Below are 57,671 nucleotides of genomic sequence, written 5' to 3'. Positions count from 1 at the left end.
ACCAAGATCGGCGCGCTGGGCGCGCGCCCCTTCGGCATCCCATCCAGTGCCGGCAATGCCCCCATGGATGCCTTGCGCGACATCATCCGCGACGCCCAGGGCACCAGCGCCTTGCACATCGAGCGAGACCACTCGGATGTCGTGAAGCGCTCCATCGACGCCGCCGACACGGTGACCACCGCGCTCGGCTCGGTGCCCACCACCGCCAACGGCATTGCCCTGCCGGCCAATCTGAGCAACAACCGCCTGGCCCAGCAACTGCAGGTGGTGGCGCGCCTGATCGCTGCGCGCGGCACCACCGGCGCCCGACGCCAGGTGTTCTTCGTCAGCATCGGCGGCTTCGACACCCACGACAACGAGATCACCGCGCTGCAGAACAACGCCAACGGTGGCTTGGGCCTGCACGGCCAGGTGGGCGAGTCGATCAATTACTTCTACAACGCCACCGCGGCGCTGGGCGTGGCCAACGAGGTGACCCTGTTCACCGCCTCCGACTTCGGCCGCACCCTGACCTCCAACGGCGATGGCTCGGACCACGGCTGGGGCGCCCACCACTTCGTGGTCGGCGGTGCGGTCAAAGGTGGCGATATCTACGGCAGCATGCCGCTGACCCGGTTGCACACGACGGCCACGCCCAATCCGCAGGACTCCGGCTCCGGCCGCCTGATCCCGACCACCTCGGTGGACCAGCTCGCTGCCACGCTGGGCACCTGGTTCGGCGTGTCCAGCTCCGATCTCAGCACGATCGCGCCGCGCATCGGCAACTTCTCGCCCAGCCTGGGTTTCATGAGCTGACGCGGGGTCAACGAGAAGGGCCGCCCGCGGGCGGCCCTTCTCATTGCCGGAAGGCGACGCTCAGGGCTGCTTGCGAGGGGCCAGTTCGGCCGCCAGGTCGTCCCACCAGAACTTCTCGTTCTTCGGCGCGAGGTCCGACAGTTGCGAGTTGGGCAGGCGGAACACGCGGCGCCCGGCGAGATTCACATCGGCCAGCACCGCCTTCTTGTAAGCCTGGTAGCGACGCTCGAACTCGCCGCTCTTGGCCAGCCGGCGCAGGCCATCCTCGACGCGCTCGGCGATCCGCGCGCCGGCCTCGGTCTTGGGCACGAAGAAGTAGCGTGGCATCGGGTAGGCCAGGATCAGGTTCTTCTCGATCGTGAGGTTCGGCAGCTTGTCGCGGTGCGCCTCCCACTCCGAGTAGATCTCGTTGACGCCGCGCGAGAACAGGTCGAAGCGGCGGATGCCCAGCATCTGGAACAGGCCTTCGTAGTTGTCGGCGATCACCAGCTTCATGTTGGCCGACTGCAGGATCTTCACGTCGGTCCAGGGCGAGGCCTGGCCGATGCTGAACTGGCGCAGGTCGTCCAGGGTCTGCACCTTGTCCAGGCGGGCCTGTGTCTCCGGCATGATCAGGAACAGGCGGTAGCCCAGCAGGCCCTTGTCGAGCGGGATCGGGATCGGCCGCAGGCGCGCCTCCAGGTCCAGGTTGGTGGCGCGCGCCACGATGTTCACCCGGCCCGCGTCGCCGGCCTCCAGCTCCGACACCGCGCGCTGGAAGTTCATCGGCGTGCCGTAAGAGGTCAGCTTGTAGTCGCCGTACTTGTCCTTGTTGGCCTGTAGCGCGGCCTCCAGCAACTCCCAGTAATAGGTATGGCGCTGGTCGTTGGCGTTCTCCGGCGGGGGGTGGATCAGGTGCAGCGGCTCCGCCGCCAGCGGGCTACCGGTGAAGCCCGCGCACAGGCAGGCCAGGATCAGGGCTCTGCGCAGGGTCCGGATTATGGTTGTCATGCAGACGCTCCGTTGCGTAATGGTTCAGCACTACTACTTTCGCACTATAGAACAAAGCGCCATGGCGACTCGATGAGGGTCTGCCCGCAGCCGCCGTGAGCCGCACCCGTCAGGGCTGCCCACTTCCCTGTAAAATCACGCACTTTCGTCTTTCACCCGGCTCGCGGCGATCGCCGCGGCGACACCATGAACTCGACACCTTCTTTCCAGGACGTGATCCTGCGCCTGCAAAGCTACTGGGGCAGCCGTGGCTGCGCCCTGCTGCAACCCTATGACATGGAGGTCGGCGCCGGCACCAGCCACACCGCCACCTTCCTGCGCGCGATCGGCCCCGAGCCCTGGCGCGCCGCCTACGTGCAGCCTTCGCGCCGCCCCAAGGACGGCCGCTACGGCGAGAACCCCAACCGCATGCAGCACTACTACCAGTACCAGGTGGTGCTCAAGCCGGCGCCCGAGAACATCCTCGAGCTGTACCTCGGCTCGCTCGAAGCGCTGGGCTTCGACCTCAAGAAGAACGATGTGCGCTTCGTCGAGGACGACTGGGAGAACCCCACGCTGGGTGCCTGGGGCCTGGGCTGGGAGGTGTGGATGAACGGCATGGAGGTGACCCAGTTCACCTACTTCCAGCAGGTTGGCGGCATCGACTGCAAGCCGATCACGGGTGAGATCACCTACGGCCTGGAGCGCCTGGCGATGTATCTGCAGGGCGTGGAGAACGTGTTCGACCTGGTGTGGACCACCTGGGAAGAAAATGGCCAGACCCGCGTGCTGAAGTACGGCGACGTGTTCCACCAGAACGAGGTGGAACAGTCGACCTACAACTTCGAACATTCGGATGCGGAATTCCTGTTTGTTGCCTTTGGCGCACATGAGAAGCAGGCCAAGCACCTGATGGAACAGAAGCTGGCCCTGCCGGCCTACGAGCAAGTGCTCAAGGCCGCCCACACCTTCAACCTGCTGGATGCGCGTGGCGCCATCTCGGTCACCGAGCGTGCTGCCTACATTGGCCGCATCCGTAATCTCGCGCGCAGCGTCGCGCAGAGCTACCTCGAATCGCGTGAACGCCTGGGCTTCCCGATGGCCCCGCGCGAATGGGTGGCCGACCTCCCCAAGAAGGAGGCGGAGTGAACATGAACAAGAATCTGCTCGTAGAACTCTTCGTCGAAGAGCTGCCGCCCAAGGCCCTCAAGCGCCTGGGCGAATCCTTCGCCAGCGTGCTGGCCGACAGCCTCAAGGCCCAGGGCCTGGCAGCGGCCGATGCGCTGGTGTCGTCCTTCGCCTCGCCGCGCCGTCTGGCCGTACTGGTCAAGAACGTGGCCGCCAAGGCTGCCGACAAGCCGGTGTCGCAGAAGCTGATGCCGGTTGCCGTGGGGCTGGACGCCAGCGGCAATGCCACGCCGGCCCTGCTCAAGAAGCTCGCCGCCCTGGGGGCCGACGCCAGTGTCGTGCCCAGCCTCAAGCGCGTGCCGGACGGCAAGGCCGAGGCGCTGTTCCTCGATAGCGTGCAGCCCGGCGTCGAGCTGGCTGCCGGCCTGCAGAAGGCGCTGGAGGATGCGCTCGCCAAGCTGCCCATCCCCAAGGTCATGGGCTACCAGTTGCGCGATGGCTGGACCACCGTGAACTTCGTGCGCCCGGCGCACAAGCTGGTCGCGCTGCATGGCGCCGAGGTGGTGCCCATCTCGGTGCTGGGCCTGCAGTCCGATCGCGAGACCCTGGGCCATCGCTTCGAGGCGGCGGTGACGCCGGTCGTGCTGCGCGATGCCGACAGTTATGCCGAACAGATGGAGCGCGAGGGCGCGGTGATCGCCTCCTTCGCCGACCGTCGTGCCGAGATCGCGCTGCAGCTCAAGGCTGCCGCCGAAAAGCTCGGTGGTGGGGTACAGCCGATCCACGACGACGCCCTGCTGGATGAAGTGACCGCCCTGGTCGAGCGCCCCAACGTGCTGGTCGGCCAGTTCGAGGAAGCCTTCCTGGCGGTGCCGCAGGAGTGCCTGATCCTCACGATGAAGGCGAACCAGAAATACTTCCCCTTGCTGGATACCACCGGCAAGCTGACCAACCAGTTCCTGATCGTGTCCAACATCCGCCCGGCCGACGCCAGCGCGGTGATCGGCGGCAATGAGCGGGTGGTGCGCCCGCGCCTGGCCGACGCCAAGTTCTTCTTCGACCAGGACCGCAAGAAGTCGCTGTCCGATCGCGTGGCCGGCCTGGCCAAGGTCGTGTACCACAATAAGCTGGGCACCCAGGGCGAGCGCATCGAGCGCGTGCGCGCGATCGCCGCCGCCATCGCGGCGCGCCTGGGCGTCGATGCGGCTGCGGTGGATACCGCCGCCAAGCTCGCCAAGGCCGACCTGCTGACCGACATGGTCGGCGAGTTCCCCGAGCTGCAGGGCATCATGGGCGGCTACTACGCCAAGCACGACGGCCTCGGCGACAGCGTGGCCGATGCCATCGAAGACCACTACAAGCCGCGCTTCGCCGGCGACGAGCTGCCGCGCAATGCCGTCGGCATCGTGGTGGCGTTGGCCGACAAACTTGAGACGCTCGTGGGCTTGTTCGGCATCGGCCAACTGCCCACCGGCGACAAGGACCCCTTCGCGCTGCGCCGCCATGCGCTGGGCGTGATCCGCATGCTGATCGAGCGCGACCTGGCATTGCCACTGGGTGAGTTGCTGACCGACGCGGCCAAGCCCTTCGGTGCGCTGATCACCGATGCGTCTGCCGCGCTGGCCGACTTCATCTACGATCGCCTCGCCGGCAGCCTGCGCGAGCAGGGCTACTCGGCGCAGGAGGTCGATGCCGTCGTGTCGCAGCGGCCGCAACGCCTGACCGACATCGCCAAGCGCCTGGCCGCCGTGCGTGCCTTCGCCGCGCTGCCGGAGTCGGCCGCGCTGGCCGCTGCCAACAAGCGCGTCGGCAACATCCTGAAGAAGGTCGAGGGCGAGGTGCCGCAGGCAATCACGCCGGCCTTGTTCAAGGAAGCCGCCGAGCAGGCGCTGGCCGAGGCGCTGGAAGCCGTGGTGCCCAAGGCGGATGCGGCCTTCGCGGCCGGCGACTACACCGCCTCGCTGCAGGCCCTGGCGGCCTTGCGTGGTCCGGTGGATGCCTTCTTCGACGGGGTGATGGTGAATGCCGAGGATGTGGCGCTGCGCAACAACCGCCTCGCCCTGCTCGCCCGCCTCTACAATGCGATGAATCGCGTGGCCGACCTGGCCAAGCTCTCCGCCTGACGGAACCGCATGAAGCTGATCATTCTCGACCGCGATGGGGTCATCAACTACGACTCGGCACAGTTCATCAAGTCGCCGGACGAGTGGAAGCCCATTCCCGGCAGCCTGGAAGCCATCGCCAAGCTGGAGGAGGCGGGTTACCGCGTGGTGATCGCCACCAACCAGAGTGGCGTCGGCCGCGGGCTGTTCGACATGGACACGCTCAATGCGATCAACGACAAGATGATCCGCATGGTCGGGCAGGCGGGGGGGCGCATCGACGCCATCTTCTTCTGCCCGCACCCGGCCGATTCGCCTTGCGAGTGCCGCAAGCCCCGGCCGGGCATGTTCCTGCAGATCGCCGAACGCTTCAACGTCGACCTCAAGGGGGTGCCGACCGTGGGCGACAGCCTGCGCGACCTGCATGCCGGCATCGCGGTGGGCTGCACGCCCTACCTCGTGCTGACCGGCAAGGGCACCAAGACCGCGCTCGATCCCCAGCTTCCGATCGGCACCAAGATTTTTCCCGACCTGGCGGCCGTCACGGCCTTCCTGCTGGGCAACAAGGCCTGAAGATGATTTTCCTGCGTTCCACGTTCTACATGCTGGTGATGACGGTGGTGACCACCGCCTATGCCACGCTGATGGTGCTGACCTTCCCGTTCAAGATTCACACGCGCTACCGCATCATCTCGCGCTGGGCGTGCTGGATCGCCATGCCGATGACGCGCCTGCTGCTGGGCATCGACCACAAGGTGATCGGGCGGGAGAACCTGCCGGCCGGCCCGGCGGTGATCCTGTCCAAGCACCAGTCGGCCTGGGAGACCATTTCCTTTCAGGAAATCTTCCCCCCGGTGGCCTATGTGCTGAAGAAGGAATTGCTGCGCATTCCCGGTTTCGGCTGGGGCCTGGCGCAGATGCCGATCATTTCGATCGATCGCTCGGCCGGCAAGGATGCCCTGAAGCAGGTGCTCGATCAGGGCAAGCAGCGCCTGGCCGAAGGCTTCTGGGTGGTGGTCTATCCCGAAGGCACGCGCGCCGCGATCGGCACCGCCAAGCGCTACAAGGTCGGCGGTGCGGCATTGGCCGTCGAGGCGGGCGCGCCAGTGGTGCCGGTGGCCCACAACGCGGGCGAGTTCTGGCGCCGCAATGCTTGGCTCAAGTGGCCCGGCGTCATCACGGTCAGCATCGGGCCGGTCATCCACACGCAAGGGCGCGCGGCAGAAGAAGTCAATGCCGAGGTCGAAGCCTGGATCGAGGGCGAGATGCGCCGTCTGTTCCCCCATCACTACCGCGGCGAGGCCGCGGCGGCGGCGCAGCCCGCCGGAGCCGCCGCACGTTGACGGGCATGCGTAGCCTGCTGCGCCCGCCCTCCGACAAATCGGTCAGCGAGACGCGCAGCATCGAACTGGAAGGGCGGGAGGTCAGTTACACCCTGCGCCGCAGCCGGCGCCGCACCCTGGGCCTCACCATTGACCGGCGCGGTCTGACCGTGGCGATCCCGTTGCGGGTGACGATGCGCGAGACCGAGGGCTTCCTGCGCGAGCGCGGCGAGTGGATCATCGAGAAGCTCGACGAATGGGCGCAGCGCCCGGTGCCACCGACTCTGGTGGTCGTCGATGGCATGCAGATCTCGGTGCTGGGCCGGCCCTGCACGGTGCGCCTGCTGGCCGGTGCCAATCGCGCGCAGTGGATCGAGGGCCTCGATTCGCGCGAGCTGCGCCTGCAACTGCGCGGCGGCGCGGATGCCAAGACGCAGTTGCTGCGCGCGCTACACCAGTACGCACTGAATTACTTCCGCGGCCGCGCCGAGGAATACATCTGGCTGCTGCAGCAATTCGCGCCGGGCACTGAGCTGCCACCGGTGCGCCTGACCAATGCGCGCACCCGCTGGGGGAGTTGCAGCCGCATCGGTGGCATCCGCCTCAACTGGCGCCTGATCCATCTGCCTTCGGCGCAGATCGACTACGTGGTTGCGCACGAGATGGCGCACCTTCTGGAAATGAACCATTCCGACCGTTTCTGGGCGGTGGTCGAGCGCCTGTGCCCCGACTACGAGTCGGTGCGTCATGCGCTCAACCTGTCGAGCCGACACATCCCGGCCTGGTAAGCCCAGGCCCCATCTTCAAGGAGTACCCATGCGCATTCTGCATACCATGATCCGGGTCGGCGACCTGGACCGTTCCATCCAGTTCTACTGCGACGTGCTGGGCATGCACGTGATCCGCAAGTCCGACTATCCCGAGGGTAAGTTCACCAACGTGTTCGTCGGCTACGGCAGCGAGGAGGAAGGCGCCGTCATCGAGCTGACCTACAACTACGGCGTCGACAAGTACGAGATCGGCACCGGCTTCGGCCACATCGCCCTGGCGGTGCCGGACGCCTATCAGGCCTGCGCCGACATCAAGGCGCGCGGCGGCGTGGTGACGCGCGAAGCCGGCCCGATGAAGCACGGCACGACGGTGATTGCCTTCGTGCAGGATCCGGATGGCTACAAGGTGGAGCTGATCCAGCGCGGGACCTTGTAACGTCCGTCTGCGCGGAGCCTTCCCCTCTCCCGGGATCGGGAGAGGGTGGCGCGTCAGCGCCGGGAGAGGGTGAAAAAAGGCCGGGATGTCCCGGCCTTTTCATGGGGTGTGTGCGGTGTTCAGGGGCGTAGGGCGGAACGCCGCAGGCGGTTCCGCCAGCCGTCCGTAGGACGGCCAGCTCTTACCGCTGCACCCATCGCATGCATGCCGCCTGGCGGCGGCTGGCGGAACGCCCTTCGGGCTTCCGCCCTACGGCAGGCGCGATTCGCTGGCGAACAGTTCCTCGACCGTCTCGCGGCGGCGTGCCACGAAGACCTCGCTGCCATCCACCAACACCTCGGCCGCGCGCGGCCGTGTGTTGTAGTTGGAGCTCATGGCCATGCCGTAGGCACCCGCCGAGAGAATCGCAATCAGGCTGCCCTCGGCCAGCGCGAGCGGTCGGTCGTGGCCCAGGAAGTCGCCGCTCTCGCAGATCGGGCCCACGATTTCGTAAGCTTGCGCGGGCGTGGCGGCCGGCTGCACCGCCACCATCTCGTGGTAGGCGTCGTACAGCGCGGGACGGGCGAGGTCGTTCATGGCCGCGTCGACGATGGCGAAGTTCTTCGTCTCGCCGTGCTTGAGGTATTCCACTTTGGTCAGCAGCAGGCCGGCATTGCCGACCAGCGAGCGGCCCGGCTCGAAGCTCAGTTGCTCACGACGATGCGCGAAGATCTTCAGCAGCGGGCCCAGGTAGTCGTTCGGGGTGGGCGGTGCTTCGTCGCTATAGCGGATACCCAGGCCGCCGCCGAGGTCGATGTGTTCGAGCGCGATGCCTTCGTGTTCGAGTTGCTCCACCAGGCCCAGGATCTTGCCGGCGGCTTCCTGGATCGGCGCCGGGTCGAGCAGTTGCGAGCCGATGTGGCAGGCGATGCCGCTGATGTGGATGTGCGGCAGCGCGGCGGCCTTGCGGTACAGCGCCAGCGCTTCGTCGAAGGCGACGCCGAACTTGTTCTCGCGCAGGCCGGTCGAGATATAGGGATGGGTCTTCGGGTCTACGTCCGGATTGACGCGGAAGGCGATCGGCGCACGCTTGCCCAGCTCACCCGCCACCGCGTTCAGTCGGTCCAGCTCGCTGGCCGACTCGATGTTGAAGCAGCGGATGTCGGCCGCCAGCGCCTGGCGCATCTCGGCTGCGCTCTTGCCCACGCCAGAGAACACCACCTTGTCGGCGGTTCCGCCTGCCGCCAGCACGCGGGCCAGCTCACCTCCGGAGACGATGTCGAAGCCGGCGCCGAGGCGCGCGAACAGACTCAGGATGGCGAGGTTGCTGTTGGCCTTCACCGCATAGCAGACCAGGGTATCGCGGCTGGCCACGGCGGCTTCCCAGGCGCGGTAGTTGGCTTCCAGCGCGGCGCGGGAATAGACGTAGGTCGGCGTGCCGAAGCGCGCGGCGATATCGGCCAGCGGAACGGCTTCGAGTTGCAGGCCTTGCTGGCCGTTGCTGAGGGTGGTGATGGGGTAGGTGGTACGGCTCATGGTGTGGGAGTGCTGGCGGCGGGGGCCGAGGCATCGGGTTTGGCGGCTGCGGGGGCTTTGCTACTATCAGGCGCTGAGGCGGCTGGCAACGGCGTCGTCGGTGCAGGCCGGGGCGTGGGCAGGTACAGCGGACCCTTGATGCCGCAGGCAGAGAGGACGAGCAGGCACAGGCAGGCCGGCAGAATGAAGCGCATGGCGCGGGTCATGTGCGGAAAAACGAGCATGGTAGCAAAGGAGTTCCCCCTTCATGGACGAGAAAGCGTTTCTTGATCTGGCCGACGCCGAGATGGTGCGTCTGGAGCGTGTGCTGGAGTCCGCCTTCGCGGCGGCCGGCGTGGATGCCGACCTGGAGCCCAAGCCGGGCGGTATTCTCGAGATCGAGTTCGACAACGGCAGCAAGATCATCATCAACCGCCACCAGGCCGCACGCGAGATCTGGGTGGCGGCGCGCGCCGGCGGTTTCCACTTCAAACCGCAGGATGGCGCCTGGCTCAACACGCGCGACGGCGAGGCGCTGAGCGTCCTGTTGTCGCGCGTGGTGTCGGAGCAGGCGGGCGTGCCGGTCCGCCTAGTCTGAGTCGTTGCCGGGCAGGGCCTCCGGCGCGGACTGCTCGGCCGGCAGATGTTCCTGGTACATGAAGTCGGGCTCGCCGCCATCGCGTTGCACGGTCAGCAGACCCTCAGGCATGGGGCTGGGGGATTCGGGCACGCCCTTGAGCGCGCGCTCCATGTAACCGATCCACACCGGTAGTGCCAGCGCGCCGCCGGTCTCGTTGGACCCCAGCTTGCGCGGCTGGTCGAAGCCTACCCAGGCCACGCCCACCAGGCCCGGTTTGTAGCCGCAGAACCAGGCGTCCAGGTATTCGTTGGTCGTCCCGGTCTTGCCCGCCAGGTCGCCACGCCCCAGCGATAGCGCCTTGGCGCCGGTACCCCGGCGCACCACGTCGCGCATCATGATGTCCATCAGATAGGCATTGCGCGGGTCCAGTACGCGCTCGGCCTGTTGGCCGGCCACCACCGGCTCGACGCGCGCCACAACCTGCCCGCGTTCGTCGCGCATCTCCTTCACCAGGAAGGGCTGGATACGATAGCCCCCGTTGGCGAACACCGCGTAGGCCGAAGCCATCTGCCAGGGCGTCACGGCACCGGCGCCAAGCGCCATCGTCAGGTAGGGCGGGTGCTTGTCGGCATCGAAACCGAAGCGGGTAGACACATAGTCCTGCGCGTACTTGGGGCCGATCGCGGCGAGCAGACGAACGGCAACCAGGTTCTTGGATTTCGCCAGCGCGGTGCGCAGGCTCATCGGTCCATCGTACTTGCCGTCGTAGTTTTGCGGCGACCATTCCTGGCTGCCGGTCTCGCCGGCAGAGAAGGTGATCGGCGCATCATCCATGATGCTGCCCGGCGTATAACCTTTCTCCACCGCCGCCGAGAAGATGAAGGGCTTGAAACTGGAGCCGGGCTGGCGCCAGGCCTGGGTGACATGGTTGAACTTGTTGCGGTTGAAATCGAAACCGCCCACCAGGGCGCGCACCCCGCCATTGTTGGCATCCAGCGCGATGAAGGCGCCTTCCACCTCCGGGGGTTGTGCCACCGCCCAGCCCTTCGCGTTCTTGATCAAGCGGATCACCGCGCCCGGCCGCACGCGTTTCTGTGCCGGTGCGTTCTCGGCAATCATCGGCAGCGCGAAGCGCAGCCCTTCGCCGCTCACCGTGACCGCCTCGCCCGAGCGCAGGTAGGCCCGGATTTCCTTGGTCGAGACACGCAGCGCAATGGCCGCGCGCAACTCGCCCTGGTCGAGATAGGGCTCGATCAGATCCTCCAGCGCGTCGTCCTGCTCGTCCTTGATCGCCTTCAGATCGACGTAGGCCTCCGCGCCGCGGTAACCGTGGCGTCGTTCATAGTCGATCAGGCCGCGCCGCAGCGATTCGTATGCCGCCTCCTGCTCTGCCGCGCGCAAGGTGGTGATGACGGTGATGCCACGCGTATAGGCCTCTTCCTTGAACTGCTCATATGCCATCTGGCGTGCCATCTCGGCTGCGAACTCGGCATGCACCGTGATTAGTGGCTGAGTGCCGGCCTGACCCTTGCCGATCGCCAGCTTGAGCGGCTCCTTCAATGCCTTCTGGGCCGCTTCGTCGGCCAGGAAACCCAGTTCCTGCATGCGCCGTAGCACATAGTGCTGACGTAGCTGCGCACGCTCCGGGTTGACCACCGGGTTGTAGGCCGAGGGTGCCTTGGGCAGGCCGGCCAGCATGGCGGTCTCGGCAACGGTCAAGTCCTTCAATTGCTTGCCGTAATAAATTTGGGCTGCCGCACCGAAACCATAGGCGCGCTGGCCGAGGTAAATCTGGTTGAGATAAAGCTCCAGGATCTGCGCTTTGCTCAAGCTCTTTTCAATCTTGATCGCCAGCAGGATTTCGTAGAGCTTGCGCGCGTAGGACTTTTCGCGCGTGAGGTAGAAATTGCGTGCGACCTGCATCGTGATCGTGCTGCCGCCCTGCCGACGACCGCCGCCCAGCACATTGAGCACCGTGGCCCGGGTGAGGCCGGCAAAATCGACCCCGCCATGCTCGAAGAAGCGGTCGTCTTCCGCGGCGAGCACGGCATGTTTGAGGGATTCCGGCACGTCCTTGAAGGCCACGAAACTGCGCCGCTCTTCGCCGTACTCGCCGATCAGCGCACCGTCCTCCGTATAGATGCGAAGTGGAATGCGGGGCTTGTACTCCGTCAGTGCGGCCAGGTCGGGCAACTGAGGCCAGGCGAAGGCGATCGCCACGGCGGCGATGGCGAGGCCCGCCAGGGCGAGGCCGAAAACGGAAGCAAGCAGGAGCAGGAAGAAACGTGAACGCATATTTGGCCTATCTAGTCTGCAGACGATTATATGTTGGGCCTCCGCTGAGTAGCCCCGCCTACCGCTCGGCGCCGATTTGCTTTACAGATTCTTCACCTTACTGCTAGGATTTAAAGTAATTTGTTGTTATTGCGCATAAGTCGCTGATTTAAAACAACTTTCAAAGGACGGCTACTCGTGATTGATTTCGCTGCCTTGTTCGGGGGAAAAGGCCGACCGTTGGTCGGTCTGGATATTTCCTCCTCGGCGGTCAAGATGGTCGAGCTTACCGAGGCCGGTTCCAACCAGTACCGGCTGGAGCGCTACGCGATCGAGCCGCTGCCCCGGGATGCCGTCACCGACGGCAATATCGCCAGTCTGGACGGCGTGGCGGACGCTATCCGCAAGGCCTGGAAGCGCCTTGGGACCAGTACGCGCAGTGTTGCGCTGGCTCTGCCGTCCTCCGCTGTCATTACCAAGAAGATCAACCTGCCGGCCGGCCTGCGTGAGCTGGACATGGAAGTGCAGGTCGAATCGGAAGCCAACCAGTACATTCCCTTCGCCATTGAAGAAGTGAACCTCGACTTCCAGGTGCTGGGCCCGGTTGGCAATGGGGCTGACGAAGTCGAAGTCATGATCGCCGCCTCACGCAAGGAGAAAGTTGAGGATCGCGTGGCCGCCGCCGAGTCCGCCGGACTCAAGGCCCTGGTAATGGACGTCGAGTCCTTCGCTGCGCAGTCGGCCTTCGGCTTGATCTGCAGCCGCCTGCCGGATGGAGGCAAGGGCAAGGTCGTGGCCCTGGTCGATGTCGGTGCCAATGCGATGAAGGTCACGATCTTCCGCGACGAAACGGTCCTCTATTCGCGCGAGCAGGCCTTTGGCGGCTACCAGCTGACGCAGGACATCATGCGCAACTACGGCATGAGTGCCGAAGAGGCCGAGGCAGCCAAGCGCGCCAACAGTCTGCCCGAGAACTATGAGCATGATCTCCTCAAGCCCTTCATGGACAGTCTCGGGCTGGAAGTGTCGCGTGCCCTGCAGTTTTTCTTCACTTCGACCCAGTTCAACCAGGTCGACATGATCGTGCTGGCCGGTGGGTGTGCCGTCGTGCCCGGGCTGGATCAAATCGTCGCCAGCCGGACTCAGGTCACCACCCAGGTCGCCAATCCGTTCCAAGGCATGGCCCTGTCGCAACGCGTGCGGCCGCGCAACCTGGCAACTGAAGCCCCGGCCCTGATGGTGGCGTGCGGGCTCGCCATGCGGAGGTTCGACGCATGATTCGCATCAACCTCCTCCCGCATCGCGAAGAAGCTCGCAAACTCAGGCGCCAGCAGTTCTATACCCTGGCTGGCCTGATGCTCCTGTCGGCCATCGTCATTGCCTTCGTCGGCTATACCCTGGTCCAACGCCAGATCGAGGCGCAGGACTCCAACAACGACTACATCAAGCGCGAGATCGCCAGTCTCGACAAAGAGATTGCCGAGATCAAGCGATTGCGGGAGCAGACCCAGGCGCTGCTGTCGCGTAAGCAGGTCATTGAGTCCTTGCAGGCAAACCGGGCCGAGACCGTGCGCGTGTTCAACGAGCTGGCGAAGCAGACGCCCGAGGGCGTCTACATCAAGACGATCAAACAGACCGGCTTGTCGCTTCAGCTCATCGGTTACGCCCAATCCAATGCGCGTGTGTCCCAGTACATGCGTAATCTCGATTCCTCTCCCGTGCTGGAGAAGCCCAATCTCATCGAAATCAAGGCGGCCGATGTAAATAAGCGCCGTGTGAGTGAGTTCAACCTCACGATCCAGATCGAGCGCGCGCCAGTCGAGACGACGGGTGACGGCAAGCCTGCGGAGAACAAGCCATCGTGAAAACGCCCAGCATCAATTTTAAGCGTGTCGCGGAAGACTTCCGTCAGCTTGATCCAAACGATCCTGGCCTGTGGCCCGTCGTGCCTCGCATCGTCGTGCTTGCCGCCATTCTCGTGGCGGGTTTGGCTGCGGCGTGGTGGTTTGTATGGAATGACCAGCTGACTGAACTCGAGCAGAAACAGCAGGAAGAGCAGCGTTTGAAGGATGATTGGCTCAACAAGAAGCGGCAGGCCGTCAATCTTGACGAGTACAAGAAGCAGTTGGCGGAGATCGACCGTCAGTTCGGCGCCTTGCTGAAGCAGCTTCCCAATCGTTCCGAGATGGAATCGCTGCTGATGGACGTGAACCAGGCGGGCCGGGGCAGGGGGCTGCAGTTCGAGCTATGGAAACCGGGCGCCGAGAACATCCGTGAATTCTATGCGGAGCTTCCCATCGCCTTGCGGGTGACGGGCAGCTATGCCGACTTGGGCACCTTTGCCAGCGATGTGGCCAAGCTGCCCCGGATTGTGACCTTGGGCAACATGAGCATCGCGCAGGAAAAGGATGGCTCACTGAAGATGGATGCCCAGGCCGTCACGTATCGCTACTTGGACGAGGAAGAAGTGGCCAAGCAGCGGCGTGAAAAAGCGGCCAAGGACGCCAAGAAATAGTTTGCGAGAGCGAGGAAGCCCGTGAAACAAAAGCTGTTCTTGATCCTGCTGACCTGTGCCGGTCTCGCTGCCTGCGGGACGGACGAGCACAAGGACATCAAGGAGTGGATGGACCAGCAAAGTGCAGGATTGCGTGGTCGCATCCCGGCACTCCCTGAAGTCAAGACCTTCCCTGTCATTGATTTCGACATGGAGGGCGTGTCCTTCGATCCTTTTCAGGCCATCAAGCTGGAGCCTGACAAGCGCGCAGGGCGGGGGGCCAACCGACCCGACACCAACCGTCGACGCGAGCCTCTCGAGGCCTACCCACTGGAGACACTCAAGATGGTCGGCATGATGTACATGAGTGGCAAGCCTGTTGGCTTGGTCTTGGCAGACAAGACCCTGCATCAAGTCAGGGTAGGCAACTACCTGGGCCAGAATTTCGGAGTAGTGACCAAGATTTCCGAGAGCGATATCTCCCTCAAGGAACTGATCGAAGACGCCAACGGGGACTGGAACGAGCGCGTCGGCACCATGCAGCTGCAAGAGCAGGAGGCAAAAAAGTGAATATTGGAACGCGTTTCTTCTCGCTGTTTGTAGCGCTGGGTTTTGGTTTGGCAGTCCCGTGGGTTGCCGCGCAGACCCCCACGCCTGCGGCGCCTGTTGCAGCCAAGAATGGCATTGAAGCGATTACCTCCTCTCAGCAGGGCGGTAGTGTGGTGGTCAAGGTCACTCTGTCCAAACCACTGGAGGGGCAGCTCGGGAGCTTTAGCGTATCCAATCCCGCACGCATTGCTATTGATTTTCCTGGCGTAGGCAACGCCACGGGCAAAACGGCGCAGAGCATCAACGAAGGCGATGTGCGTAGTGCCAACATCGTGCAGGTTGCTGACCGCACGCGCCTGGTGCTGAACCTCAATCGTCCTGTGACCTACGACACGAAGATCGACGGTCGCGAGGTCACGATCACTCTGGCTACCGCGCCGGCTAAGACGGCCGAAGCAACGACGACGGCCCGTTTCGCGGAACAGAAAGGTGGGCCGGACCAGCATTCGTTGCGCAACATCACCTTCCGCCGGGGGCGCGCGGGCGAAGGCCGCGTCGTGGTCGACCTGTCGGATGCCAATACTGGCATCGACATCCGCCAGCAGGGCTCGGACCTGATCGTGGACTTCCTCAAGACCACGGCGCCGGAAAATCTGCGCCAACGCCTTGATGTGGTGGACTTCGCCACGCCAGTGAACACTGTCACCACCACCCAGCAGGGCAACGTCGTACGCATGGTGATCTCGCCCAAGGGCCTGTGGGAACACAATGCCTACCAGAGCGACAGCCAGTTCGTGCTGGAGGTCAAGCCGGTCCAGGAAGACCCCCGCAAGCTGGTGCAAGGCGCGGGCGGCGCGCGTGTCGAGAAGTACGCGGGCGAAAAACTCTCGCTGAACTTCCAGAATATCGATGTGCGCTCGGTCCTGCAGGTCATTGCCGACTTCACCAACTTCAACATCATCACCAGCGATTCCGTGCAAGGTTCCCTGACCCTGCGTTTGAAGGACGTGCCGTGGGACCAGGCGCTGGAAATCATCCTGCAGGCGCGTGGGCTCGACCTGCGCAAGAACGGCAACGTCATCTGGATCGCGCCACGTGACGAGCTGGTCGCCCGCGAAAAGCTGGAACTGGAGTCCAAGACCCAGATCGCGGACCTTGAGCCCCTGCGCACTGAAAGCTTCCAGATCAACTACCACAAGGCCAAGTCGATCTCCGAGTTTCTCAAGAACAGGGACCAGACCGTGTTGTCCAAGCGTGGCACCGTCGTGATCGACGAACGCTCCAACAAGGTCTTTGTGACCGATGTGTCTGACCGCCTGGAAGCGCTGCGGAAGATGATTGCCGAAATCGACGTGCCGGCGCGCCAGGTGCTGATCGAGGCCCAGATCGTCGAAGCGGATGACTCTTTTGCGAAGAATCTGGGTATTCGCTGGGCGTTTGGCAGCGTGAGCGGAACGACCCAGGGTGTGGATGAAAATGGCCGCACCATTCCGCGCACCAGCTTTGGCGCGGGCCTGGGTTCTACGGGCTACTACGCGGGACAGATCGAAACCAAGCCGGACTTCTTCCGCGACGCGAGTCAGGTCAATCTGGCTGCCCCCTCTATCAACGGCAAGCAAGCGGGCGCTATCTCCTTTGCGTTGTGGAACAGCGCAGCGACACGATTCCTTGATCTCGAAGTCTCGGCGCTTGAGGCAGACGGCAAGGGCAAGATCGTGTCCCGTCCGCGAGTCATGACGGCCGACCAGATCGAAGCCGTGATCGAACAAGGCGTGGAAATCCCGTACCAGCAAGCGACGAGTTCTGGCGCAACCTCGGTAGCCTTCCGCAAGGCCAACCTGTCGCTTAAGGTCAAGCCGCAGATCACACCGGATGGCCGGGTATTCCTGACCCTGGATGTGAACAAGGATTCGCCCAACGTACAAATCTCGACTGGGTCTGGCATCGCGATTGACACAAAGCATGTGCAGACTGAAGTCCTGGTCGAGAATGGCGGCACCGTGGTGCTCGGCGGGATTTACCAGCAGGAAATCAGCAACAATGTGACTAAGATCCCGCTGCTGGGTGACATTCCCTATGTTGGGGCGCTGTTCCGCGAGACGGAACGTAAGGATGTCAAGAAAGAACTTCTTGTACTGATCACCCCGAAGATCGTGACGGATCAGTCACTGGCCCGATAACTGGAGTATTAAGATGGATGTCAGCAAGAGTTTAATTGGCTTGATTTTTATAGCTGCCCTCTCTGCGTGTGGGGGGGGGGGCGGTTCAAGTGGCTCTCCCTGTTTAGCTCCTGGTGGGTGTGGTGGCTCGTCGTCTTCAAGTAGTTCTGGCGGCGTGATTCAAAATTATTCTCTGGCATTGTCTGTTTCTGCACCAAGTCTTCAGACCGACGGTTCGTCCATCGTCAAGGTCCGCGCGACAGTAAAAGACGACAAAAATGGCGCTGTTGAGGGCCAGGTCGTTTCGCTTTCGGCCAGCTCTGGGACTCTATCTGCCAGTACGGGCACTACAGCTAAGACGGGCGTACTAGAGGTCGAGTTTGACTCAAACGACAATAAAGCAAATCGAACAGTGACGTTGACTGCTGCGCTGGGTGGCGGAGTTACGGCAACAAACACTATTGTCGTGCAGGGCACGTCCTTGGCTTTTGGTGGCGATACCGCTGGGGTGGTAAACAAGCCTGTCAGCATAACCGTGACATTGAAAGACGCTGCAAATAAGCCCGTGTCGGGAGTTGTTAGCTTGGCTTCTTCGTTGGGAAATGCGTTGCCGACTGTAACAACTGATGCAACCACAGGGTCCGCGTCTTTCACCTATACCCCTACGAATGCGGGGACTGATGTTTTGACAGCCAGTGCTATGGGAGCTACCAAACAGATATCTATTGGTATTAGTGCTGTCAATTTTGCATTCACAAGTCCCGCAGCGGGAACGCCGGTCGTTCTGGGCGTATGCCAGCCAGTAACTGTAAGCACGTCTGGGTTCGCGCCAACAAGTGTTACTTTTACGTCATCGCGTGGGACTGTGCACGCAACTAGCGCATGTGCAGGTTCCACAACCTCCGCGACGATAGCCTTGGCTGCTGGTTCAGCTACGGCCTATGTGAAGTCGATTAGTGCCGGAGCTGCAACGATTACTGCACAGGCATCAGGGGGAGGGGTTTCGGCGCAAACTAGCATGGCTTTGCAGTTTATTGCGACTGTTCCTGCGTCCATCTCTCTGCAGGGTTCCCCTTCCACTGTCTCCATCGGAGCAAATAGCGCGTTGACCGCGGTTGTGCGGGACGCAAATGGAAATCCTGTGTCGGGTCAGACAGTTTCCTTTGCAGTACCAAACACTGGCGGCCAAGTGAATCCGAGTTCAGCAACCACTGACGATAATGGTGTAGCAACTTCCGTCTTCATCGCTGACTCTAGCTTGAGTGGCAAGGATTCAGTTCAAGTTACGGCGACAGTTGCTGGTAGCATCACAAGTACCGCAGCCCTGACGGTCTCAGGTCTTGGCGTCAACATTGTTCTTGGGACGGACAACAAGGTGGTATTGGTAGAAGGCCCTCCACGCTATCGTAAGATTTATGGAGCATCTGTCACTGATAGCAACGGCAGTCCAATCAAGAACCAAGTTGTAACTATTTCGGTAGTCGGTACGAGATTTTACAAAGGCAGGTGGCTACTCACAGGGCTAACTGGTACTCCGTGGGGCAAGCTTGAGAATGCCAATTGTTTGGCTGAGGATGGCAATAACAATGGTGTTATTGACACAGGCGAAATCGGGGATCTGGATGGTGATGGGAAATATGAACCCAATGGTGCGGTAACGGTTCGTCCTCCTGACAATGCAACAAACGCGACGCAAGTGACGGTTACTACTAATGACGGCGGATTCGCTGAGTTTTGGGTTGATTACTTTAGAAACTATGCAACTTGGGTCAATGTGGAGCTCAAAGCAACAGCCAATGTCTATGGAAAAAATAGTGTGGGCTCTGCAGTTTTCCTTCTTCCGGGCAGTAGTGCTGAACTTCAGGATGCCGCAAGTTCTCCATCTTTCGAGCTGTCTCCCTTCGGAACGCAGGCTGGTTGCAACAACCCACTATAGTCGGTGCGAGCGGTAGGATGCTCGCTGTTAGAATTCTGAGGTGACTGACGCACCTCTCAACATCTACCTAGTCGGCCTCATGGGCTCGGGCAAGACGACCATCGGTCGGATGCTTGCCCGGCGCATGGGCCGACGTTTCGTTGACGCCGACCACGAGATCGAAGCGCGTACCGGCGTGCGCATTCCGGTGATCTTCGAGCTGGAGGGCGAGGCGGGTTTCCGGCGGCGCGAGGCGCAGGTGATTGCCGAGTTGTCTGCCGAGTCCGGCCTGGTTCTCGCAACGGGCGGGGGGGCGGTCCTCAACGAAGCGACCCGGGGCGTCCTTCGCCGGACAGGCTGGGTGGTCTATCTCGATGTGCCAGTCGCCTTGCTTCATGAACGCACACGGCATGACAGCAACCGTCCGCTGTTGCAGGTCGAGGACCCGGTGGCTCGTCTGACGGCACTGCGTGAACAGCGTGATCCCTTGTACCGTGAAGTGGCGCATTTCATCGTGGATGGCGCGCGCAGCAATTCGCAGGCGGCGGTGGTGCGCATCCTGCGCGAGTGGGAAAGAGTATGCGAACTGTCGACGTAAGCCTTGCCGAGCGCAGTTACCCCATCCATATCGGCGCTGGCCTGTTGGGCCGCGGTGAACTCTTCGCGCCGCATCTGAAGACCAAGCGGGTGGCCGTCGTCACCAATGAGGTGGTGGCGCCGCTGCATCTGCAGACCTTGCTGGGCGCGCTGGAGGCGCTGGGCGTCCAGGCCACGACGATCGTGTTGCCGGACGGTGAGGCCTTCAAGAGCTGGGAAACGCTCAATCAGATCTTCACTGAACTGCTCAGCGCACGCGCAGAGCGCTCCACCACCCTGATCGCACTAGGAGGGGGTGTGATCGGCGACATGACCGGCTTCGCGGCGGCCTGTTACCAGCGCGGTGTGCCCTTCATCCAGGTGCCGACCACGCTGCTGTCGCAGGTGGATTCCTCGGTCGGTGGCAAGACGGCGGTGAACCATCCGCTGGGCAAGAACATGATTGGCGCCTTCTACCAGCCGCGCCTGGTGATCGCAGATACCGACACGCTGAAGACCTTGCCGGCGCGCGAGTTGAAGGCGGGGCTGGCGGAGGTTATCAAGTATGGCTTCATCCGCGACCTCCCTTTCCTGGAGTGGATCGAGCAGCACCTGCCGGCCTTGCTGGCGGGTGACCCCGAGGCTTTGGCCTATGCGGTGGAGCGTAGCTGCATCAACAAGGCCGAAGTGGTGGCGGCGGATGAAACCGAACAGGGTGAACGTGCCACGCTGAACCTAGGCCACACCTTCGGCCATGCGATCGAAACGGGGTTGGGCTATGGCGAATGGCTGCATGGTGAGGCAGTGGCGGCGGGCACTGTGATGGCGGCCGATCTCTCCGCCCGCCTGGGGCTGATTAGCGACATCGAGGTCATGCGTGTGCGCTGCGTGTTGCAGGCGGCCGGTTTGCCGGTCACAGGGCCCAAGCTGGGTGCGGCGCGCTACGTTGAGCTGATGCGGCATGACAAGAAGGTACAGGCCGGCAAGTTGCGCCTGATCCTGTTGCAGCATATCGGTCACGCCATCATCCACGATGGCGCGAGCGAAGCCCAGATTGCGGCGAGTATTGAAGCCTGCTGCGCATAGGTGCCTGGAGGAAATAGTGCGGGTTCTGCTGCCGCGGTGTGTCATGTTCCTGGCCGGTCGTGCCCGAATGCTCCTGGCTCGCATCCCTTGGCCGGCAGGTTCGCTGCTCCGCCATTCTCTCTATGTGAGGGCTGCATGAGCGAGCAAACTCTGGCCGACTACGCTGTATCGTCCCGTAACAGCAGGGGACGCCAGTTTGCCGAGGCCTCGCCGGGCACGCGCAGCGAGTTTCAGCGCGATCGTGATCGGGTGATCCATTCCACGGCGTTCCGGCGGCTCGAATACAAGACGCAGGTCTTCGTGAATCATGAAGGCGACCTGTTCCGCACTCGTCTCACACACAGCATCGAGGTCGCCCAGATCGGCCGTTCGCTGGCGCGCGCACTGGGTCTCAACGAAGACCTCGTCGAGGCAATCTCGCTGTCGCACGACCTGGGACATACCCCATTTGGTCATGCCGGGCAGGACGCCCTGAACGAATGCATGAAGGAGCACGGGGGCTTTGAGCACAACCTGCAGTCACTGCGCATTGTCGATGTCCTGGAAGCCCGCTACGCGGAGTTTGATGGGCTCAACCTGAGCTATGAGACGCGAGAAGGCATCCTCAAGCATTGCTCGCGCAAGAATGCCGAAAAGCTGGGTGAGTTGGGGCGGCGCTTCCTTGAGAACAAGCAGCCGTCGCTGGAAGCGCAGTTGTGCAATCTCGCGGACGCCATCGCCTACAACAATCACGATGTGGACGACGGTTTGCGTGCGGGTCTGATCACACTTGGCCAGCTTCAGGAAGTCCCTGCCTTTGCGCGCCATGCGGACAGTGTGCGCGCGCGGTACCCGCAACTGGAGGACCGGCGTCTCGTGCACGAGACGGTGCGCCGCATGATCAACGAGTTTGCACTGGATCTGATTGAGCGGACCCGGGGCAATATTGCGGACGTGCGCGTGCAGACAATCGAGGATGTACGCAACGCGCCGCCCTTGGTGGCTTTCTCCGACTCGACGCAGAAGGAGTTGCAGCAGTTGCAGCGCTTCCTGCGAGAAAACCTCTATTGGCACTACAAGGTATTGAGAGAGATGAGCAAGGCGCGTCGCATCATCTGCGAACTCTTCCAGGCCTTCATGGATGATTTGCGTCTGTTGCCACCGCAATACCAGGCGATGGCGCGCGAAGACAAGCCGCGCGCCATCGCCGACTATGTCGCGGGCATGACGGATCGCTACGCGATGAAGGAGCACCGGCGCCTGTTCGCCATCGGCGAAGCCTGAGGCATGCCGTGAGCCGCTTGCCGCGTCTTTATCTGCCTGGCTTGCCGCAACTGGTCTTGCAGCGAGGCAACAACCGCATGCCCGTGTTCGCAGACGAGGCCGACTTCCAGCAATACCGTCAGCACCTGCGCGAAGCGGCGCGCGAAGCCGGCGTGGCCTTGCATGCCTATGTGCTGATGCCGGACCACGTTCACCTGCTGCTCACGCCAGGTGACGACAAGGGGGTGGGCAATCTCATGCAACGCCTGGGGCGTCGTTATGTGCGCTGGTTCAACGACCGCCACAAACGCACCGGGACGCTGTGGGAGGGGCGCTTCCGGTCGACGGTACTGGCCCCGGAGCACTTCCTGCTGGCCTGCTACGCTTATGCCGAGCTGAATCCGGTGCGCGCGGGTCTGGTGGCCGAGCCGTCCTTGTACCCGTGGTCGAGTTGCCGCCATCACCTGGGCTTGGAACGCGACCCGTTGGTAACCGACCACGCCTTGTTCTGGGCGCTGGGCAACACGCCCTTCGAGCGGCAGGCCGCCTACAAGGGTCTGCTCGAAACCGGCCCCGGGGCGGACCAGATTGCAGCCATCCGCTATGCGGGGCATCGGGGCTGGGGGCTGGGCGATCTGCCCGGGCAAGGAGAGGCGGCCCCTAATCGTCGAACCACGCCGCTGGCCAAAGGGCGACCGCGCCGCCTTGCAGGAGCGGCGTCCGGCGCGTGAGGCGGAACGAACGGGCGGGTCTGCGCTAGTCTGAAGTGGGCGCCCGGCTGTGCACGGGACGGCCCTGCTTCCACCCATATAACGAGGTCTGATATGCCGACTCCTTCCTTAAACGGCTTGCTGTTGTGCGTGCTGATCGGCCTGGGGGGCAGTGCCTGTGGCGGAGGCGGCGGTGCGGGAGGGGAGGGGGCTTCGGGAAACACCGGATCAGGCGGTTCCGGTTCGGGTGGCGGCGCCAGTTCGAGCAGCGGGGGCGCGGTGCCGGCCTGTGCGACACCGCCGGGGCGCGTACTGGAGGTTGGCCCTGGCAAGACCTACGCCCTGCCAAGCCAGGCGGCCGCCGTGGCGCAGCCGGGGGACACCATCCGCATCGCAGCAGGTGACTACAGTGGCGATGTCGCGACCTGGACGGCCGCCAATCTGACGATCTGTGGTGTCGGTGGCCGTGCCCGCCTGTTCGCGGCAGGCAAGAGTGCTGCAGGCAAGGGCATCTGGATCGCGGCGGGGGCGAACCTCGTAGTTGAGAGCGTCGCCTTCCATGACGCCAAGGTGCCGGACAAGAACGGTGCCGGCATCCGCGTCGAACCCGGCGTGAACCTCACGGTGCGCGACAGCGGCTTCTACGACAACGAGAATGGCATCCTCGCGGGCAACAGCGGTGGCGTCATCGTGATCGAGCGCTCGGAGTTCGCGCGCAACGGCTACGGCGATGGGTATTCACACAATCTGTACATCGGGCGCGTGGATTCGCTGACCGTGCGCGCCAGCTTCTTCCACGAGGCGAAGATCGGGCACAACCTGAAGAGCCGTGCCAGGGTGTCATTGATCGAAAACAGCTACTTCATGGACGGGCCCTCGGGCACGTCCAGCTACCTGAATGATTTTCCCAATGGCGGGGCGGTCGTCCTGCGCGGCAATCTGTTCCACAAAGGCCCCTTGGCCGACAATTCGAATGCCCTCGCCTATGGCGCTGAAGGCCTCGGCGTGTGGCCGACGAATACCCTCGACCTGATCCACAACACGGTCGTCAGCACGTATCCGGGTGGCGCCTTCATCAACGCCAACGCTGCGACGCAGGCGCTGCGTCTGACGGCCAACCTGTTCGCGGGCACCAATGCGCCGGCCTTGATCGCGGGTGGCCTCAACAGCGGCAGTGTGGTCGTGCAGCAGCACAGCAACTTCGTGACGGCTGCGGCTGGCGTACCCGGCGCGAGCAGCATCTCCAGCCCGTCGTTCTGGCCGCAAGCCGCGATCCTGGGCAGCCTGGCACTCGGCGGAGTGCCGGACGCCCAGTACCTGCACGACAGCCCGGCCCCCTACCAGCAACGGACCCTGGCCAGCAGCCTGCGCCTGATCGGCGCCTTGCAGAGCGCCCCCTGACTGCTCCCAGTCACGCGGACGGGCGGGGCGATTGCGGTGCAAGTGCCTGAGGCATGCTGCATTGCGATGCAGGCACCTGATTTTATGCACGATTTTAGTCTGTCCCCAATTTTAAATGCCCGGCTATGGTGCGCGCCTATAAATATACTCTGACCCCTTTTTATTGTGCTTGAAGCGCTTGCCTGGCGAGGCCTATAGTTCAAACCCTTACGGTCGCGCGGGTACTGTCTGCACCTGTCGTGCAGCGCAAAGCGCGAGCCCGGTTTCCGGAGTGTGACCATGCAAGAACGCCAGGGGCTGTACGACCCAGCCAACGAACATGACGCCTGTGGCGTGGGCTTCGTTGCCCACATCAAGGGCAAGAAGAGCCACGAGATCGTCCAGGGCGGCCTGAAGATCCTCGAGAACATCGACCACCGCGGCGCCGTGGGCGCCGATGCGCTGATGGGCGACGGGGCCGGCATCCTGATCCAGATTCCCGATGCCTTCTACCGTGAAGAGCTGGCCAAGCAGGGCGTGAAGCTGCCGCCCGCCGGCGAGTATGGCGTCGGCATGATCTTCCTGCCGAAGGAACACGCCTCGCGCCTGGCCTGTGAACAGGAGCTGGAGCGTGCGGTGCGCGCCGAAGGTCAGGTGGTGCTGGGCTGGCGCGACGTGCCGGTCGACTGCGACATGCCGATGTCGCCGCGTGTGCGCGCCAAGGAGCCGGTGATCCGTCAGATTTTCATCGGTCGCGGCGCAGACATCATGGTGACCGAGGCGCTGGAGCGCAAGCTGTATGTCATCCGCAAGATCGCCAGCCATGCCATCCAGCAACTGAAGCTGAAGCATGGCAAGGAATACTACGTGCCCTCGATGTCGGCCCGCACCGTCATCTACAAGGGTCTGCTGCTGGCCAACCAGGTCGGCGTCTATTACAAGGATCTGGCCGATCCGCGCTGCGTCTCGGCGCTTGCCCTGGTGCACCAGCGCTTCTCGACCAACACCTTCCCCGAGTGGCCGCTTGCCCACCCGTACCGCATGGTCGCCCACAACGGCGAAATCAACACGGTCAAGGGCAACTTCAACTGGCTGCGTGCGCGTGAAGGCGTGATGAAGTCGGCCGTCATTGCGGACGACCTCAAGAAGCTGTTCCCGATCGCCTACGAAGGCCAGTCCGACACGGCCACCTTCGACAACTGCATCGAGCTGCTCACGATGGCGGGCTACCCCATCGCCCAGGCCGCGATGATGATGATCCCGGAAGCCTGGGAACAGCACACGCTGATGGACGAGAACCGTCGCGCGTTCTACGAGTACCACGCCGCCATGATGGAGCCGTGGGACGGCCCCGCCGCCATCGCCTTCACCGACGGCCGCCAGATCGGCGCCACGCTGGACCGCAACGGCCTGCGCCCGGCGCGCTACATCGTGACCGACGATGACCTCGTCATCATGGCGTCCGAAGCCGGCGTGCTGCCCGTGCCGGAGAGCAAGATCGTCAAGAAGTGGCGTCTGCAGCCCGGCAAGATGTTCCTGATTGACATGGAAGCCGGTCGCATCATCGACGACAAGGAACTCAAGGATTCGCTGGCCAACGCCAAGCCCTACCGCGAGTGGATCAGCCGCATCCAGGTCAAGCTGGATGAGGTGGATGGTCCCGAGCCGCAGGTCGAGGCTGCCGCCTCGCTGCTGGATCGCCAACAGGCCTTCGGCTACACGCAGGAAGACATCAAGTTCCTGATGGCGCCGATGGCACAGGCCGGCGAAGAGGCCGTCGGTTCGATGGGCAACGACTCGCCGCTGGCGGTCATGTCCAACAAGCACAAGCCGCTCTACAACTACTTCAAGCAGTTGTTCGCTCAGGTCACGAACCCGCCGATCGACCCCATCCGCGAAGCGCTGGTGATGTCGACCGTGTCCTTCATCGGCCCCAAGCCGAACCTGCTGGACCTGAACAACATCAACCCGCCGATGCGCCTCGAAGTGTCCCAGCCCGTGCTGGACTTCAAGGACATGGCGAAGATCCGTCACATCGAGACCTACACCGACAACAAGTTCAAGTCCTTCGAACTGGACATCTGTTACCCGGTGGCCTGGGGCAAGGAAGGCATCGAAGCCCGCATCGCCTCGCTGTGCGCGCAGGCCGAGGATGCGGTGCGTTCGGGCTACAACATCCTGATCGTGTCGGACCGCAAGATCGACGCGCAGAACGTTGCCATCCCGGCGCTGTTGGCCACTTCGGCCATCCATCAGCACCTGGTGAAGAAGGGCCTGCGCACCTCCACCGGCCTGGTGGTGGAAACCGGCTCGGCGCGCGAAGTGCACCACTTCGCCCTGCTCGCCGGCTACGGCGCGGAAGCCGTCCATCCGTACCTGGCGATGGAAACCCTGCGTGACATGGCCAAGGGCCTGCCGGCGGACATCGGTCCCGAGAAGGCGATCTACAACTACATCAAGGCGGTCGGCAAGGGGCTCAACAAGGTCATGTCCAAGATGGGCATCTCGACCTACATGTCCTACTGCGGCGCGCAGATCTTCGAAGCCATCGGGCTGAACCGCGAGCTGATCGACAAGTACTTCGCCGGCACGCCGTCGAATGTGCAGGGCATCGGTATCTTCGAGGTGGCCGAGGAAGCGCTGCGCCTGCACAACGATGCTTTCGGTGCCGATCCGGTGCTGGCCGACAACCTGGATGCCGGTGGCGAGTATGCCTTCCGCATCCGCGGCGAAGAGCACATGTGGACGCCGGATGCCATCGCCAAGCTGCAGCACTCGACGCGCGCGGGCTCCTTCCAGTCGTACAAGGAGTACGCCCAGATCATCAACGACCAGAGCGTGCGTCACATGACGCTGCGCGGTCTGTTCGAGTTCAAGTTCGATCCGGCCAAGGCTATCTCCATCGACGAGGTGGAGCCCGCCAAGGAGATCGTCAAGCGCTTCGCCACCGGCGCCATGTCGCTCGGCTCGATCTCGACCGAGGCGCACTCCACGCTGGCCATCGCCATGAACCGCATCGGCGGCAAGTCGAACACCGGTGAGGGCGGCGAAGACCCGGCGCGCTACAAGAACGAGATGAAGGGCATCTTCATCAAGAAGGGCGAGACCCTGGCCGGCATCATCGGCAAGGATCGCATCGAGCGCGACGTGGTGCTGCAGGAAGGCGACTCCCTGCGCTCCAAGATCAAGCAGGTCGCGTCGGGCCGCTTCGGCGTCACGACCGAGTACCTGACCTCGGCCGACCAGATCCAGATCAAGATGGCGCAGGGCGCCAAGCCCGGTGAAGGCGGCCAGCTGCCCGGCGGCAAGGTGTCCGAGTACATCGGCCAGCTCCGCTTCTCGGTGCCTGGCGTGGGCCTGATTTCGCCGCCGCCGCACCACGACATCTACTCGATCGAGGATCTGGCGCAACTGATCCACGACCTGAAGAACGTCAATCCGAAAGCTGACATCTCGGTCAAGCTGGTGTCCGAAGTGGGCGTCGGCACGGTGGCCGCGGGTGTGGCCAAGTGCAAGGCCGATCACGTCGTGATCGCCGGCCATGACGGTGGCACCGGCGCTTCGCCGCTGTCCTCGATCAAGCACGCCGGTTCGCCGTGGGAGCTGGGTCTCGCCGAGACGCAGCAGACCCTGATGATCAACGGTCTGCGTGACCGCATCATCGTGCAGGCCGACGGCCAGATGAAGACCGGCCGCGACGTCGTCATCGCCGCCCTGCTGGGGGCCGACGAAATGGGCTTCGCCACCGCGCCGCTGGTGGTCGAGGGCTGCATCATGATGCGCAAGTGCCATCTCAACACCTGCCCGGTCGGCGTCGCCACGCAAGACCCGGTGTTGCGCGCCCGTTTCTCCGGTCAGCCCGAGCACGTGGTGAACTTCTTCTTCTTCATCGCCGAGGAAGTGCGCGAGATCATGGCCCAGTTGGGCGTGCGCAAGTTCGAGGACCTCATCGGGCGCGCCGAACTGCTGGACAAGAAGAAGGCCATCGCTCACTGGAAGGCCAAGGGCCTGGACTTCAGCAAGATCTTCCACGTGCCGCAGGTCGACTCGCCGTTGCGCGTGACCGCGACGCAGGACCACGGCCTGGACAAGGCCCTGGATCACCAGCTCATCGCCAAGGCCAAGCCGGCGCTGGACAAGGGCGAGCGCGTCTCGTTCATCCAGCCGGTGAAGAACATCAACCGCACGGTTGGCGCCATGCTGTCCGGCGAAGTCGCCAAGAAGTACGGCTTCGAAGGCCTGCCCGACGACACCATCCATGTGCAACTGACCGGCACCGCCGGCCAGAGCTTCGGCGCCTTCCTGGCACACGGCGTCACGCTGGACCTGGTGGGTGAGGGTAACGACTACGTCGGCAAGGGCCTGTCCGGTGGTCGCGTCATCGTGCGCTGCCCCAACGACTTCCGTGGCTTCGGCCCGGAACACATCATCGTCGGCAACACCGTGCTGTTCGGCGCCATTGCCGGCGAGGCCTTCTTTAACGGCGTCGGTGGCGAACGCTTCGCGGTGCGTAACTCGGGCGCCATGGCCGTCGTCGAGGGCGTGGGCGACCACGGCTGCGAATACATGACGGGCGGCACGGTCATCGTGCTGGGTGACACCGGTCGCAACTTCGCTGCCGGCATGTCCGGTGGCGTGGCCTACGTGTATGACCCGGCCGGTCAGTTCGCCGGCAAGTGCAACACGGCGCAGGTTGACCTGGAGCCGGTGCTGGCCGCGGGCGAGCAGGGCGAGAAGATGGACCGCGACGTATGGCATGCCGTCAAGCGCGGTGGCGTCGGCGAGGCGGACGAGGTGATCCTCAAGCGTCAGATCGAGGCGCACTTCCGCTACACCGGCAGCCTGCGTGCCAAGGCCCTGCTGGAGAACTGGGAAGAGTCCCGCCGCGCCTTCGTCAAGGTCATGCCGAAGGAATACCGTCGCGCGCTCAAGGAACTGGCCGTCGCCGCACGCGCCAAGGCCGACAAGGTCAGCGCCTGAGCCGGTCCGAGCGATAGAGACAGATTGAGGAAGATTGAAAAATGGGAAAAGTAACCGGCTTTCTTGAGTTCGAGCGCCAGGACGAGGGCTACGAGGCGCCCGAGGCGCGCAAGAAGCATTACAAGGAGTTCGTGCTCGCGCTGAGCGACGACCAGGCCAAGATCCAGGGCGCGCGCTGCATGGACTGCGGCATTCCGTTCTGCAACAACGGCTGCCCGGTCAACAACATCATTCCGGACTGGAATGACCTGGTGTACAAGCAGAAGTGGCAGGAAGCCATCGCCGTGCTGCACTCGACGAACAACTTCCCCGAGTTCACCGGCCGCATCTGCCCGGCCCCCTGCGAAGCTGCCTGTACCCTGGGCATCAACGCCGCGCCCGTGGGCATCAAGTCGATCGAACATGCGATCATCGACAAGGCTTGGGAGAACGGCTGGGTCAAGCCGCAGCCGGCGGCCAAGAAGACCGGCAAGAAGGTTGCCGTCGTCGGTTCCGGCCCGGCCGGCCTGGCCGCCGCGCAGCAACTGGCGCGCGCCGGCCACGACGTGACCGTGTTCGAGAAGCGCGATCGCATCGGCGGCCTGCTGCGCTATGGCATTCCCGACTTCAAGCTCGACAAGGGCCTGATCGACCGTCGCGCCAAGCAACTGGAAGCCGAAGGCGTGGTGTTCAAGACCTCGGTCTACATCGGGGACGCCGACCTGCCCAAGGGCGTCGGCAGCGATGCCAAGGAAAAGGTCTCGCCCAAGCAGATCCTCAAGGACTTCGATGCCGTCGTGCTGTCGGGCGGTTCCGAAGTGCCGCGCGATCTGCCGATTCCGGGGCGCGAGCTGGAAGGCGTCTACTACGCCATGGAATTCCTGCCGCAGCAGAACAAGGTCAATGCGGGCGACAAGCTGAAGGACCAGATCAAGGTCACCGGCAAGAATGTCGTCGTCATCGGTGGTGGCGACACCGGCTCCGACTGCGTGGGCACTTCCAACCGCCAGGGCGCCAAGAGCGTGCTGCAGTTCGAGCTGATGCCGCAGCCGCCCGAGCAGGAGAACAAGTCGCTGGTGTGGCCGTACTGGCCGATCAAGCTGCGCACGTCTTCCTCGCACGAGGAGGGCTGTGACCGTGAATGGTCCGTCACGACCAAGGAGTTCCGCGGCGAGAACGGCAAGCTCAAGTCGGTGGTCACGGCCCAGGTCGAGTGGAAGAAGGACGACAAGACCGGCCAGATGAAGATGTCCGAAGTGCCGGGCTCCGAGCGCGTGCTGCCGGCCGAGGCCGTGTTCCTGGCGATGGGCTTTACCAACCCGGTGGCAGGCCTGCTCGAGGGCTTCGGTGTCGACAAGGATGCGCGCGGCAACGCCAAGGCCACCACCGACGGGGCGGGGTGCTACGCGACCAACGTGCCCAAGGTGTTCGCCGCAGGCGATACGCGCCGTGGCCAGTCGCTGGTGGTGTGGGCGATTCGCGAAGGCCGTCAGGCCGCGCGCGAGGTCGACGCCTTCCTGATGGGCGACAGCGTGCTGCCGCGATAAGGAATACGCTGCCCGCACGACAACGGACACCCGTGGGTGTCCGTTTTCATTTGTGCCTTGTCGCTGCCCGGGTCCGGCGAGGGACGACAGTCCACCTGGGCAGCGGAGGAGGCCGATCCTGGGGGCTTGGGCATGATGGATGCAAGGCCGCCGGCGCAGTCAATGCGGGCCGGCAGGTGGGAGTCGTGCGGCAGGAGAGCGATGTGCAGCGGTGGATTGACCTGATGATCCCGGACCGCCTGATGCGCCAGCAGGGCGAGCAGGCCGCGGCCTGGTTGTGCGCCCATGGCCGGGGGTACCTGCTGCGCTGGCGCGGGATCACCGTGCTGTGCGCGGCATTGGGGGCGTGGGCGCACTATCGCGGCTGGGACGGGGGGCTGGCGCTGAGCCTGCTACCCCTGGTGGGCAGCGCCTGGATGTGTGCGCGTATCAAGGGGCAACTGCGGCAGGCGGAGGCGGCCTCGCGCGAGCCCTGAGAAGCCGTCTACGATCTTTCGTTTGTCATGGAAACCCCTCCCCAGCCCTCCCCTTGACAGGGGAGGGAGGTCAAGCCGGCCCGATTGGGAGTGCTCCTCCTCCGTGACAAGGGGGCGAAGCGGGGAACACGGAGTGCAGCCGCGAGCCCATGCAGGGGCGAGAGTGGAGGTCGGGAGGGGTTGAAGTCCGGCTTTTCAATGGCGTACGAAAGATCATGAACAGCCTCTGACGCGTCTGGTGCCGGTGAGCGTCGCCGGGCTCAGGGCGCCAGGCCCAGGTGGGCCAGCCACTGCTGGCGGAGCTGGGCAATGTCGACACCGGCCAGTGCAGCCGGGTCGCGCAGGCTGGGTGCCTCGTACAGTTTCATGAAATCCGCCAGACCCAGCCGCTCGATCAGGAAAGCGACGAAGGAATAGCTCAGCGCGTAATAGTCGGACCGCTCCTGTCCGCCGGGGGCGGTCAGGCTGCGTTCGGGCAGGCCGTCGCTGCCCATGGCTGCCAGTAACGCCGGGCCTGCGCTGCCGCGCAGGGCGTTGGCGCTCAGACGGTCTGCCTCGGTGCGGTTGGTGAAACCGTGCACCGGCGTGTTGAGCCCCTTGCCGGCTTCGGCCAGGGTGACCTGCATCCAGCAGGCCAGGCCTTCGCGCAGCGAGTGGGCCTGGAAGCGCCAGGCCACGAGATGGGTCATCTCGTGCGAGTAAGGCGAGCGCTGGTCCTTGACCATGCGCGGCAGCAGGAAGATCCAGGGTCTGTCGTAGCGGGGCTGCTGATAACTGCCATAGACGTGCGATACGCCGCCTTGCGGGGTGAGGAATACCTCGATCGGTCGCTCCTGGTAATGCGCGGCGTCCAGCGATCGCTGCAGGCGCTGCTCGATCTCCTTGAGCGCGGTGTCCAGTTGGTCGAGGAAGGCCTGCGCTTCGCTCGTCGTAAACAGGCGAGCGGGATACCACAGGGTCACGCGTGGGCCGGCCAGGGATGAGCTGCTGTCGCGCGCGAGGCGCGCCAGGCGTTCGTCCTCGGCGTGTTCCATGGCCAGGAGCGGCAGGCTGATCAGGACCAGCAACAGTCCCGTGACGAGGCGGTGGCGCAGGTGCATGGCGTGGTTTCTTCCCAGCGTGCTCAGGAATCCACCAGCCTGCACGCAGCGCCTGACCATACGCTTGCGCTGGCGCAAGCGGTGCTCAGCGCACCTGGATGCGCTCCACGCGCTGGATGAAGCGTTCGATGGCGGCGCGCGGAGGCACGCCGAAGCGCGCCTGGTGGGCCTGCATCGCGTTGAACAGCGGGTTCAGCAGGCTCGGCCCCTGCTCCTGCGTGCGTGCCGCCCAGCGTGTGTGGCTCAGGCGCGCCCAGTCTGCTTCCGCCGCGTTCGGTTCGCATTCCGGCAGCATGCCCAGCAGCTCCGGCGAGACGTGGTGGATCGCCGCCAGCGCGACCACGTGGGCTTCATCGATGTCTTCGGCGGCGACACCGGCGGCGCGCATGCGCTCAAGGTCCTGCTGCTCATACATCGCAAACAGGCGCGCACGGTTGAAGAAGCGCTTGATGCCGCGCGGGGTGGCGTCGTGCAGGCGCACCGCTTCGTGCCACAGTTGCAGCGCGGCGCGGAAATGATCCGAATCCTGCGTGCGCAGCACGCCGCCCAGGGCCAGAGTCAGGCGCTCGCGCAGGATGCGTGGCGACATGGCGAGCAGGGCCAGCAGCAGGCCGCCGACGGCGAACCAGGGCCAGGACAGGCGGAACGGTGCCGGCTGGTTCACGCCGACGTCAGCCTGTGCGGTCGGCAGCGCGGGGCGGACACGGCCGGTGTCCGGTGGGGGGATCGGCGTGGCATCGGGCGCTGCCTGCGTCGGCGTCGCGGCCGGTGTGGCTTGTGGCGCCGGGATGGGTAGCGGCGGCGCCTGGCGCAACTGGTTCAGTGCGATACCCAACCAGATTGCGCCGCTCACCAGTGCGGCTAGCAAGAAGCCCCAGGCGGGGAGCTTGAGGTGTGGCAGCACGCAGTCGCCGATGGCCTGCAGCGAGCCCAGCAGGCGTTGGTGCCAGGGCTGTGCGGTGGGCAGGGGGGGTGGGGCTGCCGCCTCGACCTCACCGAGCAGGCTCAGGGTGGCGTGGGTGCCCGCCACCGGCACCGGCAGTTCGATGTGCACCAGCTTGCGCAGGTACTCGGTGGCGTACTGGTCCTGCGAGGCGACCGCGGTGCGCGGCTGGATGCAGGCCTTCACATGGTCCATGGCCATGCCCAGCACGATGAAACAACGCCCCACGTCGACCAGGTAGTTGGTCATCTCCATGAGGCTGTTGACGGTGGCCGGGTCGCAACGGTCCAGGTCGTCGACGAAGACGACCAGGCGGCCGTCCAGGGCATCGGTCAGCAGCGCGAACTCGCGCCGGTAATGTTCGATCGAACCGGTCGGTTCCTTGCCGCTGCCATCGCTCTTGTCGCTGGTGATCAGCAAGGCCTGCAGGGGCTTGAGCAACTGCAGGCCATAGACCGAGATGCCCTTGGTGAACAGCAGGGCCAGCACCCCGAACAGCGGGAGCAGGAAGTGCTCCAGTCCGGGGAACAGTGGCGTCGGTTCCAGCCTCTCGGCCGCCTTGAGGATGGCGCGCCGCTCGCTGGGCCACAGCTTCACGACGCCGGCATGCTTCTCGATCGTCGCCAGCATCTGCTCCGGGCGGTTGAACACGCAGCGCAGCTCCTCGCTGACCGGGCGCGGATCGGCGCAGTGCGAGCGCGTGGCTGCGCTCTTGTCGGCCGACTCCCACACCAGTGCGCGCTCCATGTAGTCGAACACCTCGCAGCGGATGGCCTCGACCGGCGCGGCCGGGGCCGACTGCGCGCCGGTCGTGGCGGGGCGGCCCTTGCCGCAGGCCGACACCGCCGGGCGCAACTGCTGGATGCTCTTGTCGGTAAGCACGGTGCGGTCCATCTGCAGCAGGTGGTGCTTGGCCCATTGCAGCAGGCGGTCGCCCGGGTTGGGCTCGTGCGTCATGTCGCCCAGGGCCAGCAGCACCAGCAGCGGGATACCCACCGACACCAGCTTGTAGAACGGGCCGCGCCCCCAGATGAGGCGGCTGCGCACGCGCAGCGCGGCCACCGGGCGGCGGAAGAGGGAGGGCACGGCCTGGCGGCGGATGGTGTTGAACAGGGCCGCCATTGGGCGCCCTTCCTGCTGGTGGTGCCAGGCGTTGAACCAGGCGGTGCGGAAGCCGATGCGCTCCAGCTCGCTCTGCAGCATGCGCATCATGGAGGACTTGCCGCTGCCCCAGGGGCCGGAGATCGCCATCGTGATGCGCGGCTCGGTCGCCTCGTTGCGCAGGAAATCGCGCAGCGCCTCGATGGCCGCGGCATAACCCAGGCGATCCTTGTCCAGCGCGTTGACCGGTTGGTCCGAGGCCAGTGCCACGGCCACGCCGTGGTCGGCCAGGTCGGTGGCGTTCTCCCCCTCTTCGGCGGCCAGCGCGGCGCGTGCCGCCTGCAGGTCGCTCTCCAGCGGCGTGCTGGCGCGGCGCCAGGCCTGACGCAACTGCAGCACCAGCACCAGCAGACCGCCCACCAGCAGCAGGTAGTACCAGGGCGCGAGGTAGCGCCGGTACTGTGCCGCCGCCTTCCACTGGTTGCCGCCGTTGTCGGTGGTGATGATCGTGGCATAGGCGCCGAGCGCCCGGCCTCGTTCGCCGTCGGGATTGAAGCTGACATGACGCAACCAGTTGCGGGTGCCGGTCTGCTGCGTGGTCCAGGTGCTCCCGCCGTTGCGCGTGGCGAGCAGGGTGCCTTCGCTGCCGGCGGCCCATACGCGCTGGCCGTCGTTGCTGGCGAACACGTCGAACAGCCAGGGTCTGCCGTCCAGCTTCTCGGCGCGCCAGTTCTCACCGCCATCGTTGCTGACGAGCAGGATGCCGGGCAGGCCCACGGCCCAGACGCGGCGCCCATCCGCCGCCACGGTGATGGACTGCAGTGCGCCGCTGGCCGGCACGCGTACGCCGCGCCACACGCGCCCGCCATCCTGCGTGAGCAGCAGTTGCGGATCTTGCGTACCCAGGCTGAGGCTGGCGAACAGACTGCCGCCCAGCATCCAGCCGCGCTGCCCGTCCTCGGCGAAGTGGATGCGCTGCATCGCCTGGCGGGTGGCCGGCGGGCTGCGCCGCCAGGTGTCGCCACCATCGCTGCTCGCCAACAGCTCGCCATCGTCGCCCGTGATCCAGCCGTTGCGCCCGTTGGGCAGGAAGTACACGCTGCGCAGCGTGACGCGGCTGTCGCTCTGCTGCGCTCGCCAGGTGTCGCCACCATCGGCCGTGTGCAGGATCAGACCGTCCTCGCCCACAGCCCAGCCGCGCAGGCCACCCGCCAGGAAGTGCACCCCCAGCAGGTTGCCCTGGCTGCCGCTGGCCTGCACCTCCCAGGTGTCGCCACCGTCGCGCGTGGCGAGGATGCTGCCGGCCGGGCCCACAGCCCAGCCGCGCTGGCCGTCGGCGATGAAGCTGGCGTCGAGCAGGGCGGCGCGCACGCCGGCGGCCAGGCCGGTCCAGCGCTGCCCCTGCGCCTCGCCCAGCAGCAGGCTGCCGCCATCGCCGACCACCCAGGCCCTGCCCGCGCCATCGGTCGCGATGCCCTGCAGGTCGGCACCGCGTTCCGGCGTCTGATGACGCTGCCATTGGCCACCACCGTCGCTGCTGAACAGCACCTGGCCGTCGCTGCCGGCCACCCACACCTGCTGCTCATCCGTCCCCACTGCGAGGCGGTACAGCGTGGCGGCGGGGCGGGCGGGGCCGTCGTTCCCGGGGGCGCCGGCATCGAGGGCCGGGGCGGCGAGGCGGCGTGCCCAGTTGGCGCCGCCATCCTGCGAGGCGAGCAGCACGCCGTCTGCACCCACGGCCAGCACGCGGCGGCCGTCGCGCAGGGCGCGGATGTCATGCACATCGCCGGTCGGCGCGCGGCTGGCGATCAGGCCTGCCTGCCAGCGCGTGCCGCCGTCGCGGGTGAACAGCAGCAGGCCGTTGGCGCCGGCGATCCAGCCGTTCTGGCCGTCGTCGAGGAAATGCACCGCGTGAAGATCGGCGCGCGTGCCGCCGTCCTGCGCGCTCCAACTGCGCCCGCCGTCCTGGGTGCGGCGGATCACGCCTGCGTCGCCCACGGCCCAGCCGACCAGGCCGCTGGGCAGGAAGTGCAGGCCACGCAGCGCGCTACGGGTGCCGCTGGCCTGCAGGGCCCAGTCGCGCCCGCCGTTCTCGCTGGCGAGCAGGGTGCCGGACTCCCCCACGGCCCAGCCGCGTTGGGCGTCGACGAATTGCACGCGGTGCAGCAGGGTCTGGCCGGGATCGGCGGTCGCCGGCTGCGCGGCGGGGGCGCTGGCTTCGGGCGGAGGGCTGGCGGGTGTCTTGTCGACGGGGAGGGTGCCCCCTGCGCGGCCACCGCCTTCGATGTTCCCGGCGAGCGGCGGAGCCTTCTGCTGCACCGCCTGCTGCGCCTCCCACTCGCGCTGGGCGGCGAGCTTGGGGTCGAGCGGGGGCTCGGCGGCGTGTGCACTGGCGATCAGCGAGAACGCGCCGGCCGTGGCGGCACGCGGCGTGGCGGGCGGGCGCGGGCGCTGCTGCTCCCAGTTCATGCCGCCGTCGGTGGAGTGCAGGATCAGGCCGCCTTCGCCGACCACCCACAGTCGTTGCGGCTCGCCCGGCAGGGCGAACACGTCGCGCAGGTTGCCGCGCACCACGCTGCGGCGGAAGGCGTTGCGCTCCAGCGGCCAGGCCCACCAGTCGAGGCGCGCCAGGTCCCAGCTTGCGAGCGGGCGGTGCATGTCCGGGTGCGGCGTCTGCAGCAGGGCCAGCAGGGTCGCGGCGGCGAGTACGCACAGGGTGAGCAGCAGACCGACCAGGGACGGGCGGGGCGCACGCACACGCCGCCGCCGGGGCCGGCTGCTGGCGCCGGGATAGGCGTTGGGACTGGGGCTGGGGCTGGTGTCGGGCGCCTGCATCGGGGTTCGCCTCGTATCCGGGTCTTTGGGTCACCGAATAGTAGTTTGGCGCCCGTGGCCCCGCCATGTCGGTGCAGCCGGTTGCCCTTAGGTCAGGCTCCAGCGCCTCCAGGCGGGCCGCCAGAGGGCCACGGCAATGCCGCGTCAGGCAAGGGTTTCCCCGCTCTTTGGTGCAGCTCGCACGGGCGCGGCAGGGTGGGGCGGGCACGGTAGAATCGCGCCTTCGCCAATCACTGGACGGCCTGTCTCAGGCTTCTCGACCCATCATGGAACAGGCCACACTGCCGGCTCCTGCCGCCACGCCCAAGCGCGTGCTGGTGCTGCAGTACTCGCAGACCGGCCAGCTCGACGCCGTCGTGGCGCAGATCCTGGCGCCCTTGCGCGAGGCCGGGGTGGCCCTGCATGTCGAGGCCTTGCGGCCCGAGCCGGCGTTTCCGTTCCCGTGGTCCTTCTTCCGCTTCCTCGACGCCTTTCCCGAATCGGCGCACATGCTGCCGCCGCCGCTGGCGCCGCTGGGCCTGCGCGGCGACGAGGAGTTCGACCTCGTGATCCTGCCCTATCAGGTGTGGTTCCTGGCGCCCTCGCAGCCGGTCGTGGCCTTCCTCAAGCACCCGGTGGCGGCACGCCTGCTGCGCGGCAAGCCGGTGGTTACCGTCATCGCCTGCCGCAACATGTGGCTGATGGCGCAGCAGAAGATGCGCGGCCTGCTCGATGCGCTGGGCGCGCGCCTGCTCGACAATGTGGTGTTCACCGATCCGGCGCCCGCCTTGGCCACCTTCATCACTACCCCGCGCTGGCTGCTGACGGGGCGGCGCGATGCCTTCCTGGGCCTGCCGCCGGCCGGCGTGAACGAGGCGCAGACGCGCGACGCGCGGCGCTTCGGCCTGGCCCTGCGCGATGCCCTGGCAGCCGATGCCGAGCAAGCTGACGCACCCTTGCTGGGCGGCCTGCAGGCTGTCACCGTCGACCCCCGCCTGTGGTTCAGCGAGAAAGCCGGTACGCGCAGCTTCTACCTGTGGGGCCACCTGCTGCGCGCGGCGGGCGGGCCGGGGGCGCCAATGCGCCAACCCTTGTTGCTCGTCTATGTGACTTTCCTGGTTTGCGCCATCCTCACGCTGGTGCCGCTGAGCCTGCTGCTGCAGGCCTTGCTGCGCCCCCTGCTGAGCGGCCGCCTGGCACGCCTCAAGACCGAACACGAACTTCCTTCCGGCTGCGGCCGGGAACGCATGCAGCACTATGACTTCTGAAGTATTCCTCAACGCCAGTTCCGCTTTCCTGCCCTTCGCGCCGGTCGACAACGAACACATCGAGAGCGTGCTGGGCATGGTCGGTGGCCAGCCCTCACGGGCGCGGCGCCTGGTTCTCAAACGCAACGGCATCCGCTCGCGCCACTACGCCATCGACCCGGCCACCGGCCGCCTCGCGATGAGCAATGCACAACTGGCGGCGCAGGCGATCCGCGGCCTGGATGTGACGGGGCAGGTCGACTGCCTGGCCGTGGGCACCTCGCTGCCCGACCAGTTGATGCCCAGCCACGCGGTGATGGTGCATGGCGAGCTGGGCTGGCCGGGGCTGGAGGTGGTGAGTTGCGCGGGCATCTGCCTGTCCGGCCTGGCCGCGCTCAAGCATGCCTGGCTCAACGTGCGCGCTGGCGAGGCGCGGCGCGCCGTGGCGGCGGCTTCCGAACTGGCTTCGGCGGTGATGCGCGCGGAGTGCTTCGAACCCGAAATCGCGGCACGCGTGGCCTTGCTGGAGACGCAGCCGGAACTCGCTTTCGAGAAAGACTTCCTGCGCTGGATGCTGTCCGACGGCGCCGGTGCCGTGCTGCTGGAAGACCGCCCACGCGGCGCGTTGTCGCTGCGCGTGGACTGGATCGAGATGGGCTCGGCCGCCAATGAGTTGCCGGCCTGCATGTACGCCGGTGCCGACAAGAATGGTGACGACTCGCTGACCGGCTGGGCGCAGATTCCGCCGGCGCAGTGGAACGCGCGTTCCGTCTTCGCCGTGAAGCAGGACGTGCGCCTGCTGAATGAGGAGATCGGCCCGGCCACGCTGTTGCGCCCGCTGCAGCGCCTGATGGACAAGCGCGGCCTGCGTGCCGAGCAGATCGACTGGTTCCTGCCCCACCTGTCGTCCTATTACTTTGCCGAGCCGATGGCGGCGGCCATCGCCGACATGGGCTTCGCCCTGCCGCGTGAGCGCTGGTTCACCAATCTCGATACCTGCGGCAACACCGGTTCGGCCTCGTTCTACATCATGCTCGATGCGTTGCTGCGCAGCGGCCGTCTGCAGCGTGGCCAGCGCGTGCTGGGCTACGTGCCGGAGAGCGGTCGCTTCTCCTGGGGCTTCATCCACATGGAGGTCGTCTGATGGACGTCGAGGGTGTGCCGCAGGAGGGCAACCGCACGCTGGGCGGCCATCGCAAGGCGGTGTACGCCCGCAATGCCGATGGGCGCCTGGTGGCTGCGCCTTCGACCGGCTGGGAGGTCGAGGAGATCGTCACCTTGCAGGCCGTGGCTGCACTCGATGCGCAGGCGCAAGCCGCGCGTGAGCGCGTGCAGCGTGGCGAAGCCTCGCCGCTGGCCTACTGGATGTATGCGCGCCGCATGGACGAGGCGTTGCTGGCGCAATGCTCCGGCCTGTGGCGCTGGCGGGTGCGCCGCCACCTGCGGCCGGCCGTGTTCGCGCGCCTGTCGCCGCGCCTGCTGGCGCGCTACGCCGACGCGCTGGGCATCAGCGTCGAAGCTTTGCGAAACCTGCCATGAGTGCTGCCATGCCAAACGCATTCCAGCACCGCCACGCCGCGCACTGCGAAAGCGGTGTCATGGCCAGCCTGCTGAGCCATCACGGCGCCGCCATGAGCGAGGCCATGGCTTTCGGCCTGTCGGCCGCACTGTCCTTCGCCTACCTGCCCTTCGTGCGCCTGACCGGCCTGCCGCTGATTGCCTACCGCATGCCGCCGCGCGCCATCATCAAGGGGCTGGCGGTGCCGATGGCGGCGCGCTGCCCCTTCGAGACCTTCCGCACGCCGCAGGCCGGTCAGGCGCGGCTCGATGCGCTGCTGGCCGAAGGGCGCGTGGTGGGCCTGCAGACCTCGGTGTTCTGGCTGCCTTACTTCCCGCCCGACATGCGCTTCCACTTCAACGCGCACAACCTGCTCGTGTATGGCAAGGACGGTGACGACTACCTGATCAGTGACCCGGTGTTCGAAGAGCCGGTGCGCTGCGCCGCCGCCGACCTGGCGCGCGCGCGCTTCGCCAAAGGCCTGCTGGCACCCAAGGGCCTGCTGTACTACCCCGAGGCGGTGGCACGCAGTACGCCGCGTGGCGCAGATGTACTGCGTGCAATCCGCAAGACGGCGCGCGGCATGCTGGCACCGCTGCCCATCGTCGGCGTGCGCGGCATGCGTCTCTTGGCGCGCAAGATCGAACGCCTGCCGGCCAATGAGAAAGGCGCGGCCTTCATCGGGCACCTGGTGCGCATGCAGGAGGAGATCGGCACCGGCGGCGCCGGCTTCCGCTTTCTCTACGCCGCCTTCCTGCAGGAGGCGGCCACGCTGACCGCACGCCCCGCGCTGACCGAGCTGGCCGAGCGCCTGACCGGCATCGGCGACGGCTGGCGCATGCTGGCCCTGCGCGCCGCGCGCATGATCCGTGGCCGCGAGCCGCTGCAGCCCGCCCTCATTGCCGATCTGCTGCGCGAGCAATCGGTGGCGGAGGAGGCCTTCTTCCGCGCCCTCAAGCAGGCGGCCGCCTGATGCTGGCCGTCCACGATCTGGCCCATCGCTATGCCGGCGCGGCACGGCCGGCGCTGGACGGCGTCTCGCTGCAGGCCGCGCGCGGCAGCATTCTGGGATTGCTGGGGCCCAATGGTGCCGGCAAGAGCACCCTGATCGCGCACCTCACCGGTGGCCTGCCGGTGACGCAGGGGCGCATCGAGATCGACGGCCAGCCGCTGGCGACGCTGCGCCGCGCGCATCCCACGCGCATCGCGGTGGCACCGCAGGACTTCGCCTTCTACCCGCTGCTGACGGTGCGCGAGAACCTGGCCTGCTTCGCCGGGGTGGCCGGCCTGCACGGTGCGCTGCGTGCTGAGCGCATCGAGGCCTGCCTCGCCTTCGCCCGCCTCGAAGAATTCGCCGGCACACGCGCCCAGGCCTTGTCAGGCGGCCTCAAGCGGCGTCTCAACTTCGCCCTGGCCTTGCTGGCCGAGCCGCAACTGCTGTTGTTCGACGAGCCCACGGTGGGCGTCGATCCGCAGACGCGCGCCTTCCTGCTGGACGCGGTACGCCAGCTCGCGCGCCAGGGCACGGCCGTGGTCTACACCTCGCACTACATGGAAGAGATCGAGGCCGTGGCGGACCGCGTGGTGATCATGGACCATGGCCGCGTGCTGCGCGAAGGTTCGCTTGCCGCGCTGCTGGCCGAGGGCGCGCATCGCCTGCAACTGCGCTGCGATGGGCTCGACGTCGCGGTGCTGCGCGACCTGTTGTCGCCCTTTGGCGAGCCTACGCTGTCACATGGTGAATGGTCGCTGGCCCTGCATCGCGACGCCCAGCCCGGCGCGGCGCTGATGGCGCTGGAGGCGGCCGGTGTGCGCGTGCTGCGCGCCAGCTATGGCCACCGCAACCTGGAGCAGCTCTTCATGCAGCTCACCCACCGCTCCTTGAGGGACGACTGATGCTGCGCGCCCTGATGTGGAAGGAACTGCTGTGCCTGACGCGCGACCTGCATGGTTTCGGTGCGTTGTTCATCATGCCGCTGGTGTTCATTGTCGTGATGTCGCTGGCGCTGAAGAACGTCTACGCGCCACCGCTGGCCGAGCAGCACTGGGTGGCGGTGATGGGCGAGCACAGCGAGGCGGCCGACAACCTGATCGCGCTGTGGAGCAAGCGGCGCGGCCAGCCGCAGCCGCCGCCGGCCGACTGGCGCGATGCGCTGGCGCGCGGCCACATCAAGTATGCCCTGGTCATCGAAGAGGGCTTCGGCACGGCGCTCAAGAACACCCGCGTGGCCGAGCAGCCACTGGTGCGCCTGGTGGCCGAGCCGGGCATGGACAGCGCGCTGTACAACAGCAGCCTCGCCGAGCTGCGCGCGATGGTGGCGGCGCAGGGCGTGCAGACCATCATCGAGCGCATGACCGGCATGCCCCTGGATGCGATGAAGAAGGGCGAGGCCATGGTGGTGGCCGAACGCCTGCAGGGCAGGGTACGGCTCAGCTCGGTGCAGCACAGCGTGCCGGCCTGGCTGGTGTTCGGCATGTTCTTCGTGGTGGCGGCGATGGGCAGCCTGTTCGTGCAGGAGCGCGCCGATGGCACGCTGGCGCGTCTGGCCAGCCTGGGCGTGCCGCGCCACCTCATGATCCTGTCCAAGGCCTTGCCCTACCTGCTGGTCAATTGTCTGCAGGCGGTGCTGATGCTGGCCGTGGGCCGCTGGCTGATGCCCCAACTGGGCGGCGAGGCGCTGTCCTTCGCCGGCGTGGACTTCGCTGCACTGGCCCTGGCGGTGCTGGCCATCGCGCTGGCCGCCGTCAGCTTCGCGCTGCTCTTGTCCTGCCTCGCACGCAGCCATACCCATGCCAATGCCATCGGCCCGCTGGCCAACGTGGTGATGGCCGCGCTGGGCGGCATCATGGTGCCCACCTTCGTGATGCCGGAGAGCATGCAACGCATCGCCGCCTGGTCGCCGATGAACTGGGCGCTGGAAGGCCTGCTCGACGTGCTGGTGCGCGGTGCCACGCCAGCGCTGCTGGCGCCACGCCTGCTGCCGCTGATCGTCTTCGCTGCGCTGATGCTGGGGCTGGCCGTGCTGTTGTTCAACCGCCGCATGCGTTGAGGCAACACCGAACAGATTCGTCATTCCCGCGCACGCGGGAATCCACATGCCCCCTGGATGCTGCATTGCGCGTTGAAGTGGTTTCCCGCTTGCGCGGGAATGACAAAATAGAGAAATGTTCGGCGCAGCCTCCGTTTCCTTGATCCACACCATGACCTCTTCCCTGTCACTCGCATCCCTCAAGGCCTTGCTTCTGGAAGCCACGGAAAAGACCGAGCCCGAGGGTGGGCTGCGCGACGACGAGCCCTTGTTCGGCGCCGAGGCGCGCCTCGCGCTGGATTCACTGGATGCGCTGCAGATCTCGATGGCGATCCAGAAGCAGTACGGTCTGCGCATGGCCGACAGCAAGGAGACGCGCCGCGCGCTGGCCTCGCTGGGCGATCTGCTGGGCTACCTGCAGGCGGCGCTGACCAAGGCATGAGCGCGTCGCTTGCCATCTTGGGGCGTGGCCTGGTGTCGGCGCTGGGCATGGATCTGGGGCAGGCCTGCGCCGCCCTGCGCGATGGCACGCCGCCGCCGGCCCAACTCCGCTTCGCGGATGGCACGCAGCGTCCTTACCGCGCACTGCATGCGGCTGCGGCCGGGGAAGCTTGGGCACAGACCGCAAGACGCGCTATCGAAGCCGCACTGGCCGAAGCCGGCTGCACTGACCGGGATGCGACGCTGCTGCTGGCCTCGTCCTCGCGCGATGGCAGTGCGGCGGTGGCCGCTGGCGAACCCTTCCTGCCGTTGCGCTTCACCACGCAGTTGCGCGACTGGCTGGACTGGCAAGGGCCGATCTTCAGCATCGACACTGCCTGCACCAGCAGCATGAACGCACTGCTCACGGCACAGCGTCTTATCACCAGCGGGCAGGCACGGGAAGTCGTTGTGCTGGGCGTGGAGCTGGACGCGCGCCTCGGCCCGGCCGGCTTCCATGCCATGCAGATGCTCACCGCCACGCTGGCACAGCCCTTTGGTGCGGCACGCGACGGCATGCTGCTGGGCGAGGCCGTGGCCGTGTTGCGCGTGGGTTCGAGCGCGGCGCGCTGGCAACTGCGCGCGCTGGCCAATGTCGTCGACGGCAGTGATCCCGGCGGCGCCACCCAAGTGGCCGTCGAACAGGCCTGCCGGCAGGCGCTGGCACAGGCCGGGCTGACGCCGGAGCAGATCGGCCTCATCAAGGTGCAGGCCTCGGGCAGCCCGGCCAACGACGCGACCGAGGCGCGTGCCCTGCACGCAATCTTTCCGACGCTGCCGCCGCTGCTGTCCTTGAAGCCCGTTCTGGGCCATTGCCTGGGCGCCGCTGGCGCGGCCGAGATCGCGCTGCTGTGCGCGGCACAGGAAGCGGAGTCCTTGCCCATCGAGACGGTCGAGCCCGACCCCGCGCTGGGCTTGCGCCTGAGCGCCGCACGACGCATCGCGGCGCGCTACACCCTGGTGCTGATCCTCGGCTTCGGCGGCGGCCATGCCGCAGCCATCCTCGAAGACCGGGAGGCTGCATGACGCTGGCCTGGCGAATCGTCGCGCGCAGCCCAGACACCCTACCGCCGGACTGGCGCGAGCGTCTTGCCGCACGACCCGGCGTCAGCCTGCGCCGCATCGGTGGCTATGCCGAACGGGTACTGTCCGGCGCGCTGGACTGCATGGAGGGGCATACGCTGCCCGCCAATGCCCTGCTGCGCCTGGGCAGCGGCACGGGTGCGGCGAACGCCATGGAGGCGCTGGCCGCGCAGAGTCGAGCCGGCGAAGCCCTGATGCCCTTCAGCTTCCTGCAGAGCCTGCCGGCGCAGGCCCTGGCCTTGCTGGCACGCCAGCTCGCTTGGCGCGGCGACGCCAGCTTCCACTATCACGCGGACTGGACAGCCCTGCTGCAGCTCACGCTGCTCGAAGCGAGCCTCGACGCACGGCCGTTGTTGTTCGGCTGGGTCGATGAGCCGGAGCTGTCGCGCTGGTGGTACTGCGTGCCGCAGGCGGCGCCGGGTGAGTTGCACTGGCAGCCCTTGAGCGCGCAGCACAGCGGAGCGCACTGGCTGCGCTTGGGTACGGATGGCGTGGAGAGTGTTTAGGTGCGCCAATCCTCGGCTGCCGAGTGCGTATTCGATGCCGCCGCAGGTTGGGAGCTAGTCCAGCGTCTTCTGCTCTTGGTGTTACGTGCAGAATACTGAGCGGTAACAACAGCACAAGAATGAAATGGAAATATTCAGAAGCGTTGCGGCGAATGGCTCGCTTCGGCCTAGGGCCGAGAATCTGATCCGGGCGATTCCGCCCGATCTTCTGCACCATGCAGCGCATGGGCTAAAGCATCCGCTTTCGGCGTATCAAACTTCGCTGCATCGAATCCAGACTGCTTGGCTTAAGGTCTTTCCGCTACTGGATAAGCTCCGCATCGAAGTTATGTTCAAGACTGAACTCAAGCACTATGCAGAGACGCTTGAAAGGTATGAGGCCTTACTCTACCGCCTCAATGAGCATATCGATGTAGCTCATGAGGTTCTACGAGCCTTGCGCAAACCAACCGATAAAGAGTACCGCACACATAGCGACTTCCTTTTTGCCGTCAAGCTCCCAGGCTTCCGCGCTTTCCATGAACTGATACACCAAGGCTACCGCAATAGGCATGTAGGGATCATTGTTAACGAGATGAAGCACGCGAGTGCTCAACTGCGGGCTGTGTGTGGAAACACTGAGGGCTCGGTGGTAATGGGTTACTTTCTTGACGGTCCACACTGCGCAGAAACGATTGGACCGAACAGAAAGCTACATGAAAAGCACGGCCATCTAGAAACAGCCTTCTCGTTTTCTCGGGACATGCTCGTCCATTTCTGGTGGATTTACCAAGTGAGCGAGGCGCTGTGTCGCTGCATTCAAGCAACGTTGCAGGCTGACTATGGGATCGAGTTGAAAGAGGTATCGCACGCAACAACTGCAGTGGAATGGTCGAGCCTATGCTTCGCATGTTCGCAAATTGAGCCCGCGTTCTTCCTTGACGAGTGTGTCAAACCTTATCCACTAGTGATCTGCCCACTAGATATGAGCACTGTTCGTTTGATTTTCCCCAGCTCAAAACGAGCCGTTCTTTATAAATCCATGAGTATCCAGATGTTGTTCACCGTGGGCGAGCAGTCTCGTGGAGTTGTTATGCCTTACTTTCAGCGAGTAACTAGTCAATGACAGCCCGAGCGCGGTGTCAAATGCACTCGCGTTTCAGGACTGATGTTGGAATAGACGCGGAGAGTAAGTAGCCCGGATGTAGGCGAAGCCGGAATCCGGAGGCTGCGGGAAATAGATATTCCCGGATTCCGCTTTGCTGCATCCGGGCTACGCTTCCGTCCGGACGCGTGCAGGCGCTCAGGGTGTCGTGACGCCCAGCCGCGCCGGAAAATCCTCCGGCAGCAGGCAGGTCTCCAGTGAGCGCTGTGTGAACAGGTAGCGGCCGTCGCAGACGAAGCCCAGCTCGGCCCAGTTCACTTCGTTGAGCAGTTGCGCGGCGTGGCGCACGTCGATGCTTGCGTCATGCGGGAAGATGGCCAGCACGGCACCGTCGTAGTCGGGGCAGTCGTGCACGAAGAAGGGTTTCGCCTGGCGCGTCTTGCCGTTGACGTAGATGCGCGGGGCGTCGGACTTGTGATGCTCGCGCCCCCATTTCCACCAGTTGCGCTCGCTGAACTTTCGCACGCGGCGCGCGAGCAGGGCGTCCTTGTGCTGCAGCAGGTGCGGGTGGGGGATGTTGTGGATCATGCGGCGCAGCTCGCCGGTGTCCACGGTGCGCGAGCAGACGAATTCGCGGTTGCCCTCGGGGTGGGTGAAGATCTCGTCGGCGCCCGACACGGCGCCGACCTTGACCGCGAACAGGCTGGCGAAGGGCACGCTGTAGCGGCCGTCGATGAAGACGAGCTGGCCGTCGTGACAGTCGAAGCGGCGGCCGTCGTGCATGGCGCGGTCGGTGCGCCCCTTCTCGAAGCGGAAGATCGCGCAGTTGGGCAGCGCGCCTTCGAAGATGCGCGCGTCGCCCAGGTCGATGAAGTCGGTGATGCTGCCGGTGTCGAAGATCAGGCGGTTGAGCTTGCGTGCGCCGGTGGCCTTGATGAAGTCACGCGGGGTGATGAAGATCAGTTCGCCGCCCGGTTCGAGATGGCGGATGCATTTCTCGATAAAGAACAGGTAGAGGTTGCTGCGTCCATCGAAGTGCGTCATGTCCAGGCGCTGGCGGGTGGCCGGGCGGATGTCCTGGAAGCGCACGTAGGGCGGGTTGCCGATGATGGTGGCGAAGCGCTCGCGCTCGGGGTAGGCGAAGAAGTCCATGACGCGCGCACCGGGCGGGGCGACGCGGCGGTCGAACTCGATGCCCACGCAGTCGGGGATGCGCGAGAAGAAGGCGCCGTCGCCGCAGGAGGGTTCCAGCGTGCGCCCGGTGTTGCGGCGCAGGGACAGCATCAGGTCCACTACGGCGGGTGGCGTGAAGACCTGGCCGAGGCGGGTGATGTCGAGCGGCATCGGACGAGCCCCGGCGAGATCAGGCCGCGGGCAGGACGTGGATTTCCTCGCCTTGCACGCGCACCACGCTGCCGGCGTAGAGTTTGCGCGTCTTGCGCGTCTCCAGCTCGCCATCCACCGTGACCATGCCCTCGGCCACCATCGCTTTCGCCGCGCCGCCAGAGCTGGCGATCGCCAGCAGTTTGAGCAGCTTGTCGAGTTCGATGTAGTCGGCGGTGAGGACGAAGGTGTGGGCTTCCGGGTGCTTCATGGGTGCGTGCGAGGAGGGCGGGAGGAGCCCGCATGGTACCTGAGCGGCTTCTTTCAGAAGGCGCCTTCGGCCATGTTGTGCTGCTCCAGCAGCGCGCGCAGCGTGTGGCCACCGGGTTGGCCGGCGAACTGGCAAGGCCCGCCTTCGGCATGGCAGCCGCTGAGCAGCGGACAGCCCTGGAACAGCTCGGCCACCCAGTCGACGAACACGCGCACCTTGGGCGAGAGATGGCGATTGGCCAGGTATACGGCCGAGATCGGCATCGGTGAGGGTTTCAGGTGGGGCAGCACCTCGACCAGGGTGCCGGCTTCCAGTTCGCGGTAGACCATGAAGCGCGGCGGCTGGATCAGGCCCAGACCCTGCAGCCCGCAAGCGATGTAGGCGTCGCCGTCGTTGACCGAGACCTTGCCGCGCATCTCCACCTCCTGCATCTGGCCGTCGATGACGAAGTCCCAGGCGATGGTGCGCCCGGTGCGGCTGGAGAAGTAGTGCACCACGTGGTGATGCTCCTGCAGGTCTTCGAGAGAGGTCGGGATGCCGTGCTGTTCGAGGTAGGCGGGCGAGGCGCAGGAGACGCCCTGGAAGGTGCCGATGCGTCGCGCGACCATCGACGAATCCTTCAGCTCGCCGATGCGGATCACGCAGTCCACGGCCTCGCGCACCATGTCGACGGGGCGGTCGCTCATGCCGATCACCAGTTCCAGGTCCGGGTAGCGCTCATGGAAGTCGTGCAGCTCGGGAATCAGGATCAGGCGGCCGATCGTGGGGGGCACGTCCACGCGCAGCCGCCCGCGCGGGCCGCGCGCCGCGTCGATGAAGGAGGCCTCGGTGTCTTCCAGGTCGTCGAGGATGCGCACGCAGCGCTCGTAGTAGGCCGCGCCGTCCGGCGTGAGGCTCAGCTTGCGCGTGGTGCGGTTCAACAGGCGCACCTTGAGGCGCTTCTCCAGGTTCTGGATGGTGGTGGTGACGGTCGCGCGCGGCAGGCCGAGGCTGTCTGCCGCCGCGCTGAAGCTGTTGGCGTCCACCACGCGGGTGAACACCTGCATTGCCTGGAAACGATCCATGTCCTGCTCCCCCTGAAGGCCCACCGGCCTGTTGCGGCCTGTGGGCCACGATGGCCGGACTATACGCCGATTGTTTGTTGCAGCGGAATAGTGTTACCGAAATTACAGTATTTATTCGTTGCAAGCCAACGTCCAAGATGCAAACCAGCCAAGTTTGCACTGCAGCACGCGCGGGCCGGCCACCACGGGCCCTGTGCCCGAAAGCCAGGTAGTCGAGCCGTCCGCCCGCGCGCCGCAGCCCCCGAAAACAATCCCAAGGAGTGTCCCCATGTCATCCACGTCCCGTACCCAGTTCGGCCTGGCCATCACGGTGGCCAGTCTCATCGGTCTCGCAGCCGCGCTCGGCGCCTTCGAGATTCCCGCGGCCAGGGCCGACGAGAAACCCGCCGAAGTGCCGGCGACCAGCGTCGATGTCGCCACCGTCGTGGCCCGCAAGATCATCGACTGGCAGCACTATTCCGGCCGCATCGAGGCGGTGGACCGCGTCGAGATCCGGCCGCAGGTTGCCGGTGAAATCGTCGCCGTACATTTCCGCGACGGCAGCCTGGTGAAGAAGGGCGAGGTGTTGTTCACGATCGACCCGCGTCCCTACGAAGCCGCGTTGGACCAGGCGCGCGCCAACCTGGCCGCGGCCGAGGCGCGGGCGGCCTTCACCGAGTCCGAGCTGGCGCGCAGTCAGCGCCTGCTGTCCGACAACGCCGTCGCGCGACGCGATCACGACAGCAAGCAGAACGCCGCGCGCGAAGCGGCGGCCAACCTGCAGGCGGCGCGTGCGGCCGTTGAGTCGGCGCGCCTGAACCTGGGCTACACGCGCATCACCGCGCCGGTGTCGGGCCAGGTCTCGCGTGCCGAGGTGACGGTCGGCAACGTGGTCGGCGCCGGCGCCGCCACGCCGCCGCTGACCACGCTGGTGTCGGTGGCGCAGATGTACGCCGCCTTCGACGTCGACGAGCAGAGCTTCCTCAAGCACATCAATCCGGGGCGTACCGGCAAGGGCAAGAGCGTGCCGGTGTTCCTGGGGCTCGCCAACGAGGATGGCTTCCCGCGCGAAGGCCGCATCAGCTCGGTGGACAACCGGCTCGACACCTCGTCCGGCACGATCCGCGTGCGCGCTGTGTTCGACAATCCCGATGGCATCTTGCTGCCGGGCCTGTATGCGCGCATCCAGTTGGGTGGCAGCACTGAGCGCGAGGCCGTGCTGATCGACGAGAAGGCTGTCGCCACCGACCAGGACCGCCGCTTCGTGCTGGTCGTCGCGGCGGACAACCACACCGCCTACCGTGAGGTGAAGCTGGGCGCGGTGCAGGATGGTCTGCGCATCGTCGACAGCGGCCTGAAGGCGGGCGAGCGGGTGGTCGTCAACGGCCTGCAGCGCACGCGTCCCGGCGTGCTCGTGGCGCCGCAGGAGGTGCCCATGCAGAGCGCCGCGTTGAGCGCTGCCCGCAAGCCGTCCGGCCAGACCGTCCCCACGCCGCCCGAGGCTGCCTCGGCGGCGGCGGCGGCGACTCCGGCCAAGCGCGAGCTGGCGCGTAGCTGAGCCCACGACAAGAACAATCAGGGAGCCCCCCATGAATATCTCCAAGTTCTTCATCGACCGCCCCATCTTCGCGGGCGTGCTGTCGGTGATCATCCTGCTGGCCGGCGTGCTGGCCATGTTCCAGTTACCGATCTCGGAGTATCCCGAGGTCGTGCCGCCCTCGGTGGTGGTGCGCGCGCAGTACCCTGGCGCGAATCCCAAGGTCATCGCCGAGACCGTCGCCTCGCCGTTGGAGGAATCCATCAACGGCGTGGAGAACATGCTGTACATGCAGTCGCAGGCCAATAGCGACGGCAACCTCGCGGTGACCGTGCACTTCAACCTCGGCATGGACCCGGACAAGGCGCAGCAACTGGTCCAGAACCGCGTCGCGCAAGCCTTGCCACGCCTGCCGGAGGACGTGCAGCGCCTCGGCGTGACGACGACCAAGAGCTCCCCCACGCTGACCCTGGTGGTGCACCTGCTGTCGCCGGACGACCGCTACGACCTGACCTATCTGCGCAACTACGCGCTCATCAACGTCAAGGATCGCCTGTCGCGCATTCCCGGTGTCGGCGAGGTCGTGATGTGGGGCGGTGGCAATTACTCCATGCGTGTCTGGCTGGACCCGCAGAAGGTCGCCCAGCGCGGGCTGACCGCCAGCGACGTGGTGGCCGCGATCCGCGAGCAGAACGTGCAGGTCGCGGCCGGCGTGATTGGCGCTTCGCCGAGCCCCGCCGACGTGCCGCTGCAGTTGTCGGTCAATGCGCAGGGTCGCCTGCAGACCGAGGAGCAGTTCGGCGACATCATCCTCAAGACTTCATCCGATGGCGGCGTCACGCGCCTGGCTGACGTGGCGCGCGTCGAGCTGGCGGCGTCCGAGTATGGCCTGCGCTCGCTGCTCGACAACAAGCCCGCCATCGGCATCGGCATCATGCAGTCGCCGGGGGCCAACGCGCTGCAGATCTCGGATGATGTGCGCAAGGTGATGGCCGAGCTGGCCGCTGACTTCCCGCCCTCGGTCGAGCATCGCATCGTGTACGACCCGACGCAGTTCGTGCGCGCCAGCATCAAGGCTGTCGTGCATACGCTGCTCGAAGCCGTGGCGCTGGTGGTGCTGGTGGTGATCGTGTTCCTGCAGACCTGGCGCGCGTCCATCATCCCCTTGCTGGCCGTGCCGGTGTCCATCGTCGGCACCTTCTCGCTGCTGCTGGGTCTGGGCTACTCGATCAACGCGCTGAGCCTGTTCGGCATGGTGCTGGCCATCGGCATCGTGGTCGATGATGCCATCGTCGTGGTCGAGAACGTGGAGCGCAACATCGCCGCCGGCCTGACGCCACGCGAGGCGACCTATCGCGCCATGCAGGAGGTCAGCGGGCCGATCATCGCCATCGCGCTGACCCTGATCGCGGTGTTCGTGCCGCTGGCCTTCATGACCGGCCTGTCGGGCCAGTTCTACAAGCAGTTCGCGGTCACCATCGCCATCTCGACGGTGATCTCCGCCTTCAATTCGCTGACCCTGTCGCCGGCGCTGGCCGCCGTGCTGCTCAAGGGGCATGACGCGGAACCGGACTGGCTCACGCGGGGCATGAACCGCGTCTTCGGGCGCTTTTTCGCTGCCTTCAACCGCTTCTTCAACCGCGCGGCCGATGGCTACTCGCGCAGCATCGGCGGCGTCATCCAGCGCAAGACCGCGGCGATGGGGGTCTATGCCTTGCTGCTGGCGGCTACCGTGGGCATCTCGTGGATCGTGCCGGGCGGTTTCGTGCCGGCGCAGGACAAGCAGTACCTGATCAGCTTCGCGCAATTGCCCAGCGGCGCCTCGCTGGACCGCACCGAAGCGGTGATCCGCCGCATGGGCGAGATCGCCATGCAGCAACCCGGGGTGGAGAGCGCGGTGGCCTTCCCGGGCCTGTCGATCAACGGCTTCACCAACAGCTCCAGCGCCGGCATCGTGTTTGCCACGCTGAAACCGCATGAGGAACGCAAGGGCAAGGAACTGACCGCGAACGCCATCGCGGCCACGCTGAACCAGAAGTACGCGGCGATCCAGGACGCCTTCATCGCCGTCTTCCCGCCACCGCCGGTGATGGGGCTGGGCACCTTGGGCGGTTTCAAGATGCAGATCGAGGACCGCGGCGCGCTGGGCTATGCCGAACTCGACAAGGCAACGCAAGCCTTCCTGGCGGCGGCGGCCAAGGCACCGGAACTGAGCCCGGCCTTCTCCAGCTACCAGATCAACGTGCCGCAACTGAACGTCGACCTCGACCGGGTCAAGGCCAAGCAATTGGGCGTGCCGGTCACCGATGTGTTTGACACCATGCAGATCTACCTCGGCTCGCTGTACGTGAACGACTTCAACCGCTTCGGTCGCGTCTATCAGGTGCGGGCCCAGGCCGATGCGCCGTTCCGCGCGCACCCCGAGGACATCCTGCAACTGAAGACGCGCAATCGCGACGGCGAGATGGTGCCGCTGTCCTCGCTGGTGAAGCTGGCGCCGACCTATGGCCCCGAGATGGTGGTGCGTTACAACGGCTACACGGCGGCCGACATCAACGGCGGGCCGGCGCCAGGCTACTCCTCCGACCAGGCGCAGAAGGCCGCCGAGCGGGTGGCGGCGCAGACCCTGCCGCGCGGCATCAAGTTCGAATGGACCGATCTGACCTACCAGAAGATCCTGGCCGGCAACGCGGGCGTATGGGTGTTCCCGATCAGCGTGCTGTTGGTGTTCCTGGTGCTCGCCGCGCAGTACGAGAGCCTCACGCTGCCGCTGGCCATCCTCATGATCGTGCCGATGAGCATTCTCGCGGCGCTGACCGGGGTGTGGCTGACGCAAGGCGACAACAACATCTTCACCCAGATCGGCCTGATGGTGCTGGTGGGGCTGTCGGCGAAGAACGCGATCCTCATCGTGGAGTTCGCCCGCGAGCTGGAGATGCAGGGCGCAACGCCGCTGCAGGCCGCCATCGACGCCAGCCGCCTGCGCCTGCGCCCGATCCTGATGACCTCGATCGCCTTCGTCATGGGCGTGGTGCCGCTGCTCGCCTCCTTCGGCCCCGGTGCCGAGATGCGCTATGCCATGGGGGTCGCGGTGTTCTTCGGCATGCTGGGCGTGACGCTGTTCGGCCTGTTCCTGACGCCGGTGTTCTACGTCGTGTTGCGCACCCTGAACAAGCGCCACGCGTTGCACTCGGCGAGCAAGCACACGGCGCCGCTGACGGTGGCGCAGGTACAGCACTGAGACTCGAAGGACCATGAACATGAATCACACACACGCACTTGAGCGTCATGCCCGCGCAGGCGGAAATGACGCTGCCAACAACGACGCTGCGAGCAAGGACGAAACGAAGAACGGCGGATTGAACAACTGGCGCCCTCTGTTGAGTGTCCTCGGCCCCGCGCTGATCCTGGCCGGCTGCTCGCTGGCGCCGACCTACGAGCGGCCTGCGGCGACGACGCCTGCCGCCTTCAAGGAAGCTGCGCCGGCCGAGGGCTGGAAGACCGCGCAACCGGCCGAGGCGCAGGCGCGTGGCGAGTGGTGGCGTGCCTTTGGCGATGCCACGCTGGACGCGCTGGAAGTGCAGGCACTGGACGCCAACCAGAACCTCAAGGCCGCCGCCGCGCGGCTGGCCCAGTCGCGGACGCTGCAGCGTTCGGCGCAGGCCGACCGCGCGCCGCAGGTGGGTGTCGGCTTCGGTGCCACGCGCCAGCGGCCTTCGCCGGCCTCGCAAGGCCTGCCGCCCGATGCCGAGACTGGCTACAGCACGCTGTGGCGCGCGCAGGCCGGCATTTCCTACGAGGTGGACCTGTTCGGCCGCGTGGCCTCCAGCGTCGATGCGGCGACGGCCAGCACGCAGCAGAGCGAGGCCTTGTTCCACTCGCTGCGCCTGGCCTTGCAGGCTGACGTGGCCAACACCTACTTCCTGCTGCGCGAGCTGGATGCCGAGCAGGCCCTGCTGGCACGTACCGTGGCGCTGCGCGAGCAGACGCTGGCGCTGGTGCAGAAGCGCTTCGATGCGGGTGACATCAGCGAGCTGGACCTGGCGCGCGTGCGCACCGAGGTGGCCTCGGCGCGCTCGCAATCCGAAGGCGTCGCGCGTCGTCGTGCCAATGCCGAACACGCGCTGGCCATTCTGCTGGGCAAGACGCCAGCCGAGTTCGGCCTGGCTCCGCAGCCGCTGACGCGCATCACGCTGACGGTGCCGGCAGGCCTGCCCTCGGCGCTGCTGGAGCGGCGCCCCGACATCGCGGCGGCCGAACGTGCGATGGCGGCGGCCAATGCGCGCATCGGGGTGGCGAAGTCGGCCTTCTTCCCGAATCTGGTGCTGACCGGCACGGCCGGTTACGAGTCAGCCGAGCTGGGCGATCTCTTCCAGTGGTCCAGCCGCAGCTTCCTGCTCGGCCCGCTGGCCGGCACCATGCTGAACCTGCCGATCTTCGACGGTGGCCGGCGTCAGGCCGGCCTGGAGCGTGCGCGTGCCGCCTATGAGGAAGAGGTGTCGAACTACCGCCAGAGCGTGCTGGTGGCTTTCCGCGAAGTGGAGGACAACCTGGCCGGGCTGCGCATCCTGGATGCGCAGATGCGCGCGCAGGACGAGGCCGTGACCGCCTCGACGCGCGCCTCGCAACTGTCGCAGACGCAGTACCGCGAGGGGCTTGTGAGTTATCTGGATGTCATCGACGCGGACCGCAGCGTGCTGGATCAGCAGCGCATCGCCCTGCAGCTCGATGGCGAACGCGCACGCACGGCGGTCAACCTGATCCGGGCGCTGGGTGGTGGTTGGGAGGGCGTGGCTGCGCAGGCCGCAGGGCTGGCCCCAAAACTGGCGGTGCGCTGAGCGACCCTGACTGGCGGGTGGTGACGGTGAGCGGCCCTAGTCGCCGCCCGCGATGCGATTGCGCCCGGCCTGCTTGGCGGCATAGAGGCGCTGGTCCACGCGTGTCACGAAGTCGAGCGCCTGCTCGTGGTGTGCCGGGATCACGCTGCCCACGCCGATGCTGATGCTCAGCACCGCACCGGCGCCGCTAGCGCCGTGGGCGATCTGTTCCTTGAAGATCAGGCAGCGGCAGCGCTCGGCGATCTTGTGCGCGGCGCTGGCGTCTGTCTCCGGCAGTACCAGGATGAACTCTTCGCCGCCGTAGCGTGCGAAGAAATCGCGTGAGCGTGTCGCAGCGCCGCTCAGCACACGGGCGACGCGCTTGAGACACTCGTCGCCCTCGATATGGCCGTAGTGATCGTTGTACTGCTTGAAGTGGTCGATGTCGATCATCAGCAGCGAGAGCGGGCGCGCATTGCGGCGTGCTTGGGTCCATTCCACTTCCAGGATGGAGTCGAACATGCGGCGGTTCGCCACGCCGGTGAGCCCGTCCTTGAAGGACAACTCTTCCAGCTCGCGCTGCAGGAGCAGCAAGGCCTCTTCGGTCTGCTTGCGCTCGCTGATGTCGAACATGAAGCCGACCAGGGATTCCGTCTCGCCCGCCTCGTTGCGGATGACGTGCACCACGTCGCGGATCCACACGTAGTCGCCGTCGGCCTTGAGCGCGCGGTAGTCCGCCTCATGGTCCACGCCGGCCTGCGATTGGGCGACGCAGAAGTTGAACACGCGCTCGCGATCCTCGGGGTGGATGCGCGTGGCCCAGTCCTCGGCCGTGAGCCAGCTATCGGCCGGCCAGCCCAGCAGGGGCTCGATCTGCGGGCCGATGTAGGCGAAGCGCAAGCTTTGCCAGTCGATCTTCCAGGGGATGGCCTTGGTCGACTCAAGAAGAGTCTTGTAGACGCCCGCGTCGGGCTGCATCGGGACTGAATTCTCTGGCATGACGGTGCTGCGTGGTGAGCCCGGGGGCGGGCCCGTCTATCGTAGCCGATACGACACGTGCTTAGTGTTGCAGGCGGTAGCCCACGCCTGTCTCGGTCAGCAGGTGTTCGGGCTGGGCGGGATCGCGTTCCAGTTTCTCGCGCAACTGTTTCATGTAGATGCGCAGATAGTGGGTGCGCTCGGCGTAGCCGGGGCCCCAGGCGTCGAGCATCAGTTGGCGGTGGGTCAGCACGCGGCCCTGGCCGCGGATCAGGGCCAGCAGCAGGCGGTACTCGATGGGGGTCAGGTGCAGCTCTTCACCACCGCGGGTGATGCGGCGCTCCAGCATGTTCACGCTGACTTCGCCGAAGTTGAACACGGGCTGCGCTTCCTCGCCGAGGCTGGCGCCGCGGCGCAGTTGTGCCCGCACGCGGGCGAGCAGCTCGGGCACGCCGAAGGGTTTGACCAGGTAGTCGTCGGCGCCGGCATCCAGCGCGGCGACCTTTTCCTCCTCCTGGCTGCGCGCCGACAGCACGATCACCGGCACCTGCGACCAGTGGCGCAGGTCCTGGATCAGCTCGCGGCCGTCGCGGTCGGGCAGGCCGAGGTCGAGGATCAGCAGCGCCGGCTGGCGCGTGCCGGCCTCGACCAGGCCGCGTGCCGCGGTGTCGGCCTCGAACACGCTGCAGCCCTCGGCTTCGAGCGCGCTGCGCACGAAGCGGCGGATGACGGGATCATCTTCGATGACGAGCACACGATGCGGGTTCATGCGGCCTCCGGAAGTGGGCTGTCGGGCGCGTGGCCCAGCGGCAGGCTGAAGCTGAAGCAGGCGCCGCCAGCGCCGCGATTGTGCGCCTCGATGCGGCCCCCGTGGGCTTCGACGATGGCGCGGCAGATGGCCAGCCCCAGCCCGACACCGGGCTGCACCGATTCGTGGCTGCCACGCGCGAACTTGTCGAACAGGCGGCTGGCGTCGCCGGGCGGCAGACCGGGGCCGTCATCCTCCACCCGCACCCGCAGCAGCCCGTCGCCTGCCTCGGCGGCGATCTCGATGTGGCTGCCTGGCGGGGTGTACTTGGCCGCGTTGTCGAGCAGGTTGGCCAGCACGCGCTCGATCAGCACCGGGTCAAACTCGCACAAGGGCAGGTCGGGCGCGAGTCGGGTGCGCAGGTGATGACCGGCGAGTGCGCCGGCGAGCTGGCGGGTGGCGGTCTCGATGGTTTCCTCGATGGCGCACCAGTCGCGGTGCAGTTTGACATGCCCGGTCTGCAGGCGCGCCATGTCGAGCAGGTTGGTGACCAGCGCCACCAGGCGGTGCGCGGTGTCGCGCATGTCGTGCAGGAGCTGCTGCTCGCCCGGATCGCGCGCCGCGCGCGTGGCGAGGGTGTCGGCCATGCCCACCAGGCCGGTCAGCGGGGTGCGCAGGTCGTGCGACACGGCGGCCAGCAGGGAGTTGCGCAGGCGCTCGGACTCCATCGTGACCAGCGCGTCCTGCGCCACCTCGATGTAGTGCACGCGCTCCAGGGCCTGGGCGATCTGCGCCACGCAACTGTCCAGCATGCGCGCCAGTTCCGGTTCGTCGAGACGGGCCAGGCCGGCGCCGGCCAGGCTCAGCACGCCGCGTACCCGCATCGGCGCACGCAGCGGGAAGTAGCGTGCCGCCGCCGCGGGCAGGGTCTGGGTGCCGTGTCCGGCCGCCTGTTCGTGGTCGAACACCCATTGCGCGACGGCGAGGTCGCCCAGCGCCTCGATGCTGTGATCGTGGCTGGCCGGTGGGTGCAGGCGGCCTTCGCC

The 57,671-nt window shown here is 65.8% G+C and carries 47 protein-coding genes (2 of these 47 only partly in view); 35 read left to right on the top strand and 12 right to left on the bottom strand.

The annotated features are described in order from the left end of the window. Positions 1–795: the 3' portion of a DUF1501 domain-containing protein gene (locus NMB43_RS19380; RefSeq protein ID WP_494349814.1), read on the top strand. It extends 675 nt beyond the left edge of the window; the window shows 795 of its 1,470 coding nt (coding positions 676–1,470); the start codon falls outside the window, past its left edge; its stop codon occupies positions 793–795. Between the two features lie 60 nt (positions 796–855). On the opposite strand, the gene NMB43_RS19375 is transcribed toward NMB43_RS19380, so the two are convergent. Next, the gene (locus tag NMB43_RS19375) at positions 856–1,785 is read right to left on the bottom strand and encodes a hypothetical protein (RefSeq protein WP_494349813.1); all 930 of its coding nucleotides are present in this window, start codon (positions 1,783–1,785) and stop codon (positions 856–858) included. 186 nt (positions 1,786–1,971) lie between these two features. Here NMB43_RS19375 and glyQ point away from each other — a divergent pair, with 186 nt between their 5' ends. Genes glyQ through gloA form a run of 6 tightly spaced genes read left to right on the top strand, consistent with a single transcriptional unit; the run spans position 1,972 to position 7,522 of the window. Continuing rightward, the gene (glyQ, locus tag NMB43_RS19370) at positions 1,972–2,913 is read left to right on the top strand and encodes a glycine--tRNA ligase subunit alpha (protein WP_494349812.1); all 942 of its coding nucleotides are present in this window, start codon (positions 1,972–1,974) and stop codon (positions 2,911–2,913) included. Positions 2,914–2,915: 2 nt separating this feature from the next. Then, positions 2,916–5,015, top strand: coding sequence for a glycine--tRNA ligase subunit beta (gene glyS, locus NMB43_RS19365; RefSeq protein ID WP_494349811.1), 2,100 nt, complete (start codon positions 2,916–2,918; stop codon positions 5,013–5,015). A 9-nt stretch (positions 5,016–5,024) separates the two neighbouring features. Further along, on the top strand, positions 5,025–5,567 hold the full coding sequence (gene gmhB, locus NMB43_RS19360; RefSeq protein WP_494349810.1) for a D-glycero-beta-D-manno-heptose 1,7-bisphosphate 7-phosphatase: 543 nt from the start codon (positions 5,025–5,027) through the stop codon (positions 5,565–5,567). A gap of 2 nt (positions 5,568–5,569) precedes the next feature. Beyond that, the gene (locus tag NMB43_RS19355; RefSeq protein ID WP_494349809.1) at positions 5,570–6,337 is read left to right on the top strand and encodes a lysophospholipid acyltransferase family protein; all 768 of its coding nucleotides are present in this window, start codon (positions 5,570–5,572) and stop codon (positions 6,335–6,337) included. Between the two features lie 5 nt (positions 6,338–6,342). Next, entirely contained in the window at positions 6,343–7,104 is a 762-nt protein-coding gene (locus tag NMB43_RS19350; protein ID WP_494349808.1) for a M48 family metallopeptidase, read from the top strand. Positions 7,105–7,132: 28 nt separating this feature from the next. Beyond that, positions 7,133–7,522: a lactoylglutathione lyase gene (gene gloA, locus NMB43_RS19345; protein ID WP_494349807.1), complete on the top strand. Its 390-nt coding sequence runs from the start codon at positions 7,133–7,135 to the stop codon at positions 7,520–7,522. Between the two features lie 249 nt (positions 7,523–7,771). Here the strand turns inward: gloA and lysA are convergent, their stop codons facing one another. Beyond that, positions 7,772–9,037 (bottom strand): diaminopimelate decarboxylase, encoded by a 1,266-nt coding sequence (lysA, locus tag NMB43_RS19340; protein WP_494349806.1) that lies wholly within the window; start codon positions 9,035–9,037, stop codon positions 7,772–7,774. Then, positions 9,034–9,231, bottom strand: coding sequence for an LPS translocon maturation chaperone LptM (gene lptM, locus NMB43_RS19335; protein WP_494349805.1), 198 nt, complete (start codon positions 9,229–9,231; stop codon positions 9,034–9,036). Before lptM ends, lysA begins: the two co-directional genes overlap by 4 nt. A gap of 53 nt (positions 9,232–9,284) precedes the next feature. On the opposite strand from lptM, the gene cyaY reads away from it, so the two are divergent. After that, entirely contained in the window at positions 9,285–9,614 is a 330-nt protein-coding gene (cyaY, locus tag NMB43_RS19330) for an iron donor protein CyaY (protein ID WP_494349804.1), read from the top strand. Here cyaY and NMB43_RS19325 read toward each other — a convergent pair. Beyond that, positions 9,606–11,891, bottom strand: a complete 2,286-nt coding sequence (locus tag NMB43_RS19325; protein ID WP_494349803.1) for a penicillin-binding protein 1A — start codon at positions 11,889–11,891, stop codon at positions 9,606–9,608. The two genes, cyaY and NMB43_RS19325, sit on opposite strands and share 9 nt — an antisense overlap. A gap of 177 nt (positions 11,892–12,068) precedes the next feature. On the opposite strand from NMB43_RS19325, the gene NMB43_RS19320 reads away from it, so the two are divergent. The 14 genes from NMB43_RS19320 (at position 12,069) to NMB43_RS19255 (ending at position 30,963) form a co-directional block, all read left to right on the top strand. After that, positions 12,069–13,148 (top strand): pilus assembly protein PilM, encoded by a 1,080-nt coding sequence (locus NMB43_RS19320; protein ID WP_494349802.1) that lies wholly within the window; start codon positions 12,069–12,071, stop codon positions 13,146–13,148. Continuing rightward, a complete protein-coding gene (locus NMB43_RS19315) occupies positions 13,145–13,735 on the top strand; it encodes a PilN domain-containing protein (RefSeq protein ID WP_494349801.1) in 591 nt (196 codons plus the stop codon). Before NMB43_RS19320 ends, NMB43_RS19315 begins: the two co-directional genes overlap by 4 nt. After that, positions 13,732–14,385 carry a type IV pilus inner membrane component PilO gene (locus tag NMB43_RS19310; protein ID WP_494349800.1) on the top strand — a complete coding sequence of 218 codons (654 nt, stop codon included), beginning with the start codon at positions 13,732–13,734 and terminating at the stop codon, positions 14,383–14,385. The genes NMB43_RS19315 and NMB43_RS19310 overlap by 4 nt, the downstream gene beginning before the upstream one ends. 21 nt (positions 14,386–14,406) lie before the next feature. After that, positions 14,407–14,934, top strand: coding sequence for a pilus assembly protein PilP (locus NMB43_RS19305; RefSeq protein ID WP_494349799.1), 528 nt, complete (start codon positions 14,407–14,409; stop codon positions 14,932–14,934). Further along, positions 14,931–17,093, top strand: coding sequence for a type IV pilus secretin PilQ (locus tag NMB43_RS19300; protein WP_494349798.1), 2,163 nt, complete (start codon positions 14,931–14,933; stop codon positions 17,091–17,093). The genes NMB43_RS19305 and NMB43_RS19300 overlap by 4 nt, the downstream gene beginning before the upstream one ends. A 13-nt stretch (positions 17,094–17,106) precedes the next feature. Beyond that, positions 17,107–19,008, top strand: coding sequence for an Ig-like domain-containing protein (locus tag NMB43_RS19295; protein WP_494349797.1), 1,902 nt, complete (start codon positions 17,107–17,109; stop codon positions 19,006–19,008). A gap of 79 nt (positions 19,009–19,087) precedes the next feature. Beyond that, a complete protein-coding gene (locus tag NMB43_RS19290) occupies positions 19,088–19,585 on the top strand; it encodes a shikimate kinase (protein ID WP_494352170.1) in 498 nt (165 codons plus the stop codon). Next, positions 19,567–20,649, top strand: a complete 1,083-nt coding sequence (aroB, locus tag NMB43_RS19285) for a 3-dehydroquinate synthase (protein WP_494349796.1) — start codon at positions 19,567–19,569, stop codon at positions 20,647–20,649. The genes NMB43_RS19290 and aroB overlap by 19 nt, the downstream gene beginning before the upstream one ends. A 135-nt stretch (positions 20,650–20,784) precedes the next feature. Beyond that, positions 20,785–21,912 (top strand): deoxyguanosinetriphosphate triphosphohydrolase, encoded by a 1,128-nt coding sequence (locus tag NMB43_RS19280; protein ID WP_494349795.1) that lies wholly within the window; start codon positions 20,785–20,787, stop codon positions 21,910–21,912. Positions 21,913–21,920: 8 nt separating this feature from the next. Beyond that, positions 21,921–22,622 carry a transposase gene (locus NMB43_RS19275; RefSeq protein WP_494349794.1) on the top strand — a complete coding sequence of 234 codons (702 nt, stop codon included), beginning with the start codon at positions 21,921–21,923 and terminating at the stop codon, positions 22,620–22,622. Between the two features lie 93 nt (positions 22,623–22,715). Next, a complete protein-coding gene (locus tag NMB43_RS19270; protein WP_494349793.1) occupies positions 22,716–24,002 on the top strand; it encodes a right-handed parallel beta-helix repeat-containing protein in 1,287 nt (428 codons plus the stop codon). A gap of 279 nt (positions 24,003–24,281) precedes the next feature. Then, positions 24,282–28,961 (top strand): glutamate synthase-related protein, encoded by a 4,680-nt coding sequence (locus tag NMB43_RS19265; protein WP_494349792.1) that lies wholly within the window; start codon positions 24,282–24,284, stop codon positions 28,959–28,961. A gap of 41 nt (positions 28,962–29,002) precedes the next feature. After that, positions 29,003–30,487 carry a glutamate synthase subunit beta gene (locus NMB43_RS19260; RefSeq protein ID WP_494349791.1) on the top strand — a complete coding sequence of 495 codons (1,485 nt, stop codon included), beginning with the start codon at positions 29,003–29,005 and terminating at the stop codon, positions 30,485–30,487. Positions 30,488–30,690: 203 nt separating this feature from the next. Continuing rightward, positions 30,691–30,963, top strand: coding sequence for a hypothetical protein (locus tag NMB43_RS19255; RefSeq protein WP_494349790.1), 273 nt, complete (start codon positions 30,691–30,693; stop codon positions 30,961–30,963). Positions 30,964–31,223: 260 nt separating this feature from the next. Here the strand turns inward: NMB43_RS19255 and NMB43_RS19250 are convergent, their stop codons facing one another. Both NMB43_RS19250 and NMB43_RS19245 read right to left on the bottom strand, forming a co-directional pair. Next, a complete protein-coding gene (locus tag NMB43_RS19250) occupies positions 31,224–32,063 on the bottom strand; it encodes a hypothetical protein (protein WP_494349789.1) in 840 nt (279 codons plus the stop codon). An 85-nt stretch (positions 32,064–32,148) separates the two neighbouring features. After that, positions 32,149–36,942 (bottom strand): YCF48-related protein, encoded by a 4,794-nt coding sequence (locus NMB43_RS19245; protein ID WP_494349788.1) that lies wholly within the window; start codon positions 36,940–36,942, stop codon positions 32,149–32,151. A 266-nt stretch (positions 36,943–37,208) separates the two neighbouring features. Between NMB43_RS19245 and NMB43_RS19240 the strand changes: the two genes are divergently transcribed. From NMB43_RS19240 to NMB43_RS19195, 10 genes are all read left to right on the top strand, one after another. Further along, the gene (locus NMB43_RS19240) at positions 37,209–38,189 is read left to right on the top strand and encodes a dialkylresorcinol condensing enzyme (RefSeq protein ID WP_494349787.1); all 981 of its coding nucleotides are present in this window, start codon (positions 37,209–37,211) and stop codon (positions 38,187–38,189) included. After that, entirely contained in the window at positions 38,179–39,312 is a 1,134-nt protein-coding gene (locus NMB43_RS19235; protein ID WP_494349786.1) for a beta-ketoacyl-ACP synthase III, read from the top strand. The genes NMB43_RS19240 and NMB43_RS19235 overlap by 11 nt, the downstream gene beginning before the upstream one ends. Further along, positions 39,312–39,707: a DarG family dialkylresorcinol biosynthesis protein gene (locus NMB43_RS19230; RefSeq protein WP_494349785.1), complete on the top strand. Its 396-nt coding sequence runs from the start codon at positions 39,312–39,314 to the stop codon at positions 39,705–39,707. Before NMB43_RS19235 ends, NMB43_RS19230 begins: the two co-directional genes overlap by 1 nt. A gap of 8 nt (positions 39,708–39,715) precedes the next feature. After that, positions 39,716–40,699: a BtrH-related acyltransferase DarH gene (gene darH / locus NMB43_RS19225; protein WP_494349784.1), complete on the top strand. Its 984-nt coding sequence runs from the start codon at positions 39,716–39,718 to the stop codon at positions 40,697–40,699. Further along, positions 40,699–41,622: an ABC transporter ATP-binding protein gene (locus NMB43_RS19220; RefSeq protein WP_494349783.1), complete on the top strand. Its 924-nt coding sequence runs from the start codon at positions 40,699–40,701 to the stop codon at positions 41,620–41,622. The genes darH and NMB43_RS19220 overlap by 1 nt, the downstream gene beginning before the upstream one ends. Next, entirely contained in the window at positions 41,622–42,776 is a 1,155-nt protein-coding gene (locus tag NMB43_RS19215) for an ABC transporter permease (protein ID WP_494349782.1), read from the top strand. Before NMB43_RS19220 ends, NMB43_RS19215 begins: the two co-directional genes overlap by 1 nt. A 151-nt stretch (positions 42,777–42,927) precedes the next feature. Then, on the top strand, positions 42,928–43,197 hold the full coding sequence (locus tag NMB43_RS19210) for an acyl carrier protein (protein ID WP_494349781.1): 270 nt from the start codon (positions 42,928–42,930) through the stop codon (positions 43,195–43,197). Beyond that, entirely contained in the window at positions 43,194–44,261 is a 1,068-nt protein-coding gene (locus tag NMB43_RS19205) for a beta-ketoacyl synthase N-terminal-like domain-containing protein (protein WP_494349780.1), read from the top strand. The genes NMB43_RS19210 and NMB43_RS19205 overlap by 4 nt, the downstream gene beginning before the upstream one ends. Beyond that, positions 44,258–44,824 (top strand): hypothetical protein, encoded by a 567-nt coding sequence (locus NMB43_RS19200; RefSeq protein WP_494349779.1) that lies wholly within the window; start codon positions 44,258–44,260, stop codon positions 44,822–44,824. The genes NMB43_RS19205 and NMB43_RS19200 overlap by 4 nt, the downstream gene beginning before the upstream one ends. A gap of 124 nt (positions 44,825–44,948) precedes the next feature. Further along, positions 44,949–45,929: a hypothetical protein gene (locus tag NMB43_RS19195; RefSeq protein WP_494349778.1), complete on the top strand. Its 981-nt coding sequence runs from the start codon at positions 44,949–44,951 to the stop codon at positions 45,927–45,929. Between the two features lie 177 nt (positions 45,930–46,106). Here the strand turns inward: NMB43_RS19195 and NMB43_RS19190 are convergent, their stop codons facing one another. Genes NMB43_RS19190 through NMB43_RS19180 form a run of 3 tightly spaced genes read right to left on the bottom strand, consistent with a single transcriptional unit; the run spans position 46,107 to position 48,566 of the window. Continuing rightward, positions 46,107–47,252 (bottom strand): Eco57I restriction-modification methylase domain-containing protein, encoded by a 1,146-nt coding sequence (locus NMB43_RS19190; protein ID WP_494349777.1) that lies wholly within the window; start codon positions 47,250–47,252, stop codon positions 46,107–46,109. A gap of 19 nt (positions 47,253–47,271) precedes the next feature. Beyond that, the gene (locus NMB43_RS19185; protein WP_494349776.1) at positions 47,272–47,502 is read right to left on the bottom strand and encodes an RNA-binding S4 domain-containing protein; all 231 of its coding nucleotides are present in this window, start codon (positions 47,500–47,502) and stop codon (positions 47,272–47,274) included. A 53-nt stretch (positions 47,503–47,555) separates the two neighbouring features. Continuing rightward, the gene (locus NMB43_RS19180; protein WP_494349775.1) at positions 47,556–48,566 is read right to left on the bottom strand and encodes a LysR family transcriptional regulator; all 1,011 of its coding nucleotides are present in this window, start codon (positions 48,564–48,566) and stop codon (positions 47,556–47,558) included. A gap of 268 nt (positions 48,567–48,834) precedes the next feature. Here NMB43_RS19180 and NMB43_RS19175 point away from each other — a divergent pair, with 268 nt between their 5' ends. The 3 genes from NMB43_RS19175 to NMB43_RS19165 are packed head-to-tail and all read left to right on the top strand — an operon-like array spanning position 48,835 to position 54,920. Further along, on the top strand, positions 48,835–50,103 hold the full coding sequence (locus NMB43_RS19175) for an efflux RND transporter periplasmic adaptor subunit (protein WP_494349774.1): 1,269 nt from the start codon (positions 48,835–48,837) through the stop codon (positions 50,101–50,103). 31 nt (positions 50,104–50,134) lie between these two features. Then, a complete protein-coding gene (locus NMB43_RS19170) occupies positions 50,135–53,323 on the top strand; it encodes an efflux RND transporter permease subunit (protein ID WP_494349773.1) in 3,189 nt (1,062 codons plus the stop codon). A 19-nt stretch (positions 53,324–53,342) separates the two neighbouring features. After that, positions 53,343–54,920, top strand: a complete 1,578-nt coding sequence (locus NMB43_RS19165) for an efflux transporter outer membrane subunit (protein ID WP_494349772.1) — start codon at positions 53,343–53,345, stop codon at positions 54,918–54,920. A gap of 36 nt (positions 54,921–54,956) precedes the next feature. Here NMB43_RS19165 and NMB43_RS19160 read toward each other — a convergent pair whose 3' ends face one another. The 3 genes from NMB43_RS19160 to NMB43_RS19150 form a co-directional block, all read right to left on the bottom strand. Continuing rightward, positions 54,957–55,898, bottom strand: a complete 942-nt coding sequence (locus NMB43_RS19160) for a sensor domain-containing diguanylate cyclase (RefSeq protein WP_494349771.1) — start codon at positions 55,896–55,898, stop codon at positions 54,957–54,959. 61 nt (positions 55,899–55,959) lie between these two features. Continuing rightward, positions 55,960–56,646: a two-component system response regulator KdpE gene (kdpE, locus tag NMB43_RS19155; RefSeq protein WP_494349770.1), complete on the bottom strand. Its 687-nt coding sequence runs from the start codon at positions 56,644–56,646 to the stop codon at positions 55,960–55,962. Further along, positions 56,643–57,671: the 3' portion of a DUF4118 domain-containing protein gene (locus tag NMB43_RS19150; protein WP_494349769.1), read on the bottom strand. The gene runs 1,650 nt beyond the window's last position; 1,029 of the gene's 2,679 nt are visible here — the last part of the coding sequence; its start codon lies off the right edge, out of view; the stop codon is at positions 56,643–56,645. Before NMB43_RS19150 ends, kdpE begins: the two co-directional genes overlap by 4 nt.

The sequence above is a fragment of the Uliginosibacterium sangjuense genome, from assembly GCF_059132465.1.
Note: the sequence above shows the minus strand (reverse complement) of the source record. Positions and strands in the feature narration are given on the sequence as shown.

Coding starts and splice junctions, on each gene's coding strand:
- NMB43_RS19245 (WP_494349788.1), bottom strand. CDS start 36,942: ATGCAGGCGCCCGACACCAGCCCCAGCCCCAGTCCCAACGCCTATCCC.
- NMB43_RS19260 (WP_494349791.1), top strand. CDS start 29,003: ATGGGAAAAGTAACCGGCTTTCTTGAGTTCGAGCGCCAGGACGAGGGC.
- NMB43_RS19220 (WP_494349783.1), top strand. CDS start 40,699: ATGCTGGCCGTCCACGATCTGGCCCATCGCTATGCCGGCGCGGCACGG.
- NMB43_RS19175 (WP_494349774.1), top strand. CDS start 48,835: ATGTCATCCACGTCCCGTACCCAGTTCGGCCTGGCCATCACGGTGGCC.
- NMB43_RS19200 (WP_494349779.1), top strand. CDS start 44,258: ATGACGCTGGCCTGGCGAATCGTCGCGCGCAGCCCAGACACCCTACCG.
- NMB43_RS19195 (WP_494349778.1), top strand. CDS start 44,949: ATGGAAATATTCAGAAGCGTTGCGGCGAATGGCTCGCTTCGGCCTAGG.
- NMB43_RS19205 (WP_494349780.1), top strand. CDS start 43,194: ATGAGCGCGTCGCTTGCCATCTTGGGGCGTGGCCTGGTGTCGGCGCTG.
- NMB43_RS19270 (WP_494349793.1), top strand. CDS start 22,716: ATGCCGACTCCTTCCTTAAACGGCTTGCTGTTGTGCGTGCTGATCGGC.
- NMB43_RS19250 (WP_494349789.1), bottom strand. CDS start 32,063: ATGCACCTGCGCCACCGCCTCGTCACGGGACTGTTGCTGGTCCTGATC.
- NMB43_RS19230 (WP_494349785.1), top strand. CDS start 39,312: ATGGACGTCGAGGGTGTGCCGCAGGAGGGCAACCGCACGCTGGGCGGC.
- NMB43_RS19160 (WP_494349771.1), bottom strand. CDS start 55,898: ATGCCAGAGAATTCAGTCCCGATGCAGCCCGACGCGGGCGTCTACAAG.
- NMB43_RS19165 (WP_494349772.1), top strand. CDS start 53,343: ATGAATCACACACACGCACTTGAGCGTCATGCCCGCGCAGGCGGAAAT.
- NMB43_RS19170 (WP_494349773.1), top strand. CDS start 50,135: ATGAATATCTCCAAGTTCTTCATCGACCGCCCCATCTTCGCGGGCGTG.
- NMB43_RS19325 (WP_494349803.1), bottom strand. CDS start 11,891: ATGCGTTCACGTTTCTTCCTGCTCCTGCTTGCTTCCGTTTTCGGCCTC.
- cyaY (WP_494349804.1), top strand. CDS start 9,285: ATGGACGAGAAAGCGTTTCTTGATCTGGCCGACGCCGAGATGGTGCGT.
- NMB43_RS19355 (WP_494349809.1), top strand. CDS start 5,570: ATGATTTTCCTGCGTTCCACGTTCTACATGCTGGTGATGACGGTGGTG.
- glyS (WP_494349811.1), top strand. CDS start 2,916: ATGAACAAGAATCTGCTCGTAGAACTCTTCGTCGAAGAGCTGCCGCCC.
- glyQ (WP_494349812.1), top strand. CDS start 1,972: ATGAACTCGACACCTTCTTTCCAGGACGTGATCCTGCGCCTGCAAAGC.
- NMB43_RS19350 (WP_494349808.1), top strand. CDS start 6,343: ATGCGTAGCCTGCTGCGCCCGCCCTCCGACAAATCGGTCAGCGAGACG.
- NMB43_RS19185 (WP_494349776.1), bottom strand. CDS start 47,502: ATGAAGCACCCGGAAGCCCACACCTTCGTCCTCACCGCCGACTACATC.
- NMB43_RS19290 (WP_494352170.1), top strand. CDS start 19,088: ATGGGCTCGGGCAAGACGACCATCGGTCGGATGCTTGCCCGGCGCATG.
- NMB43_RS19180 (WP_494349775.1), bottom strand. CDS start 48,566: ATGGATCGTTTCCAGGCAATGCAGGTGTTCACCCGCGTGGTGGACGCC.
- kdpE (WP_494349770.1), bottom strand. CDS start 56,646: ATGAACCCGCATCGTGTGCTCGTCATCGAAGATGATCCCGTCATCCGC.
- gloA (WP_494349807.1), top strand. CDS start 7,133: ATGCGCATTCTGCATACCATGATCCGGGTCGGCGACCTGGACCGTTCC.
- NMB43_RS19375 (WP_494349813.1), bottom strand. CDS start 1,785: ATGACAACCATAATCCGGACCCTGCGCAGAGCCCTGATCCTGGCCTGC.
- gmhB (WP_494349810.1), top strand. CDS start 5,025: ATGAAGCTGATCATTCTCGACCGCGATGGGGTCATCAACTACGACTCG.
- NMB43_RS19235 (WP_494349786.1), top strand. CDS start 38,179: ATGACTTCTGAAGTATTCCTCAACGCCAGTTCCGCTTTCCTGCCCTTC.
- lysA (WP_494349806.1), bottom strand. CDS start 9,037: ATGAGCCGTACCACCTACCCCATCACCACCCTCAGCAACGGCCAGCAA.
- lptM (WP_494349805.1), bottom strand. CDS start 9,231: ATGCGCTTCATTCTGCCGGCCTGCCTGTGCCTGCTCGTCCTCTCTGCC.
- NMB43_RS19265 (WP_494349792.1), top strand. CDS start 24,282: ATGCAAGAACGCCAGGGGCTGTACGACCCAGCCAACGAACATGACGCC.
- NMB43_RS19240 (WP_494349787.1), top strand. CDS start 37,209: ATGGAACAGGCCACACTGCCGGCTCCTGCCGCCACGCCCAAGCGCGTG.
- NMB43_RS19210 (WP_494349781.1), top strand. CDS start 42,928: ATGACCTCTTCCCTGTCACTCGCATCCCTCAAGGCCTTGCTTCTGGAA.
- NMB43_RS19190 (WP_494349777.1), bottom strand. CDS start 47,252: ATGCCGCTCGACATCACCCGCCTCGGCCAGGTCTTCACGCCACCCGCC.
- NMB43_RS19295 (WP_494349797.1), top strand. CDS start 17,107: ATGGATGTCAGCAAGAGTTTAATTGGCTTGATTTTTATAGCTGCCCTC.
- NMB43_RS19280 (WP_494349795.1), top strand. CDS start 20,785: ATGAGCGAGCAAACTCTGGCCGACTACGCTGTATCGTCCCGTAACAGC.
- NMB43_RS19315 (WP_494349801.1), top strand. CDS start 13,145: ATGATTCGCATCAACCTCCTCCCGCATCGCGAAGAAGCTCGCAAACTC.
- aroB (WP_494349796.1), top strand. CDS start 19,567: ATGCGAACTGTCGACGTAAGCCTTGCCGAGCGCAGTTACCCCATCCAT.
- NMB43_RS19215 (WP_494349782.1), top strand. CDS start 41,622: ATGCTGCGCGCCCTGATGTGGAAGGAACTGCTGTGCCTGACGCGCGAC.
- darH (WP_494349784.1), top strand. CDS start 39,716: ATGCCAAACGCATTCCAGCACCGCCACGCCGCGCACTGCGAAAGCGGT.